This window comes from Pseudomonas sp. MONT-RG-20F-20-E-7-02 (assembly GCF_022662395.1).
Classification (GTDB): Bacteria; Pseudomonadota; Gammaproteobacteria; order Pseudomonadales; family Pseudomonadaceae; genus Aquipseudomonas.
Window position 1 is genome coordinate 396,866 of the sequence record NZ_JAKNQN010000006.1, and the last position, 55,350, is coordinate 452,215.

The window sequence follows — 55,350 nt, forward strand, 5'->3', positions numbered from 1 at the left end:
GGCCGGGCAATGTGCGCGAGCTGGAACATTTGGTCGGACGCAGCGCGCTAAAAGCACTGGGAAACTGTCGCGAACGTCCGAAGATTTTGAGCCTCAGTGCCCAGGACCTCGACTTGCCCGACGTCAGCGCCTCGCCGGTGATCGAAGCACAGGCCGACACCGCCGCCGTCGCCACCGGCGACCTGCGCCAGGCCACCGAACACTATCAACGCCAAATCATCAGCGCCTGCCTGGAGCGCCACCAGCACAACTGGGCCAGCGCCGCCCGCGAACTCGGCCTCGACCGCGCCAACCTGGGCCGAATGGCCAAACGCCTCGGCCTCAAATAACCCAGACAAATGTGGGAGCAACTCAGCCACTGTGGGAGTCAACTCGGTCAAGGTGGGAGCTGGCTTGCCTGCGAAAGCGGTGTACCAGTTAAAATCGAACCAACTGACACACCGCCATCGCAGGCAAGCCAGCTCCCACATTAGATCTGCTTTACCTTAAAAACCGGATTCACAGGCTGGCTCGGCCTAGCCTTCCTAAACACCAACACATTCCCCAACATCACCAACACCAACCCCATCAACGCTGGCGCCGTCCACTGATACCCCTCGGCAAACGCCGACACATTCAGCGCCACCACCGGAAACAGCACCGTGCAATACGCCGCGCGCTCCGGCCCCATACGCCCCACCAGCGTCAGGTACGCGGTAAACCCAATCACCGACCCCGGAATCACCAGGTACCACAGCGCCCCGACATACCGCGCGCTCCAATCCATGTCGAAGGGAATCCCACGCACCGCGCAATAAGTCGCCAGCATCACCGAGCCATATGCCATGCCCCAGGCATTGGTGGTCAAGGGCTTGAGCCCCGCCTTCTGCTGCAAACTGGAGAGCATGTTGCCGGCCGAAAAACACATCGTCCCCAACAGCGCCAAGCCCAGGCCCAGCAAGGTCTGCGGGCTGGCGGTATGCCCGACCAACTCAGGCCAGAACAAAAAGCCCAACCCCAGCAGCCCCAGCGCGCCGCCCATCAACACGTTACGCGCCACCCGCTGGCCAAAAAACACCCGCGCATTCAGGGCATTCCACAGCGTGGCCGTGGAAAACACCACCGCCACCAAACCGCTGGGGATCCACTGGCTGGCCGTCAGAAAGCACATGAAGTTGACGCAGAACAGGCACAAGCCCTGGGCCAGGCAGATCAGGTGCCCGCGCCGGTTCATCACCTGCAACCTGCGGCTGAGCAGCAACAGCGCAAACAGCACCAACGCCGCCAGGCCAAAGCGATAGACGATCGACACAGGAATGGCCACGACGCCCAGCTGCCACTTAAGGGCAATCCAGGTGGTGCCCCAGATGAGCACGGTGAGTAAATACAGGAAAAGGTTCATGGTGGGCTCCGGTGGTTGAGCCACAGTGTCGCCCGCCGCCCCGGGAGCGCTCTTGCATATTCTTGCGCTTTTGTCGGGTGCCGGGATCACAGCAACGGCGACGCGGAGTAGGATGCAAGGCGTCGGAGAGAACAACCATGCCAGAGCTGGAATCGCTGCAAGTCTTTCAAGCCCTTAACCGCTCGCCCAACGCACGCCTTGAAGCCTGCGCCGAGCTGGGTGACGGCTTGTCCGCAGCTTTGTGGAGCAATCATCACGACGCCCAGGATTACCAGGCGCCCACCCACCACACGTTGTCCTGCTACATCGGTGGCGGCACCGGCACGTTTCGCCGCGACCAGCCCGGCACCAAGGGCGGCCCCGATAAACTGTGCATCCTGCCGGCCGAGCACCAGTCGGCGTGGGTGATCAACGGCGAGATTCGCCTGGCCCACGTGTATTTCAGCCCGGAGCAATTCGCCCTCGGCTGCGTCACCTTGCTCGACCGCGAACCGCGCGAACTGCAATTGCGCGAAAGCACCTTTCTTGAAGACGCCAGCCAGGCCCGGCGCTTTCACCAGCTGATCGCCCTCAACTGGCACGAGCCCGCCGAGCGCCTGCTGACCAGCAGCCTGGCGCATGAAATGCTCAGCCACACCTTGCTCAGCCAAGTGGGCGCTCGCGACGGGCTGCGTTTGAAAGGCGGGCTGGCCGCGCATCAGCGACGGCTGTTGGTCGACTACATCGACCACCACCTGGAAGACCCGATCAGCCTGGGGCAACTGGCCGGAATGTGCGCGTTGTCCGAATACCATTTCGCGCGGATGTTCCGCCAAAGCTTCGGCCTGCCGCCCCATCAATACCTGCTGGCACGGCGCCTGGCGCGCGCACAAACCTTGCTGCGCAGCGGCGCCCTGCCCCTGGCTGAAATCGCCTGGCTGTGCGGCTTCTCCAGCGCCAGCCACTTCAGCCAACGCTTCCGCCAAGCCATGGGCGCAACCCCAGGCGAATACCGCCAAGCCTTCTGCACCTAGCGCACAACCTCAAGCCAACAAAGATCAAATGTGGAAGTTCAATGTAGAAGACCAATATGGAAAATCAATGTGGGAGACCAATGTGGGAGACCAATGTGGAAGATCAGTGTGGAAGATCCATGTGGAAGATCCATGTGGGAGCGGGCTTGCCCGCGAAGACGTCAGCCCAGCAAACATTGATATTGACTGACCCACCGCTATCGCGGGCAAGCCCGCTCCCACAGGTTTTGCCCTTAAGCGGGTTTTATGGCTACCCCATCAACCCCAACGTCTTGGCCTTCGCCACCGCCTGCGTGCGCCGCTCCACACCGAGCTTGCTGTGTATACGCCGCGCATGAGTCTTGACCGTGTGCAACGAAATAAACAGCCGATCCGCAATTTCCAGATTGGAGTTACCCAGGGCGATCAACTGCAACACTTCCAACTCACGCTGGCTCAACGGGTTCTCCACCGCCCCGGTGGACGACGTTTGCGCCTCCAGGCCCAACTCACTCAACAACCCCGGCGAGCGCAAACGCAGCTCACGAATCGCCTGCTGCACCTGACAGCGCCCCGCCAGCTCCAAACCCGCTTGCAGCGCGCGACGGGCCAACGCCGGATCCCCCAGTTGCCAGGCGACCTCGCCCAGCACCAACTGCAATTCAGTTTCCAGGCAAAGCATGCCGCGTTGCCGGGTGGTGTCGAGCAAGGCCTTCAGCCGCTCAATAGGCTGCTCGGCACAGCCCAACTTCACCTCGGCCAGCACCAGCAAATACTCCAGGCGCGGGATCAGCTCCAATGTGGCCGGCGGTGCTTGCTTGGCACAAGGCCCGCGAAAGTGACGCAGCACCCGACGTACCGCTTCCAGGGTCAATTCGGCGCGGCCCTGCTGCAACCAGAAGTGCCCACTGACCAACAGCAGCACCGCGCGATACACCGTGTCCGGGACGTGGCGTTGCTGCATCAAGCGCTCGGCCTCGCGCAGTTGAATAAAGGCCTGGGCGTAATCCCCACGGTTTGCCGCCAGCAGCGCCAGGCCGAGAAACCCATACAACACGCGCTTGTCCTGGCTGTGCAGGCACATCGTCAAACCGGCCTCGAAGCATTCGGCGGCCAGGCTGTCCTGCCCCTGGCGCAACGCCAGGTGCCCACGCCGCAACGAGATCCGCCCCGCCAAAGGCCCGGCCTTGAGTCGCTGGCGAACCAGCATCGCCTGCACATTTTCCAGCAGGCTTTGCGCCCGATACGGCGCGCCGCGTTGCTCCAGCAATTGCGCGTGATCCAGCTCCAGCAACGCCTCAAGCACTAACGAGCCATGGGCGCGGGCCAGGCACAGGGCTTCGCGATTCAAGGCTTGGCCCACATCCAGTTCACCGCGCAGCAAGGCTTGCTGAGTCAGGCCCGACAGGCACATCAGGCGCGAGGTCCAGGCGCTGTCGGGCAAGGCTTGCAGCGCCTCCAGGAAATGCTCGCGGGAACGCTCGGCATCGCCGCTCAAATGCAACAGCCAGCCCCATTGCGCCTGCCAGCGCGCCAGCAGATAACGCTGTTGCGCCGCCGTCGGTTGCGGCGCGAACCGGGCCAGTTGGTCGATACACACGCCCGCCTGGTCGAAGCGCCCGGCAAACAGCAATGCCGCCGTGACCAAGCCGACCAGTTGCGCCGAGCCGAGCATCAACTCATCGCCATGCTGCTCATGCAGACGTAACAGCAGCACCGCGTTCTGCTGGCGGAACAGGTCTTCAAAACTGAAGTGTTGCAGCAGGCTCACCGCCACTTCATAGGCTTCGGCCAGCAGCGCCTGTTCGAAGGCGGCCTGCCAGTCCTCTTGTGTGGTGAACCATTGGCAGGCTCGGCGGTGCCAGCCGCGCTTGGCCGGCCAAGGCTCATCGCGGATTAACTGCGCCACGGGCGGGAACACCTGCAGCCAATCGGTGGTGTCTTCCCACGGCTGGATAAACGCACCGAGCGCCTGCAAATCGCGCAGGTACTGATCGCCGTCGCCAGCGCCGAACAGGTGCTCACACAGGCTCGGATTGAACCGCGGCAAATGCGCCAATACGCGCCAGGCCTCGGCCAGTTCGGCGGGCAAGGTGCTGAAGAGTTCGTGTTGAAGGTAGTCGAGCAGGGTCTTGTCCGGGTGACCGTCGCCCAGCAAAGCGATGCGCACGCCCGCGCACCAGCCGCCGCTGAATTGCATCACGCTGTCGACGCTTTGCGCGGGGCCGAGCAACTGCTGGATTTCCGCAGGGCTGAACATCAACTCACTGCACGCCAATAACTCATCGTCGAGCAGCAGGCGCGGCCAGTTGCACAGCGGGCGCCGCCGCGTGCCCAGCCACCAGGTCAGCGTCGGGCTGGCGGCGGTGAGCAAACGGTCGAGCAAGGCGTCCAGTTCGGGGGCGGGCAGGCGACAGAAATCATCAAGGAATATCCACGCCGTGGTTTGCCAGCGGCTGAGGTCGAGCAGCAAGGTGGCTTCGTCGATAAACGCCAGGCCAAGGTTTTGCGCCAGCCGGGCGCAGAATGCATCGGCGCTGAGCACGGCGCCATTGAGCGCCAGCCAATACACTTGGCACTCCACCGGCGCCTGCAACGCACACTCGGCGAGCAACGCGCTCTTGCCGCTGCCGCCCGGCGCGCAGAGCAACTTCACCCTGACCTGCGCCGCGAGCAAAGGCTCGGCCAAGCGCGGGCGTAACAGGTGGTGGGCGGACAGCCGTGGCATGAATCCAGGACGGTCCAGGCAGCGTGTCATGGCGGTCATTGCTGCATCCTGCTTTTTATTGTTATGCAACCTGGCGCCTACCCTAGTCCTGTGGTCGGCGGTTGTTGAAGAAGTATTCAGCGGGGTGATTGGCAGGCATAAAAAAGCCGGGATTCCACTCCACCAAAAAGTGGAACCCGGTCAATGTAGGAGCTGGCTTGCCTGCGATGGCGGTGGGTCAGCCAGCCCACCTGTGGCAGGTGTACCGCCATCGCAGGCAAGCCAGCTCCCACAGGTGATTGCATTTCAATTGAAGATCAGCGCACGCCCTCAGACCTCAACGCCGCCGGGGTGTAGTCCGCCGCCTTGGCCGCAAAGCCGAACACGAAACTGTGTTTTTCCTCGTTCTTCATCCCCAGCGCGATGTAGCGCCCGGCGATGATGTCGTACAGCGTTTCCACGGTGTAGGCCGGCACTTGGTGGTCGTAGTAGAACTGCGCATGGCCTTCGGCGACACGCCACAGTTGGCCACGGCCGTCGTAGTGATCCACCAGCGCGACTTGCCAGCTGTCTTCGTCGATGTACATGTGGCGCTTGGCGTAGATGTGCCGCTCGCTCGGCTTGACGGTGCCGACCACTTCCCACACCCGGTGCAGCTCATAACGGGTCAGGTCCTGATTGATATGCCCGGCCTTGATGATGTCGTCGTACTTGAGGGTCGGCGAATCGAGCTTGTAGCTGTTGTAGGGGATGTACATCTCTTTTTTGCCCACCAGCTTCCAGTCGTAGCGGTCGGGGGCACCGGAGAACATGTCGAAGTTGTCAGTGGTGCGCAGGCCGTCGGAGGCGGTGCCCGGGCCGTCGTAAGACACTTGCGGCGCGCGGCGCACACGGCGCTGACCGGCGTTGTAGATCCAGGCCAGGCGCGGCTCCTTCACCTGGTCGAGGGTTTCATGCACCAGCAGCACGTTGCCCGCCAGGCGTGCCGGGGCAGTCACCGATTGCTTGAAGAAGCTCAGCACGTTGGCCGCCTTGGCCTGGTCGATATCCGGGATGGCTTGAGGCACCGCCACTTCTTCTTCGAAGCGGATCGGCGTGTAGCTGCCATTCGTTTGCGGGGTGGCCTGGGTGATGATGCGCTTGAGGTTGCCGCCGTGGTAACGGGTGATGTGGTTCCACAGCACCTCCACGCCATTCTTCGGAATCGGGAAGGCGTAGTAGCGGTTGCCGGTGAAGTTTTCCAGGCCATTGCCGTCGTTGATCGCGTGCACATTAAGCGCACTGCGCTTGATCGACTCGTAGATGTCCGGCGGCAGGTTAACCGTGCGGTGGGTCGGGTACACCGGGATCTTGTAGGTCTCGGGGTAGCGCTTGAACATCGCCACCTGGCCGTCGGAGAGTTTGTCTTTGTATTTGTCGACCGTGGCGGCGGTGATCACGAACAGCGGTTTTTCGTTGGCAAACGGGTCGGCCAGAAAGCCCTTGCTGTCCACCACGCCAGCGTTTTTGGGGATGCCGCCGGTCCAGGCCGGGATCGAGCCGTCGGCGTTGCCGGCTTTTTCGGCGCCGACCGGCGTGAGGCTGGTACCGAGCTTGGCGGCTTCTTCAGGCGACACCGCCGCCATCACGTGGGCGGCCAGCAGACTCAGGGCCATCACTGCAAATATCTTACGCATAGGTTGTTGTCCTTCCTTAAACCTGATCAGAAGTTCACGCCGAAGCTGAGGGCGATAAAGTCGCGGTCGGTGAGGGTGTTGTAGTCGCCGCCGAAAAAGTCGGTGTAGCTAAGGCTGGCGGTGTAGGTGTTGCGGTAGTCCGCGTCCACGCCGACGCTGATCGCCTTGGCGCCTTCGTTGAAAATCCCGTTGGGTCCGTAACCGCTGACGTCATGGGACCAGGACAGGTTGGGCTTGAGGTTCACCCCGGCAAACACGTTGTTGTAGTCGAGGATGGCGCGGGCGCGATAACCCCAGGAGTTGGCGGTGACAAAGCCATCGGTGTCGCCTTGGAAACCATAGGCGCCGTACACCGAGTCACGGCCGTAGCGCAGTTTGGTTTTGGCCTCCAGCCCGCCGACGTGCACGAACGCCGCCTCGCCCACCAAGGTCAGGCGTTCGGCGCCCAGCACCTGGTCGAAGAACTGGGTCATGGTGCTCTGGATCTGGGTGATTTCCTTGCGGCGATAACCGGCGTTATCCGAGCCGAACGAGCTGCGGATCGGCGAGGCGGTTTGGCCGGCGATCGGGTTGACCAGCGCCAGGGTCAGGTCGGTGGTGTTGAGTTGCACTGGCGCGTTCGGGCGATAGCTGATTTCGCCGGTCCAGGCGGTGCCGGTGGGCAAAGTGGTGGAAAAACTGGCGCCGTAAAGGCGAATGTCTTCCGGGTAATCGAGGTAATACTGGCCACGCCCGAGCATGGTGCTCTGGGCCAGGCCCGAGCCGCTGCCAGGTGCGATGGCATTGGCGGTGGCCGCAATTCGGCCGATGGTCGCCAGGTTGGTGTTGGCGGTCAGCGTGCCCACGGTCGGCGTGCGGCTGTGGTAGTTCATGAAGTACAGGCCGTACTCGGTGTCATCGCCGAGCCAGCGCAAGGCCGCACCGAACTGGCCGCCATCGCGGGCCTCGCGGTCCTTGGCGCGCTGCACCACCACGCCTTCGCGCGTGACTTGAAAGCCCTGGCCGAACGCTGCGGCCACCGGTTGCAACGGCGCAATCGCCGGGCTGCCGACGGTGTAGTTGCTGTTGCAGCCATGGGCGACCACGTCGTTACCAAAGAAGGTGCCGCAGTTATCCACCACGGTGTTTTCCCAGTTCAGTTGGTAGAAACCTTCAACCGAAAGCTGATTGGTGAGGCTCTGGGAGGCAAACAGCATGTTCACCGGAATCAGGCCTTCCTTGATCTCCGCACCTGGACGGCGGAAGGCCGACACGTCGATGGGGTTGATGCTGTTGATCGAGTTGCCGATGAACGTACTCTCGCCCCAACTCACCACTTGCTTGCCGACGCGCACGTTGCCGGGCAGGTCGCCAATCGAATAGTTGTGATAGACGAAGGCGTCGAGCAGCTCATAGCCGGAAGAGCGCGCGCCTTCGTCGCGATGGTGGTTGCTGATCTGTTTGAACTCGCGTTCTTCGTCCTGCAGTTCGAAGTCGTACCAGTATTTGCCGCGCACGAATACGCCGCTGTCGCCGTATTTGAGCTCCAGGTCGTGGATGCCCTTGAAGATCTTGGAGAAGGTCTCGCCCTTCTTGAAATTCAGCCGCCCGTCATCACCGGTAGACGCCTGCCCCGTGCCGCCATTGGGCACGCCCACCAGCTTCTTGTCGGCATCGCGCATGCCCCAACTGGCGCCCACCGACAGCGAGGAATCGAATTGCCCTTCGATCTCGCCAATGTTGAACGAAACAGCCTGTGCCTGGGCGCAGCAGCCCAGAGCAACCGCCGCAGCCAGCGCCTGTGGCGTGAAGATGGCGCGCATTGTTGTTTTTGTCATGCGTCTTCCCCGGTGAGTGACAGAAGGCCCCACCCTACTGCCGCTCGTCAGGAGCGATAAGCGCACCAAAGGGGTATTCGCAGTGTCGCTCGAAAGGATTAACAGGCGCTCTGGCCGGGGTTTGCGCACGGCTATGGATTGGATAGATGACGGGTTATCAAAAAGATAGATAGGGCGATGATCATTCCCACGCTCCGCGTGGGAATGCCTCCAGGGACGCTCCGCGTCCCTCTGAAGCCCGTCACCGTCTGCATTTCCACGCGGAACGCAAGAACGATCGTTACTGATTTGGTAACAGTCCTTGTCCTGAACCGCTATTACTCATTTTGTTACAGACGACTATTCTTAGCGGGCTTTCAGGGCAAACAGCCCGCTTGTGTAAAAGCAGGAAAAGTCTGATTCCAATAGATTGACCCGTTGTATCAATCTATTACCGCTGTTCACTGACGTTGATTTGTCGCTCCTTGATCCAACGTCTTACTTCGGCCGCTGCCTTTGCAGCGGCCTTTTTTATGCCTGCAATAAAACGGGGCGCTATCAGCGCCCCGTCAGATTCAATCATGTTCAAGCAACGATCAGAGGCTGAACTTCTGCAAGTTGGCCATCATCTCCTTCAATGCCTCGATATTGTCCTTGGGATGAGCCGCGCCTTCAAAGTCGCAAATCTGCGCCCAGTGCGCCGCCACATCATCCGGTGAAAACCCGGCTTCGGGGTCAAACCCCACACCCAGGCTGCGCTCCCAACGGGTCTTGCCGATCCAGCCGCCGCCCACTTCAAACAACCCCGCCGTTTCCTGGCACGCTTCGCTGCCCAGGTACACCACCAACGGGCTGACCAGCTCCGGCTTGAGGCGCTCGAACACTTGCGGCGGAATCAGGCCTTCGGTCATACGCGTGCCGCCGGTGGGGGCGATGGCGTTGACCAGGATGTTGTTCTTGCGCCCTTCCAGTGCCAGGGTGCGGGTCAAGCCATACAAACCCAGCTTGGCCATGCCGTAGTTGGATTGGCCGAAGTTGCCGTAGATGCCCGAGGTGGACGCGGTAAAGATCACCCGGCCATAACCCTGCTCGCGCAAATGCGGCCAGGCGGCGCGGGTGACTTTGTAGGCGCCTTCGACATGCACCCGGTAAACCAGGTCCCAGTCGCTGTCGTCCATTTTGTGGAAGGTCTTGTCGCGCAGGATGCCGGCGTTGTTCACCACCACATCGATGCGACCGAACACGTCGAGCGCGTGCTGCACGATTTTGTCACCGTCGGTGACGGAGTCATGGTTGGCTTCGGCAATGCCGCCCGCCTCGCGGATCTCGGCGACCACGCGGTCGGCGGCCGAGGCATTGGCGCCTTCGCCCTGGGTAGAACCGCCGAGGTCATTGACCAGCACTTTGGCACCGTGCCGGGCGAACAGCAGCGCATGCGCCCGGCCCAACCCACCGCCGGCACCGGTGACGATCACGACCTTATCCTGGAACTGCACTGACTCACTCATACCGAACTCCGCTGGCCACAATGGGAATAGCTTGAGTGTCAGGCACACAGCCTCTGGTCACAATAAAGTCGGCCGAGGCTGAATGGTGCGCGATAAGGCAGCGGGATGATCCACCACCTTCTCAGTGGCGAGCGGGCTTGCCCCGCGCTGGGGCGCGAAGCGGCCCTAAAACCTGCCACCGCGATATACCTGACACTTTGCGGTGATTTTGCTGGGGCGGCTTCGCCACCCAACGCGGGGCAAGCCCGCTCGCCACAACAAGCCCGCTTGCCACAACAAACCCGCTCGCCACAGGAAGCCCCATGAGCAGCTCAGGAATAGGCTACGCGCGGCGCCGGCTGGCCCATCTGCTCGCGAAACGCCAGGTAATGCTTGAGCACCAGCACCGGCGCTTCAATCTGCGGGTAATGGCCGATATTGGCCAGCGACACCGTGTCAGCGTGCGGCACCAACTGGTGATAACGCTCCACCATGTGCGCGCCGGAGATCGGGTCGACTTCGCCATCGATCACACGCAAAGGCACTTCGCCACGCTGCATCGCATCCACCCAGCGCTCGCGCAATCGACGGCGCTGGGGAATGTAGGCGATCAGTTTGTGCAGGATGCGCGTACCGTCATTGCAATTGATCAGGCTCCAGAAATCATCCAGCGCGCTTTCACTGGGCCGCGTAGTCGGGCCGAAAATCTGGCTGAAACTGTTCGACAAGGCATTGCGCCCAAACGCGCGGCCGATCATCCAGCCGAGCGGGCTGAGCAGTAGCTTCTGCACAAGCGCCGGGCGATGGGTTTCCGGAAATAGCCCGCCATTGAGGAACACGCAGCTGGCCATCTGAAACCGGCCTTCGTAATGGCGGGCGAGCAGTTCCTGGGCGACGCTGTCGCCGTAGTCGTGGGCCAACACGTGCACCGGCTGCTCCACGCGCAGGTAGTCGAGCAACGCCTGTTGCAGATCGGCTTGTTCCAGCAGGCAATAGTCGTGGTCCAGCGGCTTGGCCGATTCGCCGAACCCCAGCATGTCGCACGCGATCACCAGGTTGCGCTGGGCCAGCGGCTGCCACAGGTAGTGCCAGTCCCAACTGGCGGTGGGGAAACCATGAATCAACAGCAGCGGTTCGCCCTGCCCGGCCACCCAGTAACGGATCTTACGGCCACGGAAGATGAATTCCTGGCTACGTTTGCGCCAGGCTCTGAGCGGGATTTCGGCGAGTGGCATCAGCTTTTATACCCGGGATCTTGCAGGTCCAATTTACGCAGCAGCGCCGGCCAGGCCAGCGCGCCCCCCATACCTTGGGCACTCTTTGTGACAGCCGCCACCATGGCCTTGGCGCCCGCAAGAATCTGCGGCTCGATGCTAATCAATTCGGCCGCGCCATTTTGCGCCAGCACCTGGATATCGCAGGCGCGCTGGAAGGTGAACATCATCAGGAACGTGTCGGCGATGGTGCCGCCGCAGGTCAGCAGGCCATGGTTGTGCAGCATCAGGAAATTGTTTTCGCCCAGGTCTGCCTGCAGGCGCGCCTTTTCTTCAGGGTTCAGCGCCACGCCTTCGTAGGCGTGATAGGCCAGGCTGGCAAGCACGAACAACGATTGCTGGCTGATCGGCAAAACGCCCTGCTTCTGGGTGGAGACGGCCACACCCGACGGTGTGTGGGTGTGTATCACGCACGCCACATCGTGGCGCACTGCATGGATGGCACTGTGAATCGTGTAGCCCGCAGGGTTGATCTCGTAGGGGCTGTCCATCAGCTTGTTGCCGGCCTGATCAACCTTGACCAGGCTTGAGGCGGTGATTTCGTGGAACATCAGCCCGTAGGGGTTGATCAGAAAGTCATCGGTGCCCGGCACCTTGGCGGAAATATGCGTGAAGATCAGGTCATCCCAGCCATGCAATGCCACCAGGCGATAGCAGGCCGCCAGGTCGACACGGGCTTGCCATTCGGCAGCGCTGACCTGGTCTTTGACATTCTGTGGCGATAGAACGGGGGCTAGGCTCACGGTAACGACCTCCTTGGCACATTTTCTTATTATTTTTTGAGTGAGGGGCCAGTCTAGTCAGACGACGTAGCGGAAGGAGTTGCCTTCGCAGCCAGCTTGATGACTGAGCGAGTCACCCAAGAGAATAGTCCATGGGGCGTCAGAGAAGCGCCGCCAATAAAGGCACGGCGAACAGGTTGAGCAAGCCCGTCAGCACCATCACCAGCCCCGCCACCGAGCCTTCTTCGCCGCCCACTTCCCGCGCGCGGCTGACGCCCGCGCCATGGGCGCCCACACCAAACAATGCACCACGCGCCAAGGGCGTACGCAGCGGCAACCATTTAAGCAGCACGCCGCCGAGCATGGCGCCGAACACGCCGGTGAACATCACAAACACGGCGGTGAGTTCCGGTACGCCACCGAGGTCAGAGGACACCGGCATGGCAAACGGTGTGGTGATCGAACGCGGCAACAACGACATCGTCACCGAACTGTTCAACGCCAGCGCCTTGGCCAGCCCGAACGAGGTGCCGATAGAGGCCGCGCTGCCCGCGACCATCCCCAGTAGCAACGCCGACCAATGCCGCGCCAACAGGCGGCGCTGCTGCCAGATCGGCACGGCAAACGCCACGGTCACCGGCCCCAGCACCAGCATCAGCCAATGGGTGTCGGTGGCGTATTCGGCGTAGGCGGTTTTCATCGGCACGGCCACCGCCAGCAACAGCGCGGGCACCAGGATCAACGGCGATAGCAGGTAGCGCCCGGTGCGACGATAGATCCAGCGACTGAAGATGTAGGCGCCCAGGGTCAGGGCGAGCCAGAACACTGGCATCAGTTCAAGCTTCACGGCGCATGCTCCAGCGGCAGACCATCTCGACGGTGAACGCCGTCACCAGCATCACCGACAGCGTGCTGAAGCCGATCACCAGCAGGATGCGCCAGCCGTCATTGCGCACCAGGCCGCCGTAATCGAGCAGGCTCATCAGCGCCGGGATAAAGAACAGCAGCATTTCCGCCATCAATACACCGGCGCCCAATTGCAGGGTCGCCGGCTTGACCAGGCCATTGGCGAAGCTCGCCAGCAACAGGCCCAGGCCGACCACGCCGCCGGGAATCGGCCACCCGAACCACACCGACAGTTGAGTGCCGAGCAGGTAGATAGCCAGCAGTACGACCAACTCCGTCAGCAGACGGCCAAGGTGTTTGAAGGTGAAACGTTTCATGAGCTTTGGGTCCTCGCAGGCGCCCATTTTAAAGAGACCGCCCCTATCCCCACAGCGAATTGTTAGACTGCTGACTATTCCAAACTGGAATCGAAGCGATGGAATTCAAACAGCTGCGCAGTTTTGTCGAAGTGATTCACCGCGGCGGCTTTACCCAGGCCGGTAAAACCTTGCACATCAGCCAATCGGCCGTCAGCAAGCAGGTGGCGCAGCTGGAGCAAAGCCTGGGCACACCGCTGCTGGAACGCACGGGCTCGCACATTCGCCTGACGGCCGCTGGCGAGGTGGTGTTGCAGCGCGCCGAGGCCATGTTGCGCCTGCAAACCGAATTGCTCAGCGAACTGGATGATATGCAGCAACTGGCCCGCGGCGAACTGCGCCTGGGTCTGCCGCTGTTGGCAGGCGATACGTTGTTTGCCGGGCTGTTTGCCGAGTACCGCAAGCGTTATCCCAAGGTCACCATTCAACTGCTCGAAGGCGGCAGCCGTACCATCGAGCAGGCGATTCTCAGTGGGGAGTTGGACGTGGGCGGCACCTTGATGCCCAGTGATCCGGCCTTCGCCTGGCAACCGTTTTGCGATGAGCCACTGGACGCCTTGCTGCCGATGGATCATCCATTGGCCGAAAACGCCCATGTGCGCCTGGAGGAATTGGCGGACACACCGTTCCTGATGTACCAGCGCAGTTTTGTCCTCAACGACCGGTTGATGCAGGCCTGTCAGCAATTGGGCTTTACGCCGAAGGAAATTGGCCGCAGTGGCCAGGCGGATTTTCTGGTCGCACTGGTCGCCGCCGGCCAAGGCGTGGTGCTGTTGCCCAGCGTGGTCGCCCGTGGGCTGGTGCGACCGGGCGTGGTACGCCTCACACTCAAGGCGCCCGACTACCTGCGCTGGGACATTGCCTTTATCTGGCGTGAAGGCGCCTATCTGTCCAAGGCCGCCCAGGCTTGGCTGGCGTTACTGCGTGAGTTTCCGGTCAACCGCGCAGTGCAGTGACCAGCTCGGCCAGCCACGGCTCGGCGTCAGCTTCCGGGGTGACGCTTTCGCTGGCGTCCAGGCGCAGCATCGGCAGCACTTCGTGTACGCCCAATTCGGCGAACAGCTCGCGCATTTGCTCGCCACCGCCACAGAAAGTGTCGCCGTAGCTGGCGTCGCCCAAGCCGATCACGGCACCGGGCAGGCCACGCCAGGCGGCGGGCAATTGGTCGCGGATGCTTGAATACAGCGGTTGCAGGTTGTCGGGCAGTTCGCCCATGCCGGTGGTGGAGGTCACCGCCAGAAAGGCCTCGGGGCCGAAGGCCTGCACGTCGGCCAGGGTCGCGCGAGGGTTGTGCCAGGCTTCAAAACCGGCCGCATTGAGGAGGCCGGCGGCGTGACGGGCAACTTCTTCAGCCGTGCCGTAGACCGAGCCGGAAAGGATGGCGACTTTCATCAATCTGATCCTGTGGTTGAGCGAAAGCGTGGGATATTAGCAGCTGACGCAAATTTTTCAGCGCACGCTGTGCAACATTCAACGCTCGCCCTCACTCCAAATTTCAATACCCGGCCATGGACCGCTCGATAATGATCAACGCCAAGCTGATGCAGATGGTCATCAATGCCTCCAACGACGGCATCGTCGTCGCCGAACGAGAAGGCAAAGACAAACCGCTGATCTACGTCAACCCTGCCTTCGAACGGCAGACTGGCTACACCCTCGACGAAATCCTCTATCAGGACTGCCGCTTCCTGCAGGCAGGCGACCGTGACCAGCCGGCACTGATAGCGATTCGTGAGGCCCTCACCAGTGGCGGTTCGTGCCGGGAAATCCTGCGCAACTATCGCAAGGACGGCACGCCGTTCTGGAACGAACTGTCGCTGTCGGCGGTTTATAACGAGGCCGACAAGCAGACGTATTATGTTGGCGTGCAAAAAGATGTCACCACCCAGGTGAAGGCGCAGCAGCGTGTCACCCAGCTGGAAGCGCAAGTGGCGCAACTTAAAGCGCAATTGGCGGCGCTCAAAACGACGAGCGGAAATAACTAAGTGTAGAAAATGCGGCCTTTAGGGCGATAATGGCTTTTTAATGTCTCATCGTTGAGCTACATCAATGCACCGCGACGCTCTATTGACGCAGGACGAACTGGATTTTATCCAGGACATGCAGCACAACCCGCAGCTCAACCTGCGGGATGCGTGGTCGAGCCTGACCGTCAATGGCGGTGCGCAGATTCGTGATTTGCTCACGCGGCTGGCCGCTCACGACCACGTCACCATCCAGGCGCAGTTCGACAATCAGCAACTCACCTTTCCGCTGCATCTGGTGGAAGACGAGTTTCATGCTGTGCATTTGCGCTTGGGCGTGCCGAGCATTTTTGAAGACGGCCCGATGATTCGGCCCTGGCGGCTGGCGCTTGAAACGCCAGTGGCGCTGGAGAACGTCAGGGGCAACCCGGGCGCTCTTTGGGTGCATGAAGTGTCATTCAAGGGCGTGCTGGTGGAAATTCGTGGCCGGGTCAAACCGCCGAAAACCTTTTCCCTGTGGTTCAGCCCGTCCGGTTACGAGCGCATTGCGCTGCGCGGCTCGCTGGAGCGGGAAACCGCCCGTGGCTTGTTCGCTTACCGCCTGAGCCAGAGTGATGCCGATGAAATCGAGCGCCTGCGCCAGTTCATTCTGCACCAGCACCGTCTGGTTCACCCGCACGTACACGCCTGATTTCAGCTATCCAACTGCCCACTGAGAAACTGCTGCAAACGCTGCTGCATCAGGCGCCCTTCACTGCCCAGGCAACCGATGGAAGACCCCGCAAGTTCATCCTGGGCCATGTCCGACGCGGCACCGGCAAGGAACAGCGGGCAATCCAGGGTCAACGCCAACCGGCTCAGGCGCCCTTGCAGGTCCTGAGTTTGTGAGTGGTTGGAGAACACGATCAGCGCCTGGGGGCGGGTCTTTTCACAGACCAGGGTCAGCTCATCCAACGGCTGGCCCATCTCCAGCACCCTCACGGACAAGTCATCCCGACTGATCAACAGCGCCGCCACCAGCAATTCCAATTGACGGCATTCACCGGGCATTGCAGCCAGCACGACCCGCAGCACCGGTGCGGCGCAGGCGTGCTGCAGACGTTGCGTGGCGTGCCCGCGCAGAAACGCATCGAAGAACAACCACTCGCTGGCCTGGCCGAAACGGCCCTGATGGCGATGCAGCTCATTCCAGAGCGGCATGAGGATATCTTGAAACGCCACACTGAGCGGGTACATCGAAAAAATCTGGCCGTACACATGCTCAAGCGTTCGATCATCGAAAGCGCTGACGGCCAGCTTCAACCGCGCTTGCCATTGCGGCCACTGCGCGTCCTCGCCGGTGTCTCGTTCAGCGCGCACGGCTGCTGCCTGCTGATCGTCACGAGCGAGAATCTTGCCGACCTTGCTGACGGCCACACCCCGTCCGATCCAATCGAGAATACGCTCGATTGTTTCAATATCGGCTTTGGAGTAGAGGCGGTGCCCGCTTTCGGTGCGCGTGGGCTGAATCAGCCCATAACGACGTTCCCAGGCGCGCAAGGTGACCGGGTTGACACCTGTCAATCTCGAGACTTCACGGATCGGCAACAGCTCATCGGAATCAGCGAGGTTGCGGTGGGTGATTTCACGAGTAGGAGCAGTAATCTCAGACATCAGCGGCCGGAAACATCCGTGTGGATTTGGATCCCATTTAACGCTTTTAGACTTGTCCTTTTCAAGGCCTGCTCTGTCAGACCAATGTCACTGGCGTATTTTTACAAAACAGGAATAATCCTTGCCTGTTTTTTCTACGTCGCTGCACCACCCCGCAGCCTCGTTCGTGTGCCACCTACCCGGTTCGGCGCACCCGTACATTTGGAGATACACAATGTCTACCTCTCCCGTCACCCTGATGGTTGCGCGCCGCGTGGCCAAAGGGCGCTATGAAGACCTGATGGCCTGGCTGCGCGAAGGCGAGCGCCTGGCCACTGACTTTCCCGGTTACCTGGGTTCCGGCGTGCTTGCACCGCCACCCAATGACGATGAATTCCAGATCATCTTCCGCTTCGCCGACGAAAAAACCCTGCATGCCTGGGAGTTCTCTGCCTCGCGCAGCGCCTGGCTAAGCCGGGGCAGCGAGCTGTTTGCGGACCCGTCCGAGCATCGCGTGAGCGGTATCGATGGCTGGTTCGGCGCCGTGGGTGCACGGCCGCCGCGCTGGAAACAGGCCGTGGCAATCTGGTTGGCGTTTTTCCCGGTGTCGCTGCTGTTCAACTTCGTCCTTGGGCCGCTGCTCAGCGAGCTGGCCCTGGCCCCGCGCGTGCTGGTCAGCACCATGGCGCTCACGCCGCTGATGGTTTACTGGTTCATCCCGCTGTCGACGCACCTGCTGGCGAGCTGGCTGCACCCCGCCCCGCCACCACGCAAGGTCACCGAAGCCGCCGCTTGAGTACAGGGGCGCCCGGTCGCTGGTATAGTTTCAACCTGCCAGCGACTTGAGCCTCCCATGACTGCAACAGACGCCCCGATCCTGATCACCGGTGCCGGCCAGCGTGTCGGCCTGCACTGCGCCGAACGCCTGTTGGACGAGGGCCATGCGGTGATTTTCAGCTACCGCAGCGAACGCCCGGGCGTTGACAGACTGCGTGAGCGTGGCGCGATCGGCGTGTTTGCCGACTTCTCCAGCGAGGCCGGGATTCTGGCCTTCATCGCCGAGCTGAAAACCCACACCGACAGCCTGCGTGCGATCATCCACAACGCCTCGGCATGGGTCGCAGAAACACCCGGCGACGAAAGCCGCGCGTTTACCGACATGTTCAGCGTGCACATGCTTGCGCCGTACCTGATCAACCTGCATTGTTCACCTTTGCTGCAACGCTCGACACCTGCCGATATCGTGCATATCAGCGACGACGTGGTGCGCAAGGGCAGCCGCCAGCACATTGCCTATTGCGCCACCAAAGCCGGGCTCGACAGCCTTACGCTGTCGTTTGCCGCGCAGTTCGCGCCGCTGATCAAGGTCAACGGTATTGCGCCGGCCATGGTGATGTTCAACGAGGGCGACGACGCGGCTTATCGCGCCAAGGTCCTGGCCAAGTCCGCACTGGGCATCGAGCCCGGGCCCGAGGTGATCTACCAGAGCGTGCGTTACCTGCTGGACAACCCTTATGTCACTGGAACCACCCTGACCGTCAACGGCGGGCGGCATATCAAGTAAGCCGTTTGTGAGGATGTTGTATGACCTTGTCCCTGCCCCAACACTACCGCGAGATCCTCATAGGCCTGGGCGAAGACCCGGAACGCGAAGGCTTGCTCGACACCCCCAAGCGCGCCGCCAAGGCCATGCAGTACCTGTGTCACGGCTACGAGCAGAACCTGAACGAAATCGTCAACGGCGCGCTGTTCGCCTCCGACAACGACGAGATGGTGATCCTCAAGGACATTGAGCTGTATTCGCTGTGCGAGCACCACCTGTTGCCGTTTATCGGCAAGGCCCATGTAGCCTATATTCCGACCGGCAAGGTGCTGGGCCTGTCGAAGCTGGCGCGCATTGTGGACATGTATGCGCGGCGCCTGCAGATTCAGGAAAACCTCACACGGCAAATCGCCGATGCTATCCAGCAAGTCACCCAGGCCGCCGGCGTGGCGGTGGTGATCGAAGCCAAGCACATGTGCATGATGATGCGCGGTGTGGAAAAACAGAATTCAACCATGAACACCTCGGTGATGCTCGGCGCCTTCCGCGAGTCGAACACCACGCGCATGGAGTTCCTGCAACTGATTGGACGGAGCAAGTAGCAATGCCACAACTTCAACCAGGCATGGCGCGCATCCGGGTCAAGGACCTGTGCCTGCGCACCTTTATCGGCATCAACGAGGACGAGATCCTCAACAAGCAGGACGTGCTGATCAACCTGACCATCCTGTATGCCGCTCAGGAAGCGGTGCGCGATAACGACATCGACCACGCGCTGAACTACCGCACCATCACCAAGGCCATCATCGCCCACGTCGAAGGCAACCGCTTCGCCCTGCTGGAGCGCCTGACCCAGGAACTGCTGGACCTGGTGATGAGCAACGAGTCGGTGCTGTACGCCGAAGTCGAAGTGGACAAACCCCATGCGCTGCGCTTTGCCGAGTCGGTTTCCATTACCCTGGCGGCCAGCCGCTAACCCCTGAATCTGCGTGAGCCCTATGAACGATCAACAACGCCTCGAACTTGAAGCCGCCGCCTTCCGCCGGCTGGTGGCCCACCTGGACAGCCGCAAGGATGTGCAGAACATCGACCTGATGAACCTCTCGGGCTTCTGCCGTAACTGCTTGTCGAAGTGGTACAAGGCCGAGGCCGACGAGCGCCACATCGAGCTGAGCCTCGATGACGCCCGTGAAGTGGTGTACGGCATGCCGTACGCCGAGTGGAAAGCCCAATACCAGAAAGAAGCCAGCGCCGACCAACAGGCGGCGTTTGCCAAAGGAAAAACCCATGACTGACCTGAACACCCTGCGCACCAGCCTCAACAGCGGCGAACACGTGTTTGCCGACACCCTGGCTTTTGTCGCTGCCGGTTACGACTACCAGCCGCAAGCCTTTACCAATGGCAGCGTGGAGAACGCCGCCGGGCACAACGAAGGTTCGTGCAAGACCCTGGGCCTCGCGCTGCTGGAAGGTCTGAGCGACCAGGAAGCGCTGCTGGCGTTTGGTGAGCATTATCGTTCGGTGGTGGCAACGCCTGAGGGCAGTGACCATGGCAATATTCGGGCGTTGATCCAACATGGATTGGCCGGTGTGAAATTCACCGCGCAGCCTCTGACCCGCCGCTGATTTAATGTGATAACCCGGTTAATGTGGGAGCCGGGCTTGCCCGCGATGACCGTGGTGACTGACACATCGCTATCGCAGGCAAGCCAGCTCCCACAGTGATTGGGTTAACACATCGCAATTGTGGCGCTGATTAACCCCAGCGCATAAAAAAACCGGCCTCGCAGCCGGTTTTTTCATTTCAACGGGTTTAGAACGAAGCGTCCTTCAAACCGTCGAGGTAACGCTCGGCATCCAGGGCCGCCATGCAACCGGCGCCGGCCGAGGTGATGGCCTGGCGGTAGACGTGGTCTGCGACGTCACCGGCGGCAAAGATGCCTTCGATGTTGGTCGCGGTGGCGTTGCCTTCTCGGCCGCCTTGCACCACCAGGTAGCCGTCTTTGGCTTCCAGCACGCCTTCGAACAACGAGGTGTTCGGGGTGTGGCCGATGGCGATGAACACGCCGTCGACTTTCAGCTCATCGAAGCTGCCGTCGTTGTTTTTCAGGCGAGCACCGGTCACGCCCATGTTGTCGCCCAGGACTTCGTCGAGGGTGGCGTTGAGCTTGAGGATGATCTTGCCTTCAGCAACACGGGCGTGCAGCTTGTCGATCAGGATCTTCTCGGCGCGGAAGGTCTCGCGGCGGTGAACCAGGGTCACGGTGCTGGCGATGTTGGCCAGGTACAGCGCTTCTTCCACGGCAGTGTTGCCGCCACCGACCACGGCGACCGGCTTGTTGCGATAGAAGAAACCGTCGCAGGTCGCGCAGGCGGAAACGCCCTTGCCCATGAACGCGTCTTCCGACGGCAGGCCCAGGTAACGGGCGCTGGCACCGGTGGCGATGATCAGTGCGTCACAGGTGTAGACGCCGCTGTCGCCAGTCAGGCTGTAAGGCTTTTTCGAAAAGTCGACTTTGTTGATGTGGTCAAAGACGATCTCGGTTTCAAAGCGCTCGGCGTGTTCTTTCATACGCTCCATCAGCACCGGGCCGGTCAGGCCGTGGACATCGCCCGGCCAGTTGTCGACTTCAGTGGTGGTGGTCAACTGACCGCCCGCCTGCATGCCGGTGATCAGCAGCGGCTTGAGGTTGGCCCGCGCAGCGTAGACGGCAGCGCTGTAACCGGCAGGGCCGGAACCGAGAATAATCACTCGCGAATGACGGGTATCAGACATGACTCACTCCTATCGACCGCCCGGACAACACAGGACGGCTGGAATAAAAAAGGACCGCGAAGCACTTGGGGAAGTGCTTGAACTCGCAGGCCCTGAAAAATAATGGGTGCAGCTTATCGAGGGGGGCAAGATTAAGGAAATACGGAATAACAATCCAGCTCATAGGTGGTCTCTATGCAGTCCACCGGATTAATCGACGCCATTGTTACCATAGATGTCGCCGCTTCCGCACTGAATGCAAAGTCGGTAAGGTCGGCGCGTTCGCCCTTTTTGCTCGGAGTTCTCCATGCCCGCCCCTGCTCTTTCCGGCCCGCAATACCTGCGTGAAGGCCTCAAGCTGGTGCTCAGCCCAGGCCTGCGCCTGTTTGTGCTGTTGCCACTGGCAATCAACCTGGTGCTGTTCGTCGGTTTGATCTACTTCGCCGGCCATCAGTTCAGCCTGTGGGTCGACACCTTGATGCCAACGCTGCCGGGCTGGCTGAGTTTTCTCAGCTACATCCTGTGGCCACTGTTCGTGGTGCTGGTGGTGCTGATGGTGTTTTTCACCTTCACCATGCTGGCGAATATCATCGCCGCGCCGTTCAACGGCTTTCTCGCGGAAAAAGTCGAAGTGGTGGTGCGTGGCACCGACGACTTCCCGCCGTTCAGTTGGGGTGAATTGGTGGCGATGGTGCCGCGCACACTGGCGCGGGAAATGCGCAAACTGGGCTACTTTCTGCCCCGCGCCATTGGCCTGTTTATCCTGTCGTTCATTCCGGTGGTCAACCTGATCGCCGCGCCGCTATGGCTGCTGTTCGGCGTGTGGATGATGGCGATCCAGTACATCGACTACCCGGCGGACAACCACAAGCTGGGCTGGAACGAAATGCTCGCCTGGCTGCGCCAGAAGCGCTGGCAGAGCATGAGCTTCGGTGGGATTGTTTACCTGGTGTTGCTGGTGCCGGTGGTCAACCTGCTGATGATGCCCGCAGCGGTGGCCGGGGCGACGTTGTTCTGGGTGCGTGAACAAGGCGCCGAGGCAATGGCGACGCAAAAACTGACCAAGTCATAAATCCATCATGCCGATGACACAATGACGACATGGCCCACGGTGACACTGTGGGTCATGACGACAGCCTCGCTTCACATCACTTTGATTACCGAAACCTTCCCGCCAGAGATCAACGGGGTGGCCAATACCCTTGGCCGCCTGTGTGAGGGTTTGCGCGCGCGCGGCCATCAGGTCGAGTTGGTGCGCCCACGCCAGGGCAGCGATCAAAGCCGCCCCAGCGACGACGCCTTATTGCTGTGCCGTGGCTGGCCGCTGCCGGGCTACCCGGGCCTGCAATGGGGCCAGTCGTCGATGCACAAGTTGCTGCGGCGCTGGACTCGCCAGCGCCCCGACGTTCTTTACATCGCCACCGAAGGGCCGCTGGGCCTGTCGGCGTTGCGTGCGGCGCGGCGCCTGGGGATCAGCGTGGTCAGTGGTTTCCACACCAACTTCCAGCAGTACTCGAACCAATACGGTCTGAGCCTGCTCAGCCGCATGGTCACGCACTACCTGCGCTGGTTTCATAACCGCTCGACATTGACGTTGGTCCCCAGCACCAGTCAACGCCTGGAGTTGGAACGTCGGCAATTCGAGCGCTTGGGGATGTTGGCACGTGGGGTCGACAGCCAGTTGTTTCACCCCGCCAAACGCGACAACGCACTGCGTGAAAGCTGGGCGCTGAACAGTGAGCAAATCGCCGTGCTGCATGTCGGCCGACTGGCGCAGGAGAAGAATCTGGGGCTGCTCAAGCGCTGTTTCGAGACCTTGCAAGACACCTATCCACTGCGCCAGATGAAACTGATCATCGTCGGCGACGGCCCACAACGGGCGATGCTGGAAAAGGAACTGCCCGAGGCAATTTTCTGCGGCACCTTGCGCGGCGAAGAACTGGCCCGACATTACGCGTCTGGCGACGTGTTCCTGTTCCCCAGCCTGACCGAGACATTCGGCAATGTGGTGCTGGAAGCCATGGCCTCGGGATTGGGGGTGGTGGCTTACGACCAGGCGGCCGCGACCCAGCACATTCGCCATGGTTACAACGGCGTGCTGGCGATGCCAGGCGATGAAGAGGCGTTTTGCGACGCTGCCAATTGGCTGCTGGAAGATGCAGAAAGTTTGCGCCGTATGCGCCTCAATGCCCGCCAACACGCGAGCCGCCAGGGCTGGCCGGCGATTATCGAGCAGTTTGAACGGCAGTTACGCGGGGTGTGCGGCGAGCAGCCGGTGATTGCCGGAGAGTCGCGCTTGATTTGACGTAATCGCTATCGCGGGCAAGCCCGGCTCCCACATTGGAACGCATTTTCCTGTGGGAGCCGGGCTTGCCCGCGATGGCGTCGGAGCAAACGCCCGTTACACCAGGGTCGTTAACGCCTCACGACTGAACGGCAGGATGTCGCCCTCGCGACCTTCGCGCACCTTCAGCGCCCAATCCGGGTCCACCAGCAGCGCACGGCCTACGGCAACCAGGTCGAACTCGTCGTTGTTCAGGCGCTCCAGCAGTTTTTCCAGGCTGGCTGGTTGTGCAACCTTGTCAGTGTTGACCATAAATTGCAGGAACTCGCCGTCCAGGCCGACGCTGCCCACGGTGATGGTCGGCTTGCCGGTGAGCTGACGGGTCCAGCCGGCCAGGTTGAGGTCGGAGCCTTCGAATTCCGGCTCCCAGAAACGGCGAGTGGAGCAGTGGAAGATATCCACGCCAGCGTCGGACAACGGCTTGAGGAATTCGCCCAAGGCTTCCGGGGTTTGCACCAGGCGTGCGGTGTAGTCCTGCTGCTTCCACTGCGAGAAACGCAGGATGATCGGGAAGTCCGGGCCTACAGCGGCGCGAGTGGCCCGGATCAGCTCGATGGCAAACCGCGAACGGTTGGCCAGGCTGCCACCGTATTCGTCGGTGCGCTGGTTGGTGCCTTCCCAGAAAAACTGGTCGACCAGGTAACCGTGGGCGCCGTGGATTTCCACGCCGTCCATGCCGATGCTCTGGGCATCCTTGGCGGCTTGGGCGAACGCGTTGATCACATCCTTGATGTCTTGGGTGGTCATGCCGTGCACGACCACCTTGCCGTCCTTGAGTTTCTCCATCGGGCCGTAGGCCGGTACGCTGGCGTCGGGCTCAGTGCCGATACGGCGCACGCTGCCCACGTGCCACAGTTGCGGGACGATCTTGCCGCCCTCTGCGTGCACGGCGTCGACCACTTTCTTCCAGCCGGCCAGCGCGGCCTCACCGTAAAAATGCGGGACGTTCGGGTAGCCATTGGAGGCTTGATGGCCAACCACGGTGCCTTCGGTAATGATCAGGCCCACGCCGGCAGCGGCGCGGCGACGGTAGTACTCGATGACTTTGGAATTGGGTACGCCACCCGGCGAGAAGGAACGAGTCATCGGCGCCATGACCACACGGGTCGAAAGCTGCAGTGCACCGAGCTGGAAGGGTTTGAACAAGGCTTGGACAGGCATGGGAGCACTCCACATCAGAGGGATTTATGATGTAGATAATATTGTCGGTGCGAAGTCCTGGGTAGCACTATTGATCTGGGTGATTAAGGGGTAGTAGTCGCGAGGGACTTGGGACTGCTGCGCAGCCCAGCGGGAAAAAGCTCCCTCGCCACAGGGGGCCGATTCAGCTCAGGGCTTTTTCAATGGCCTGGATGATCGTCGGATCATCTGGTGCGGTACGTGGGGAGAATCGCGCCAGCACGCGGCCATCTTTGCCGAGCAGGAATTTCTCGAAATTCCAGGTGATATCCCCCGGAAATTCCGCGCCCTCACCCGCCAGCAAACGATACAACTGATGACGATCGTGGCCGTTAACGTCGAGCTTGCTGCCCAACGGGAACGTCACGCCATAGTTCAGGCTGCAGAATTGCTGGATTTCTTCTTCGGTGCCCGGCTCCTGACCCGCAAACTGGTTGCACGGCAGCCCCAGCACGGTAAAACCCTGGCCCTTGTATTGCTGGTAGAGGTTTTCCAACGCCGCGTATTGCGGGGTCAAGCCACATTTGGAGGCCACGTTGACCACCAGCACCACTTGCCCCTTGAAGGGCGCCAGCGGCAGCTCTTGTCCGTCCAAAGCTTTGAGTTTCAGGTCGTGGAAAGCACTCATGACGAACTCCAGATATCCCATGTTCTTCGCATTGCGACCGTTCGAGATTACAGACCGCAAGCCTGCAATCATAGACGCCGATTACAAAACTCGCCTGCAGACTACTGAGCGGTCGGCCAGGGCAAAATCGGAATCGCGGTAACCGCGTTTTGCGGGCTGCCTTCGATCAAGCGGTCGCTGTAGACCAGGTAAACCAGGGTATTGCGCTTCTTGTCGAGAAAACGCACCACCTGCATGGTCTTGAACACCAGCGAGGTGCGCTCCTTGAACACTTCGTCGCCGTCCTTGAGCTCGCCTTTGAAATGAATCGGGCCGACCTGACGGCAGGCAATCGAGGCCTCGGCGCGATCTTCGGCCAGGCCCAGCCCGCCTTTCACGCCGCCCGTCTTGGCGCGTGACAGGTAGCAGGTCACGCCGTCGACCTTGGGGTCATCAAACGCCTCGACCACGATTCGGTCGTTGGGGCCGACAAATTTGAACACCGTCGACACCTGGCCAATCTCTTCGGCCGAGGCCAGCAGTGGCAGGGCCAGCAACAGGCCGAGTAAACCTTTTATGACGCGCATCGTGTATTCCTTTGTTTAGACCAGGATCAGGTTATCGCGGTGAACCAGTTCCGGTTCAGCCATGTAACCTAATAGTCCGACAATCGCGTCAGACGATTGTCCAATGATTTTCTGTGCTTCAAGCGCGCTGTAGTTGGCCAGGCCACGGGCGATCTCACGACCGTCGGGCGCCACACACACCACCATCTCACCACGGCGGAAGCTGCCCTGCACCAACTTGACGCCGACCGGCAGCAAGCTCTTGTTGCCTTGGGACAACGCCGACACGGCGCCATCGTCCAGCACCAAGGTGCCGCGGGTTTGCAGATGCCCGGCCAGCCACTGCTTGCGCGCCGCGAGCATGCCGCGTTCCGGCGACAGCAGCGTACCGATGCGCTCACCCGCCTTGAGGCGATCCAGCACGCGTTCCAGGCGCCCACCGACGATGATAGTGTGCGCACCGGAACGCGCAGCCAGGCGCGCGGCGCGCAGCTTGGTCTGCATGCCGCCACGCCCCAGGGCGCCGCCAACGCTGCCGGCCACGGCGTCCAGCGCTGGGTCATCGGCGCGCGCCTCATAAATAAGCTGGGCGTCGGGGTTGTTGCGTGGGTCGGCGTCGAACATGCCGTCGCGGTCGGTCAGAATCACCAGCAGGTCGGCTTCGACCAGGTTGGCCACCAGCGCGGCCAGGGTGTCGTTGTCGCCGAAGCGGATTTCGTCGGTGACCACCGTGTCATTCTCGTTGATCACCGGGATAACCTTGAGCTCGACCAACGCACGCAAGGTGCTGCGGGCGTTGAGGTAGCGCTTGCGGTCGGACAGGTCGTCGTGGGTCAGCAGGATCTGCGCCGTATGGCGGCCGTGCTCGGCAAAGCTGGATTCCCAGGCTTGCACCAGGCCCATCTGGCCGATGGCGGCGGCGGCTTGCAGTTCGTGCATCGCGCTGGGTCGCGCGGTCCAGCCGAGGCGGCTCATCCCGGCGGCAACTGCCCCGGACGACACCAGCACCAACTCGACACCGGCCTCATGCAAGGCCACCATCTGCTCGACCCACACGCTCATGGCTGCGCGATCCAGACCTTTGCCATCTGCCGTCAGCAGCGCACTGCCGATCTTCACGACCCAGCGCTGCGCACCTGTCACTTTGCTCCGCATCATCTTCAACCTTAGATTGAGGGCAGCGCGACCCAGCGCCGCCCATAACGTTATTAGTGACTACGTATATCCAGATACCAAAACGCCGCTCCAGAGAGCGGCGTTTAAGTTTATCGCAACCGATCAGTCGCGCACGTAAATGATTTCCGGACCGTCTTCATCATCCACGTCTTCTTCGTCCCAATCATCGTCGCCGATGTCATGGACAGACTTCACGCCGCTGCGACGCAGGGCACGCTGGTCGTCCAGGGCTTGCAGCTGGGCACGGGCTTCGTCTTCGATCTGCTGGTCGAGTTCAGCCAGTTCTGCCTTGTATACCGGGTCAGCCGCAAGGCGGTCGGCGCGGTCTTCGAGGTAGCGCATGATGTCGCGGGTCAGGCGCTCGGTGCCTTCTTTGGCGATGGCCGAGATCACGTAGACCGGACCTTCCCACTCCAGGCGGTCGACGATTTCCTTGACGCGCTCTTCGTGCTCTTCTTCGAGGATCTGGTCGCACTTGTTCAGCACCAACCAGCGATCACGCTCGGCCAGGGCCGGGCTGAACTTGGTCAGCTCGCTGACGATCACTTCGGCGGCGTCCGCTGCACTGGTGTCATCCAGCGGCGCCATGTCGACGAGGTGCAGCAGCAAACGGGTACGCGACAAGTGCTTGAGGAAGCGAATCCCCAGGCCTGCACCGTCGGAAGCACCTTCGATCAGGCCGGGAATGTCGGCGATCACGAAGCTTTTCCAGCGGTCGACGCTGACCACGCCCAGGTTTGGCACCAGGGTGGTGAACGGGTAGTCGGCGACTTTCGGCTTGGCGGCCGAGACCGAACGGATGAAGGTACTTTTGCCGGCGTTCGGCAGGCCCAACAGGCCCACGTCAGCGAGTACTTTCATTTCCAGCTTCAAGTCACGCTGCTCGCCCGGCTTGCCCGGCGTGGTCTGGCGTGGTGCACGGTTGGTACTGGACTTGAATCGGGTGTTACCCAGACCGTGCCAGCCGCCCTGCACAACCATCAGCTTCTGGCCGGCCTTGGTCAGGTCGCCAATCACTTCCTGGGTAGCGGAATCGATGATCGTGGTGCCGACCGGTACGCGCAGTACCAGGTCTTCGCCTTTTTTACCGGTGCAGTCGGTGCTGCCGCCGTTGGAGCCACGCTCGGCATCGAAGTGCCGGGTGTAACGGTAGTCGACCAGGGTGTTGAGGTTTTCGTCGGCCATCATGTAGATGGAGCCGCCGTCACCGCCGTCACCGCCGTTGGGACCACCGTTTTCGATGAATTTTTCGCGACGGAAACTCATGCAACCGTTACCGCCGTCGCCTGCTTTTACTCGGATGGAAACTTCATCAACGAACTTCATAACAAAACGCCTCTCGTCGCATGGACGAGCTTAAGAAACCAAGACATAAGACTCTTGCAAAAATGAGCGCAGCGACCTCAAACAACAACCGCCTATCCAGCGCTTGAGCTCATTACAAACAGCTTTGCAAGAGACTCACTCCACAAACGAAAAAGCCCCGTCGCGAGACAGGGCTTTTCCAGCGATCGCGCAATTAAGCGGCGACAACGCTCACGTAACGGCGGTTGAACGCGCCTTTTACTTCAAACTTGATCACGCCTTCGATTTTAGCGAAGAGGGTGTGATCTTTACCCATGCCAACACCGTAACCGGCGTGGAATTGGGTGCCGCGCTGACGCACGATGATGTTGCCCGGAATGATTTTCTGGCCGCCATACATCTTCACGCCAAGGCGTTTGGCTTCTGAGTCGCGACCGTTACGTGTACTACCACCAGCTTTTTTGTGTGCCATGAGTCAATTCTCCTAGTGAGGAATTAGGCTGAAATTAAGCCTGAATACCGGTGATTTTGATCTCGGTGTACCACTGGCGGTGGCCCATACGCTTCATGTGGTGCTTACGACGACGGAACTTGATGATGCGGACTTTATCGTGACGACCTTGGGAGATCACTTCAGCCACAACGGTAGCGCCAGCAACAACTGGAGCGCCGATGTTCACGTCATCGCCATTGGCGACCAACAGAACGCGATCAAAGGTAACGGATTCGCCAGTAGCGACTTCCAGTTTTTCGATCTTCAGGTATTCACCTGGGGCGACCTTGTATTGCTTGCCACCAGTAACAATTACTGCGTACGACATGGTATTTCTCCGATAATCCTGCTCACCCAGCGCTTTATAAGAAGAGGTATTGGCTGGCATGGCTGCATGGGATGGACGTCCCGAATGCAATTGCGTAAGGCAGGTGCTGCCCAGGAAGTTCAGGGTGCGCGATTGTACGCAAGGTAAATGGGTGATGCAAGTGGCCGTCTATCGCGCCTTGACAGTGCCGGGCCTGGGTCCTAGCATGCCGCGCAACCCTTCTGGAGCGACTGTCGCTGATGCAACCCCAAGCTTTCTACCGCGCGGTCGCGGACGATTTTAGCGCCGTCGACGGCATCATCAAGCAGCAGCTGACGTCTAAAGTGCCGCTGGTCTCCAAAATTGGCGACTATATTACGTCGGCGGGCGGCAAACGCCTGCGTCCTTTATTAGTGTTGCTGTGCGGCAAAGCCCTGGGCCGCGAAGGCGACGACCTGCGCCTGCTGGCCGCCACTATCGAATTTTTGCACACCGCCACCTTGCTGCATGACGACGTGGTCGACATGTCCGGCATGCGCCGTGGTCGCGAGACGGCCAATGCGATGTGGGGCAATGCCCCCAGCGTACTGGTGGGCGACTTCCTGTACTCGCGCTCGTTCGAAATGATGGTCGAGCTGGGCTCGATGCCGGTGATGAAGATTCTTTCACAAGCCACGCGCATCATCGCCGAGGGCGAAGTGTTGCAGCTGTCGAAGGTCCGCGACGCCAGCACCACCGAAGAAACCTATATGGAAGTGATTCGCGGCAAAACCGCAATGCTCTTCGAGGCCTCGACCCACAGTGCCGCTGCCCTGTGTGGCGCGACTGTCGAACAGTCCGAAGCCCTGCGCACCTTTGGCGATCACTTGGGTGTGGCGTTCCAACTGGTCGACGACCTGCTCGATTATAAGGGCGACGCCGAGACACTGGGCAAGAACGTCGGTGACGACCTGGCCGAAGGCAAGCCAACGCTGCCGCTGATCTACACCATGCGCGAAGGCACGCCGGAACAGGCTGCCCTGGTGCGCAAGGCGATCCAGAAAGGCGGGATCGAAGACCTGGAAGCCATCCGTGCAGCCGTGGAAGCCTCCGGCTCCCTGGAATACACCGCGCAACTGGCGCGTGACTATGTGGCCCGTGCCATCAAGTGCCTGGACGCCCTGCCTGCCAGCGAATACCGCGACGCGCTGGTTGAGTTGAGTGAGTTTGCGGTCGCGCGTACTCACTGATTCCTAGCTGAATAATGTGGGAGCTGGCTTGCCTGCGATGACTGTAGTGAACTCACTACCGCTATCGCAGGCAAGCCAGCTCCCACATTGCACCGAGTCCCCGCCCCTCTCTTGCAATAAACCTTATATAATGTGCGACTTTTAGCCATCCTGACTTTCAAGGAGCTTTAGTGAGCACGTTGCCACCCTGCCCGAAATGCAATTCCGAATACACCTACGAAGACGGCGCCCAGCTGATCTGCCCGGAATGCGCCCATGAGTGGTCCGCCAATGGCGAGGCCGAAGCAGCCGGCGATGAAACCGTGAAGAAAGACTCTGTAGGCAACGTCCTGCAAGACGGCGACACCATCACTGTCATCAAAGACCTCAAGGTCAAAGGCACGTCCCTGGTGGTCAAGGTCGGCACCAAGGTCAAGAACATCCGCCTGTGCGACGGCGACCACGATATCGATTGCAAGATCGACGGTATCGGCCCGATGAAACTCAAGTCCGAGTTCGTCCGTAAAGTCTGATTCTGCTGCATCCATCCCGCGCCCGCCGCGGGATGGCGTTCCGCCCTCCCCGTTGATCGAACGCAATATCCACACAGAAAAACCTGGAAACCGCCAATAGGCACTTGCTATTCTACGAATAAGAATTATTCTCATTGAAACTTATCAAGGAGAACGACCATGACTTATTTGATAGATGCCTGGCTGGACCGGCCACACCCTTACCTGCGAATCCTGCATCGGGAAACCGGGGAAGTCTGTGCGGTGCTGGAGGAAGAAGCGTTGAATGAACTGCAGGACCAGGGCGACCTGGACGTCAACGGCCTGAGTTCCAGTGAGCCTGGGGTGCTGAAGGAAGTAGTGCGCAACCTGTTTCTGTTCTGCTATGCCCGAGCGTTGCGCCCGGCCACGGAGTTGAATGGCAAGTTCCATCCATGATTGACCACCCGAAGCCTGAATGCACCCGCTCTATGTGGGAGCTGGCTTGCCTGCGATAGCATCAACTCGGTAAGACTTTAGACCGAGTCGTCTGCATCGCGAGCAAGCCCGGCTCCCACACAAGGCCAGGTGCAACCATCAGCAGGTCTTACAGAACGTCAAGCAGCTCGACGTCGAACACCAGAACGCTGTGCGGCGGAATGCTGCCAACGCCTTGAGCGCCGTAAGCCAGTTCGCTCGGCACGTACAGACGCCATTTGCTGCCGGCATTCATCAGTTGCAGGGCTTCGGTCCAGCCGGCGATCACGCCGCCAACCGGGAATTCTGCAGGCTGGCCGCGCTCGTAGGAGCTGTCGAACACAGTGCCGTCGATCAGGGTGCCGTGGTAGTGGGTACGCACTTGGTCTTCACGGGTCGGCTTGGCGCCGCTACCCGCGGTCAGCACTTCAAATTGCAGGCCGGAAGCCAGGGTGGTGATGCCGTCACGCTTGGCGTTTTCAGCCAGGAACGCCAAACCAGCGCCAGCAGCCGCTTCAGCCTTGGCAGCCGCTTCGGCTTGCATGATTTCGCGGATAACTTTGAAGCTGGCCGCCATTTGCTCTTGGTCAACGCGGCTTGGTTTGCCTGCGAACGCGTCGGTCAGGCCGGCCAGGATCGCATCAATGCTCACGCCCGGTGGCGGGTTGTCGCGCAGTTGGTCGCCCAACTGACGGCCGATACCGTAGCTGACGCGGGTTTCGTCGGTGGACAGATTAACTTCGGACATGAAGAGGCTCCGCTGTAGGACAACACGATTTCCCGTGCCATCCAAAACTAAAAGGGCCAGCAGACTAGCACACAAGGCCTGCCCGTGATGAGCCCCTGCCCTACGCCATAAGCCACACGGCGATCGCAACCCTTCGTCGCACCCGGATTAAAAATATTTCAGAATCACCTGACGCCGCCGATACAGCCCTACACACTTTGGCTGGCTCAAACAAAAAAACACCGTCCAGCAGACACACATCATTCTTGCGGAGCATTCGATGAATAGCTGGTTCGGCAACATCAGCGTCAACCTTAAACTCGGCCTGGGCTTCGGCCTGGTGCTGGTCCTCACCTCGATCCTGGCACTGACCGGCTGGACCAGCCTGGGCGGCTTGATCGACCGCAGCAACTGGATGAGCGACATCACCCAGCTCAACGCCTCGCTGACCAAGCTGCGCATCGTGCGCCTGCAATACATGCTGGCTAACGGCGATGAAGCGGTGGCACAGAACGTCCAGACTAATCTCGACGCCTTCGCCGCCCAGCAACAGAAGCTGCTGGACAGCTTCAAGAGCCCGGAAAACCTCAAGCTGCTCAACGAGCAGAAAGCCGTCATCACCGCGTATCAGCAGTCCTTGAACAAAATGCGTGAGGCCTACCGCAACGGTAACGCCGCGCGCCAGGTCATGGGCGACAAGGCCGACATCGCCAACGCCCAGATCGACGCGCTGGAAACCACTGTGCAGCAGATGCCTGACAGTCCGGAGCGCTTCACCCAGTACCAGGCCGTCACTCACGCCAAGGAAGACTTCCAGTTGAGCCGCTACGAAGTGCGCGGCTATACCAACAGTCCCAGCGCAGAGACCGAAGCCCGCGCCGCCGCACAGATTGAAAAAGCCATCAGCGGTTTGAAAAATCTCAGCGCCGCATTCGGCGCCAGCCAACAAAGCGCATTGACCTCGCTGGAAACCGCGCTGGGTGCCTATCGCAGCGCCGTGCAAAGCTACAAGGCCGCCAACGCCAACATCGTCAGCGCCCGTGCGGAAATGACCACCCAAGGCGCCGATATCGTCACCATCAGCGACAAGCTATACGACATCCAACTGGATCGCCGTGACGCCGAAAGCGCCCAGGCCCGCAGCCTGCAACTGATCAGCACCTTGCTGGCCCTGCTGGTCGGCGTCATCGCGGCACTGGTCATTACCCGCCAGATCACTCGCCCGATCCAGGAAACCCTGGCCGTGGTGGAGCGCATCGCTTCCGGCGACCTGAGCCACAACATCCAGGTCACCCGTCGTGATGAATTGGGCGTGTTGCAACAAGGCATCCAGCGCATGGGCACCACCCTGCGTGAATTGATCAGCGGTATCCGCGATGGCGTAACCCAAATCGCCAGCGCCGCCGAAGAGCTGTCGGCGGTTACCGAACAGACCAGCGCCGGCGTGAACAGCCAGAAGATCGAGACCGATCAAGTCGCCACGGCGATGCACGAAATGACTGCCACTGTGCAGGAAGTCGCACGCAACGCCGAGCAGGCCTCGCTGGCCGCTGCCGATGCCGATGGCCAAGCCCGCGCGGGCGACAAAGTAGTGGCCGAGGCCATCGCCCAGATCGAACGCCTGGCGGCTGAAGTGGCACGTTCCACCGACGCCATGACGCACCTGCAACAAGAGAGCAACAAGATCGGCAGCGTGATGGATGTGATCAAGGCGGTGGCCGAACAAACCAACCTGCTGGCACTCAACGCCGCGATTGAAGCCGCGCGCGCCGGTGAAGCCGGTCGTGGCTTTGCCGTGGTCGCCGACGAAGTCCGTGGCCTGGCCCAACGCACCCAGAAATCCACCGAAGAAATCGAAGGCCTGGTGGCCGGTCTGCAGAACGGCACCCAGCAAGTCGCCACCGTGATGAACAACAGCCGCAGCCTCACCGACAGCAGCGTCGAGCTGACGCGCAAGGCCGGTGTGTCGCTGGAAAATATCACCCGTACGGTGTCGAACATCCAGTCGATGAACCAGCAGATTGCAGCCGCGGCCGAACAGCAGAGTGCCGTGGCTGAAGAGATCAGCCGCAGCATTGTGAACGTGCGTGATGTGTCCGAGCAGACCGCCACGGCGAGTGACGAGACAGCCAAGTCGAGCGTGGAACTGGCGCGTTTGGGCAGCCAGTTGCAGCAGATGGTCAGCCATTTCCGGGTTTAAAAAACCAAAAAGCCGCCTCGGCGTAAACCGAGGCGGCTCCACTTCTCAGACCTTACAGGTCATCGAAGCTGTCCCGCAGGAATGTCCACACGTGATAAACACGCACGGCATTCACTACGAGGTTCCACGTACGTCGTGAAAACTTAGACATACTCGGCCCTCCCTGAGTTGGGCCTTACCTCCAGCACACTTACCGGAACACGTGGGCCTTTGGACGCGGGTCGATGCGCCCTTTGAGGTGGCCGGGCTAGTGGTCCTTCCGCATCAATCCGGCACGGATTACTAGCCCGTGGCGGTCGGTCCAGAATTCGCGCGCATACCTGGCTCACCTAAAAAGCGACAAACGTAGAACGGGGAAGATGCTAACCAACATTCCCGTCTGAGGTGTGTCAAACAGTGGTCAAATATCCAGCATCTATCGGTAGATTCATTACAAGTTTTTGCAGTCAAATCCGCGTATGGATAAAGACCGAAAAGCACTCCCTGCCAACCATACTTTCCGGCTTGCGTGACGACGTGACTGGCAGGTAGTATCCAACTGCGGGTCGATGCATCCTTTGAGATAGCAACCCCAGCCACTCACTGGGTTTGCAATAAAAAACCGCCCTACTAAGGCGGTTTTTTATTGCCTGCGATTTACCCATCACCCCTCGCCTTCCTCGACAAACACCAGCCGATTCCCAAACGGATCGCCGATGCTCATCTCCCGCGAGCCCCACGGCGTTTCCTCAACCCCAGGCTTGGCATACCGATAATCCTTGGCCAGCAACTGCTGCTGATACGCGTCCACGCCCTGCGCCTGAATACGCACCGCCGACCCGGGCGAAGCATCGCCGTGATGCTCGGACAAATGCAGCACGCACTCGCCCAGCGACACCTGCAAATACAATGGAAAATTCGCCTCGAAGCGATGCTGCCAGTCGACCTTGAACCCGAGGAAGTCGACGTAAAATTCCAACGCCTTGGCTTCGTCGAAGATGCGTAAAATCGGGGTGACTTTTCCTAAGTGCATGACCACAGCTCCGTGTATGAAAGCACCCACTATAGAGACGAAAACCCACCACGCAAATCTCCATTGCGTGCCAGGAACCGGCCCGGCCGCTGACCATTGGCCTGCCCGTCGCTGTAACTCAACACCCCGTTGACCCACACCCCATCAATGCCTTCGGCCGCGCGTTGTGGCTCTTTGAAGTCCGCCACATCGCGCACGCGCAACGGGTCGAACAACACCAGGTCAGCCCAGTGCCCTTCACGGATTTCACCACGCTCAGCCAGGCCGAAGCGCGCTGCCGACAGCCCTGTCATCTTGTGCACCGCCGTGTGCAGCGGGAACAACCCCACATCCCGGCTGAAATGCCCCAGCACGCGCGGAAACGCACCCCACAAACGCGGGTGTGGAAAAGGGTCTTCAGGCAAGCCATCCGACCCGACCATCGACAGCGGGTGCGCGAGGATGCGTCGTACATCCGCCTCGTCCATCCCGTAGTACACCGCCCCGGCCGGTTGCAGGCGGCGCGCTGCGTCCAGCAGCGAAACGTCCCACTCGGCGGCGATGTCCTGCAAGTCGCGCCCACCGACGTCCGGGTGTGGCGTCGACCAGGTGATGGTGATGCGAAACGCGTCGGTGACTTGCTTGAGGTCCAGCGTCGAAGAGCTGGCGGCGTAGGGGTAACAATCACAGCCCACAGGATGGGTTTTCGCCGCCCGTTCCAGCGATGCCAACAGCTGTGGACTGCGCCCCCAATTACCCGCGCCGGCGCATTTGAGGTGGGAAATAATCACCGGTGCCTTGGCATGGCGGCCAATCAGAAAGGCCTCGTCCATCGCCTCCAGCACCGGCTCGAATTCGCTGCGCAAATGCGTGGTGTACACCGCACCGAAGGCCGTCAGTTCTTCACTGAGTTGCAGCACTTCATCGGTCTCGGCATTAAACGCGCTGGCATAGGCCAGGCCTGTGGACAACCCAAGGGCGCCGGCTTCCAGGCTCTCTTGCAACTGCACACGCATGGCGGCGATTTCAGCTGGCGTGGCCGTGCGGTGCAGGTCGTCCATATGGTTGCTGCGCAGCGCCGTATGGCCAATCAATGCCGCAACGTTGACGGCCGGATGGGCGCTTTCCACCGCCGCACGGTAATCGGCAAAGCGTGGATAAGCGAACGCCTCACGCGAACCGAGCAAGTTCATCGGGTCTGGCGGATCACTGCGCAGACTCACCGGCGAGGCGCTGATGCCACAGTTGCCGACAATCACCGTGGTCACGCCCTGGCTGAGCTTGGGCAGCATTTGCGGATGGCGGATCACCACGGTGTCATCGTGGGTGTGCACGTCGATAAAGCCTGGCGACAACACGCGGCCACTGGCGTCGATCTCGTGTTCGGCGGTTGCGCTCGCAAGGTCGCCGATCGTCTCGATACGCCCGCCGCGCAGCCCTACATCGGCGACATAGCCTGGCGTATTGCTGCCATCAATGATCAGCGCTTGGCGAATCAGCGTGTCGTACTTCATTTCAATCTCCAAGCGGCAGGCTGTCAGGGCCGCCGCGATAATCGTCCAGGGCCAGCTTGATCCGGCGCAGGCGCTCCTGGTTGTCGTCCGGCATGGCCAGCGCCAGCTCGGTGGCGAGCAGGTCGATGGCCAACAGCATTCCGTAGCGCGCCGCGGTGGGCTTGTAGATAAAACTGGTTTCGGCCGGTTGCAGCGGCAGCAGCACGTCCGCCAACTCGGCCAGCGGTGAGCCGGCCAGGGTGATGGCGACGATGGGCGCATCGTAGTTGCGCGCCAGCGTCACCACGTCCAGCAACTCGGGCGTGAGGCCGGAGAGCGAGCACACGATCAGCGCATGTTCCGGCCCCAAGGTCGCCGCCGTGACACGCATCATCACCGGGTCGCGGCAAGCGGCAATCGGGTAACCCAGACGTACCAGGCGTACTTGCAACTCTTCACTGCACAGGCTCGACGGGCCGCCCATGCCGAATGCATGGATCATCCGCGCCCTGCCCAACAGGCTGACGGCGTCGACAAAACTCGCCTGATTAAAACCTGACAGATGCTGACGCAGCGTCGCTTCGATATCGCCGAGAATCTGCCGATGAAACGCCGACTGTTCCGGCAACCCCGCCGGGTCGAGGAAACGGCTGCCAACCCCGCTGGCCTGGGCCAATTGCAGGCGCAAATCACGCAAGTCACGGCACCCCACACTGCGGGCAAAACGCGACAAGGTCGCCGTGCTCACCTCGGCACGTTGTGACAACTCTTCCAGGCTGGCCGATGCGGCAAAGCCCACGTCATCAAGCATCAGCTTGGCGATACGGCCCTCGCCGGCACTGAAGGAATCCTGGCGGGCGCGGATCTGGTAGAGGATGTCCATCGGGGCTCCGGGTTACGAAAGAAGGCTCATAGAACCAGAGACAGGCCGTAAGTCAGGCCGAATGCGACGACCGAAATCAACGTCTCCAGCACGGTCCAGGTCTTGAAAGTCTGGATCACCGTCATATTGAAGTATTCCTTGATCAGCCAGAAGCCGCCGTCGTTGACGTGGGAAAAAATCACCGAACCCGCGCCGGTGGCCAATACCAATAATTCAGGGTGTGGATAACCCAGGCCCATGGCCACGGGCGCAACCACACCGGAAGCCGTGGTCATGGCCACGGTGGCCGAACCGGTGGCGATGCGCATCAGCGCGGCAAACAACCAGCCCATCACCAGCGGCGACAAATGGAAGGCATGCGCCAGGCCGAGAATTTCATTGGTCACGCCCGCGTCCACCAGGATGCGGTTCAAACCGCCGCCCGCGCCCACCAGCAAGGTGATACTCGCGGTCGGTGCCAGGCATTCATTGGTGAACTTGAGGATCGCTTCGCGGTTGAAACCCTGGGCCAGGCCCAGCGTCCAGAAGCTCACCAAGGTGGCCACCAACAGCGCGATCACCGAGTTGCCGATAAACAGCAGGAACTGGTTAAAGCCGGTGCCGGGTGTGGAAATCACATTGGCCCAGCCGCCGATCATCATCAACACCACCGGCAACAGGATCGTGCCCATGGTCAGGGTAAAGCTCGGCAAACGGGTGCGCGGTTCGCGCTCAATAAACTGGCGTTCCAGCGGGTTCTCCGCCGGCAGGTGAATACGCGGCACGATGAACTTGGCGTACAACGGGCCAGCAATGATTGCCGTGGGAATACCGATCAGAATCGCATACAGCACGGTCTGCCCAACCGACGCGTTGTACGCCAGCACCGCCATCATTGCCGCAGGGTGCGGCGGCACCAGCGCATGCACCACCGACAAGCCGGCGACCATTGGCAAGCCGACCATCAGGATCGACACCCCAACGCGCCGCGCCACGGTAAAGGCGATCGGCACCAGCAGCACAAAACCGACCTCGAAAAACAGCGGCAGCCCCACCAGGAACGCGATGCACACCATTGCCCAATGCGCATTGCGTTCGCCGAAGCGGTTGATCAGCGTACGCGCCACCTGCTCGGCGCCGCCGGACTCGGCCATCATCTTGCCGAGCATGGTGCCCAGCGCCACCACCAGAGCAATGTGCCCCAGGGTTTTACCGACGCCCGCCTCGTACGAGCCCATGATCGTGTCTGCCGGCATGCCGGCCATCAGCGCCAGGCCGATGGACACCAAGGTGATGACAATAAACGGGTTGAGTCGGTAACGTGCAATCAGCACGATCAATGCAATGATGGCGATGGCAGCGTATGCCAGCAGCCCCAAGCCCAGTGGTGCGGCCATGCGGTACTCCTTGGAAAGGGTCACGTCGAATTGGTTGTGAAACTCATAAATCATTACCCGGTGTAATTTTCAATTTTTATGAAAGTAATTTTCACCCACGGATAAGCGCTGTCGCTTGGGGATATGCCCAGCGCCAGCGCATGAAAATCCGGGGCGTGTTCTTACATGAAGTTTTTGCCGCGCAGAAACTCAGCCGCCAAGGCCGAGTCTCAGATGGCGGCCTCCACTACGATCAGGAATTCCCACCATGAATCGCAAGACCCTGCTTGTTCCTTTCGCCGCCGGCGCCATGCTGTTGGCCCTGTGCGGCAGCGCCTCGGCCGCCGAGAACGCCGCACTGAAAAAATGCATGGACAGCGCCAACACGACCGTCGACATGGTCAATTGCAACGCCAAGGAAGCCAAGGTTCAGGACGAGCGCGTGAACAAAGCCTACAAAACCGCCCTGGCCGCCCAGGAAGGCGACCGCAAGGAGAAACTGCAGGACGTGCAGCGCCTGTGGATTAAATACCGCGACGCCAATTGCGGCTTCGCCGGCTCCGCCACCGGCGGCACCATCGACCAGGTCAACGGCTCCGGCTGCCTGCTGGACATGACCCAGACCCGCGCCCAGGAACTTGAAGACCTGGTCGGGCCGTAATCAGTTACTCCTGATGCACGCGGGCGCGCTTGAGCAGCTTCTTGCAGCGCTCCGACAAATGCAGCACCCGCAAGTGCTTGCCGGCTTTGCTATAGCGCTCGCGCAAGGTCATCAACGCAGCAATCGCTGAATAGTCGACGAAGCTCAGGTGACGGCAATCGAGCGTCACCTGGGCCGGGTCGTTGGCCGGGTCGAACTGGTTCAGGAAGGGCGTCGTCGAGGCAAAAAACAAGGTGCCGTGCAAGCGATAGAGCTTACTGCCGTCGGCTTCCAGATGCTCATCGGCATACAACTCACGCGCCTGTTGCCAGGCGAAGTTCAGCGCCGCAATCACGATGCCGCAGAGCACGGCGGTGGCCAGGTCGGTGAAGACGGTGATTACCGTCACCGCCAGGATCACCAACACATCGTTGAACGGCACCTTGTTGATCACCCGCAGCGACGCCCAGGCGAAGGTTTGCTGGGACACCACGAACATCACGCCCACCAGCGCCGCCAGCGGAATACGCTCGATCAGCGGCGACAGAAACAGAATGAACAACAGGATCATCACCCCGGCAAACACCCCGGAGAAACGCCCGCGCCCGCCGGAACTGAGGTTGATCACGGTTTGCCCGATCATCGCGCAACCGCCCATGCCGCCGAACAGGCCGCTGACCATATTCGCCGCGCCCAGGGCCACGCTTTCGCGGTCGGGGTAGCCACGGGTTTCGGTGATTTCGTCGGTGAGGTTCAGGGTCAGCAGGGTTTCCAGCAGGCCGACCATCGCCATCAGGAACGCGTAGGGCGCGATGATGCCGAGGGTTTCCAGGGTCCAGGGGATTTGCGGCAAGGCAAAGGTCGGCAAGCCACCGGCGATGTGCGCCATGTCGCCGAGCGTGCGGGTCGGCAGGCCAAGCAGGTACACCGCCAGGCCGACGCCGAGGATCGCGACCAAGGCAGGCGGCACGGCGCGGGTCAGGCGCGGCAGCAGGTAGACAATCGCCATGGTCACCGCCACCAGGCCGGTCATCACATAGAGCGGCGTGCCGCTGAGCCAGTGCTCACCGCTTTTGAAATGCTCCAGTTGCGCCAGCGCGATAATAATCGCCAGGCCGTTGACGAAGCCGAGCATCACCGAATGCGGCACCATGCGCACCAACTTGCCCAGGCGCAGCAGGCCGAACGCGACCATGATCAGCCCGCCCAATAGCACCGTCGCCAGCAAGTACTCCACGCCGTGCTGCACCACCAGCGCGACGATCACCACCGCCATCGAACCGGCCGCCCCCGAGACCATACCGGGTCGGCCGCCGAACAGCGCTGTGAGGGTGCAAATGATAAAGGCGCCGTAGAGCCCCATCAGCGGGTTGAGGTGGGCGACCAGGGCAAAGGCGATGCATTCGGGCAGCAGCGCAAAAGACGTGGTGAGGCCGGCCAGGGCATCGGCGCGTAGACGGGTGAGATTCATGAAATACCAGGGTAATGCGGGGGATAAGGCGGGGAATGGTACGGAATTGCAGGGAGTGGGGCCAGTAAAGCGTAACAACAAATGACCGAGGCGCCTTCATCGCAGGCAAGCCAGCGATGGCAACATCTCGGTATCAAGCGAACATCACACCATTTCGTTGCGAATCCACTCAACCACAGAAGTACGCTTCGGCGCCCAGCCCAGCAACTCACGCGCATGCTTGCCACGCACCCGGCTGTTGGAGCCCAAACCATAGTTGGCCATTTCATAGCCCCACTCGGCTTCAGCATCCGCCAACGGCCAATCCTGTGGCTTGCCCAGCTTCAACGCGTCGGCAATCGCCGTGGTCATGTCGACAAACGCCGCTTCGCCGCTTTCCACAAAGTAGAAGGTGCCTGGCACATTCTTCTCAAGCGCCAGCAGGTACAGCGCCACCACGTCTTCAATATGCACGTTGGACCAGATGTTCTGCCCGGTGCCCACATGGCGCACCACACCACTTTTGCGCGCCTGCTTGAGCAAGCGCGGCAATTGCACGCTGTCACGCTTCACGCCGAGGCTGTGGCCGTAAATCAGCGTGTTGCAGATCACCGCCGAGTTCACGCCGTCGTTCGCCGCCGCCAGGATCAGGTTGTCGATGGCCACGCGGGCGGCCTTGTCGACGGTTGGCTGCGGCAGGTTGTCTTCAAAGTAGACGACATCGCTGGACTTACCGCCCGACGCATCACCGACGATGCTCGAACCGCTGGTGTGCAGGAACGGTTTATTGGAGCCTTTCAAAGCAGCCAGCAAGGTCTCAACCGCAGCACGATGATCGCTGCTGGCGGCGTTGATCACCGCATCAGCCTTTTGCGCCTGCTCGGTCAGCACAGCCGCATCGTCCAGCGTGCCCATCACCGGGGTGATACCGAGGGCGGTCATCTCAGCGGCTTGTTCGGCGCTGCGCACCAGGCCGGTAACGCGGTGGCCAGCCTTGACCAGGCCGGTGGCGATGGAACCGCCGATAAACCCGGATGCGCCGGTTACGAATACGTTCATGGAGTGTGCTCCTGACTGGGTAAGTGATGGGTCCATTGTTACGGACCCGCCCCGGTCGAATAAGACCCGATTGCCCAATTCAATCTTGCGCGCACGTCACGAATCAGCAGGCATACCGCGCCAGCTTGGTCTGAATGAAGTCCAGGAAGCACTGGATGCGCAATGCCAACTGCGAGTTGCGGTAGAACACCGCGTGGATCGGCTGGCGATAGCCACTGTTGAACGCCTCCAGCACCGGCACCAGGCGCCCGGCGTTGATGTCCTCGACCGTCATGAAGTTCGACAGGCAGCAAATGCCCTGCCCTTCCAGCGCCAACTGGCGCAGAGTCTCGCCACTGGAAGCGGCGACACTCGGCTGGATCAGCCAGCGGTCGCCCTCCACATGGCGTAGCGGCCAGTGGTTGAGGGTTTCGGTCTGGGTAAAGCCCAGCAAGGTATGGTCCGCCAACTCGGCCACCGTGGTCGGCGTGCCGAACTGCTTGAGGTAGTCGGGGCTGGCAAGGATATGCAGCGGCGTACAACCCAGGGAACGCGCGTGCAGCGTGGAGTCGGCCAGGGCACCGATGCGGATGGCAATGTCGGTGCTCTGTTCCAGCAGGTCGATGATCAAGTCATCGCTGTTCAGCTCCAGCTGGATGTCCGGGTAGAGGCTGCGAAACTCGGCGATGTACGGCACGATCCCGTGCAGCATGAAGGGCACTGCGGCGTTGATACGCAGGCGCCCGGCCGGGTTTTTCTGGCGCGACGACAGACGCTCTTCCAGCTCATCCATCTGCGCCAGGATCACCTTGGCCTGCTCGAAGAAGTACTTGCCCTCTTCGGTCAGGTCCATGCGCCGGGTGGTGCGGTTGATCAGCGTGGTGTCGAGCTTGGCTTCCAGGCGCGACAAGGTGCGGCTGACCGCCGACGGCGTCTGCCCGACCTGCTCCGCTGCGGCGGAAATTGAGCCGCACTCAATCACGCTGACGAAGATCTGTAACTCATCGGATCGGGCTTTCACAGGCTGTCCTTCTTGATCGGTGAGTAGCAGCTTACACCGTGAAGTTAAACACCTGCGCCAGATGCTGCTCGTAGCGCGCCACGTCCGCCTCGATGGCCGGGCGTTTCATCACGTCCACGCACAGGAAGGTCGGCAGGCCGGTCATGCCAAGGAACTCGTTGGCCTTATGGAACGGGAAGTACACCGCATCGACGCCCTTGGCTTCAAAGAAATCCGTCGGGTCGTCGAAGGCTTGCTGCGGCGCGTTCCAGGTCAGCGACAGCATGTACTGCTTGCCCTGGATCAGGCCGCCGCTGCCATATTTCTGCGACGCGTCGGAACGGGTGCGGCCATCGCTGGCATACAGGCTGCCGTGGCCTTCGGTGAAGACTTCGTCGATGTACTTCTTGACGATCCACGGCGCGCCCATCCACCAGCCGGGCATCTGATAGATGATCACATCGGCCCAGAGGAATTTGGCCACTTCTTCGGCCACGTCGTAGCCCGCGTCGATGTGGGTGACTTTGACGTCGATACCGCCACGGTCCAGCACGGCCACGGCGGCGTCATGCAGGGTGGTGTTGTAGCGGCCGTCGGAATGGGCGAATTGTTTGCCGCCGTTAAGCAGAAGTACTTTTTTCATGGGAGGGAATCCAGAGGGTTAGCAATGTCTGCCGGCAGGCTATCGACATTGCGCCCTTGGAATAAGCAGCGGTGCGGCAAAATACATTTGATCAAAACGCACGAATAACGCCGTACTCTTGATTTACCCGCTGATCAAAAGGTGGCCGCCCAGCAGCGCCATGCCGATAAAAAACACCCGTTTGAACAGCACCGCGCTGATGCGCTGACGCAGTGCCTGGCCCAGCCACATGCCCAACAGCGCAGGCACCAACGCCAACAAAGAGGCATTGATTTCGCCGCCGCCGAGGGTGCCGCGCCACGCCAGACCGGCCGCCAGCGCCAAGGTCGAAACGCTGAACGACAGCCCCAACGCCTGCACCAACTGATCCCGGTTCAAGCCCAAGGCTTGCAGATACGGCACGGCGGGAATCACGAACACACCGGTGGCCGAGGTGATAATGCCGGTGATCAGCCCACACAGCGGCCCCAGCCAGCGCTCGGTATGAGGCTGCACCTTGAACGTGGGCAGGAACAACCCGCTCAACGCATACACCAGCAACGCGCCACCCAGCGCGCGTACCACCCAATGGCCGCCGTCCATGCCCAGCCACAACGTGCCGAGCCCGGTGCCGAGGAAAATCAGTAACAGCATTGGCCACAGGCGCTTGAGCAGCGCGCTCAACTGGCCGCCAAATGCCAGTTGCCAGAGGTTGGTCACCGTTGAGGGAATGATGAGTAATGCCGCAGCCTGCGCCGGGAGCATAGCCAGGCCGAGCATGCCCATGGCCACGGTGGGCAGGCCCAGGCCGATCACGCCCTTGACGGTGCCGGCCAGCAGGAAAGTGCCGATGACCAATAGGGTCAAGGCTGGGCCGAGGTTTTGGTAGAACGCCAGGAAGGTAGTCATGGGGGGATTGTGCGGTGTTAAGGCGGTTATGAAAATTCACCATATACTGAGGCAGCCTCTTGTTTTGTGTGAGGCTGCGATCGCTATCGCAGGCAAGCCAGCTCCCACAGTTGGATGTGTGAACACAGTTCAAAGGTGGGAGCTGGCTTGCCTGCGATGAGGCCAGTCCAATCACCGGGAATTTTCAGCCATGCACTTTGACCTGATCGACCTGCGCCTGTACCTGCACATCCTCGACACCGGCAACATCACCGCCGGCGCAGCCCGCAGCCATTTGTCCCTCGCAGCTGCCAGCGCGCGCATCCGCGCCATGGAGGCTTCATTGGGTATCGAGTTCCTGGCGCGTGGCCGCCGTGGCGTCACACCCACACCAGCGGGAAAGGCCCTGGCCCGCCACGCGCGCCTGCTGCTGCAACAGGCCGAGCACCTGCAACAAGACCTGGCCGAGTACGCCAATGGCGTCAAAGGCCAGGTGCGCCTGCTGTGCAACACCACCGCCCTGAGCGAATACTTGCCGGAACTGCTCGCGGATTTTTTGCGCGAACACCCCAACCTTGATATCGACCTGCAGGAACTGCCCAGCCTGCGCATCACTCAAGCCTTGCGCCAGGGCACGGCAGACCTGGGGATTATTTCCGACGCAGTCGACACCCATGGCCTGCAAACCCTGGCGTTTCGCGACGACCCGCTGGTGCTGATCATGCCCCTCGACCACCCGCTGACGAGCGCAAGTTTCATCGACAGCCTGCAATACGATTTCGTCGGTTTGGCCGCCAACAGCGCACTCGCGGTGTACCTGGAAGAACAGGCGCTGCACGCGGGCTTTCGCCTGCAAACACGCATCCGCGCGGACGGTTTTGACGGGCTGATTCGTATGGTCGCCGGCGGCGCCGGCCTGGGCATCGTGCCCCAGGCGGCATTGGAACGCTGGCCGCTGGAACGCCGCGTCAAAGCCCAGCCCCTGCAAGAAGACTGGGCCTGCCGCAAACTGCTGCTGTGCTCGCGTTCCTTCGAGCAATTGCCCGGTTACGCTAGGGCCTTGTTCGACGCCTTGGCCCTGCCCTTGCGGAAAAACCCGTAATACACCGCCGACAGAATCAGCAGGAACGGCACGCCGAACACCAGCGTCATCTTGAACGCTTCGGTGAAGTACGTGGTGATCATCACCGCGCCCATCAGCACCAGGCCCAACAGCGTGCTGTAGGGAAACAGACGCAGCTGGAACGACAGCTTCGCGCCGCCATGGCGCTTGCGGTAGCGGCGGAAAAACAGGTGCGTGAGGAAGATCATGAACCAGGTGAAGATCGCGCCGAACATCGAAATCGCCATCATCAAGGTGAACGAGCTTTCCGGGTACACCACATTCAGCAAGGTCGCCAAGGCAATGCCCGAACTGGACAACAGCAACGCATTCAGCGGAATGCCGTTCTTGCTCAAGGCGCCCATGGACTTGGGCGCAAAGCCTGCGCGCGAGAGGCTGAACATCATGCGTGTGGTGATATACAGCTGGCTGTTCATCGCCGACAGCGCGGCGATCAGAATCACGAAGTTCATCACCCCAGTGGCCCCGGGAATGCCGATGGTCTGCATCACCGTCACGAACGGGCTCTGGGTCTGGCCGGCCTGGTTCCACGGCACGATGGCCAGCATCAGCGCCAGGGTCAGCAGGTAGAACACCACCAGCCGCACGATGGTCGCGCGAAAGGCCTTCTTCACCGCCTGCTCCGGGTCGGCGGCTTCACCGGCCGCTACCGCGATCATCTCCACGCTCAAGTAGCTGAAGATCGACACAATCACGGCGATCCACATGCCGCTCAAGCCATGGGGGAAAAAGCCGCCGTGGGCGGTGTAATTCTGCACGCCGTATTCCGGCTTGCCAGAGCCGAACACCACATACACGGCGAGGATAATAAAGCCGACGATGGCGCTGATCTTGATGGTCGAGAACCAGTATTCGAAGTTGCCGAAGGTCTTCACGCTGATTGCATTGAGCAGGATCAGCACACTGGAAAACGACACGATCCACACCCATTCCGGCACGTTGGCAAACCAGTACTTCATATACATCGCCACCGCCGTGACCTCGGCGCCCACCGCCAGCACAATCGCTGCCCAGTAGGCGTAACGCACCAGGAACCCGGCCAGCGGGCTGATGTAGAACTCGGCGTAGGCGCCAAAAGAGCCCGAAGTGGAATGCGCCACCGTCATCTCCGCCAGGCAACCCATCAACAGCAAGGTGATCAGCGCGCCGATGGCGTAGCTCACCAATACACTTGGCCCGGCATAACCGATGGCATAGGCGCTGCCCATGAACAGCCCGGTGCCGATGGCGCCACCGATGGCGATCATGCTCATCTGGCCGGAAGTCAGCTGGCGCCTCAGGCCCAGTTCGCGGTGGGTGATCTCTGCAAAGCCGTTGTCGGGTGTGGTCACGTGGTGTGCCCCTTTATTATTGTGATTGTTACTGCCGGTGCCGAACCCTGTGGGAGCTGGCTTGCCTGCGATGACTTTAGTGAATTCACCACCGCTATCGCAGGCAAGCCAGCTCCCACATTAGTGTGGTGGTGCTCTTAAGTGACGCTGTTACGCACCTTGAATTGCGGCTGGTCCCAGGTTTTTTGGTCGAGGATTTCACCGAGGATTTCCACGGCGTCAAACACCTCGACAAAGCTCGTATACAACGGCGTAAAACCAAACCGCATAATGCGCGGCTCGCGGTAATCACCGATCACGCCACGGGCGATCAACGCCTGGATTACCGCGTAGCCTTCAGGGTGTTCGAAGCTCACATGGCTGCCGCGTTTTGCGTGCTCACGCGGGGTGATCAGTGTCAGGCCGTGGGCGGCGCAGCGAGCTTCGACCAAGGCGATAAACAAATCAGTCAACGCCAGGGATTTAGCGCGCAGGCTGGCCATGTCGGTCTGGGCAAAGATCTCCAGGCCGCATTCGACCATGGCCAACGAAGTGATCGGCTGAGTCCCGCACAAGTAGCGCGCAATGCCGGCGCTTGGCGCGTATTGAGCTTCCATGGCGAACTGCCGGGTATGCCCGAACCAGCCCGACAGCGGCTGGCGCACCACGTCCACCAACGCCGGGTTCACCCACACAAACGCCTGGGAGCCTGGCCCGCCATTGAGGTATTTGTAGGTGCAGCCGATCGCGTAATCAGCCCCGGCCTTGTGCAGGTCGACAGGCACCGAGCCCGCCGAATGCGCCAGGTCCCAGATGCTCAAGGCGCCGCATTCGTGGCTCAACGCGGTAAGCGCCTGCATGTCGTACATGTAGCCGGTCTTGTAGTTGACGTGGGTGAGCATCACCACCGCCACGTCCTCGCCGACAGCCTGCGGCAGCTCGTCGGGGCTGTTGACCAGTCGCAACGAATAACCTTGTTGCAGCAATTCGGCCAGGCCTTCGGCGATGTACAGGTCGGTGGGGAAGTTGCTCGCCTCGCTGACGATCACCTTGCGATTCGGCTGGCGTTGGCGCTGCACACTCAGCGCGGCGCTGAGCACCTTGAACAGATTGATCGAGGTGGTATCAGTGATCGCCACTTCACCGTCGCGCGCACCGATCAGCGGTGCCAGGCGGTTGCCCAGGCGTAGAGACAAATCGGCCCAACCGGCGCTGTTCCAGCTGCGAATCAAGCCATCGCCCCACTCTTCGGCGATCACCTGTTGCGCTCGCGCCAACGCTGCGAGCGGGCGCGCGCCGAGGGAGTTGCCGTCGAGGTAGATCACGCCCTCGGGCAAGGCGAACTGGTGACGCAGTGGCGCCAGCGGGTCCTGGGCGTCGAGGGCTTGGCAGTGGCTTCGAGTGGTCATGAACTGTCCTGGTTTTTATAAGTGAAGATGGACCAAATAATGAGCGAAGATTTACAGAATTTTCGTGCAAAGTTGTGGGCAACAAGCTAATTAAGCTGTAGGAAATTCGAATTTAACCCCAAAACACGCGGATTTATTCTAACCATGATTCTCGACGCCACCGACCTGCGCCTCCTGCATTTTTTGCAACAGGATGGCCGTATCAGCAACCAGGAACTGGCGGAAAAAGTCGCCCTGTCGCCTTCCGCCTGCCTGCGCCGTTTACGCCTGCTGGAGAGCGAGGGAATCATCAGCGGCTACCGCGCCGTGTTGAATGCCGAGCAGTTGGGGATCGAGCTGGAAGCCATCGTGCACCTGTCCTTGCGCCAGGATGTGGAGGATTGGCACGAGACGTTTATCAAGAAGGTGCAAGGGTGGCCGGAGGTAGCCAGTGCGTATGTGATTACCGGCGCCAGCAATTATGTGCTGCGGGTGCAGGCGCGGAATTTGAAACACTTTTCCGACTTTATCGTGAACCACCTGAACCGCACGGCAGGGGTGATGGATATTCGCTCGGAGATTGTGTTGCAGAAGATCAAGGATCGGGATGAGGTGCTGGACCTCGTGGTGCGCAAATAACCCGACGATCGTTCCCACGCTGATCGTTCCCACGCTCCGCGTGGGAATGCATGCTGTGACGCTCCGCGTCACGCCTTTAAGAGCGGACGCGGAGCGTCCAGGGCGGCGTTCCCACGCAGAGCGTGGGAACGATCAACCGTGTAGTTTAGTCTTCGAGGGCGCGCACGCGTTGCATGCGTTTTTGCTCTACCGGCGCGTCAGCCAGCTGCAACTCAAAGTCAAAATCAATCTGCGCAAACCGCCCTTCAACACCAAACTCCCGCGCCAGCTGCTGATCGTCACTGAACCGAATCTCGGCAATCAACTCATCCCGCGTCGCATAAGCAAAATCATCGTGCAGGTACGGGTCATCCGACAGGTTGATCTGCGTGGTCAGGTGCCGATGCCCAGGCGCCGAGATGAAGAAGTGAATATGCGCCGGCCGCTGCCCGTGGCGCCCCAGTTGGTCGAGCAGCTGTTGCGTCGGCCCGCTCGGCGGGCAGCCGTAGCCGGACGGCACGATGCTGCGAAAACGGTAGTTGCCCTGGGCATCGGTCTCGATGCGTCGACGCAAGTTAAATTCCGATTGCGCCGGGTCAAACCACGAATAGGTGCCAGCGGTATTGGCCTGCCACACATCAACAATCGCGCCCGCCAACGGCTTGCCATCGGTGTCGCGCACTTGCCCGCGCATAAACAGCGGCACCGCGTCGTCCTTGCCATCGTCCAACCGTGCTTCGTACTTGCTCAGCGGCGCGCCGGCCACGTACAGCGGGCCTTCGATGGTGCGCGGCGTGCCGCCGGATTTGCCGGCCTCCTCGTCCGCAGCGTCCATCAGCAAATCGAGGTAATGCTCCAGGCCCAAACCGGCAGCGAGCAGCCCCGCTTCCTGATTTTTACCCAGCTCGTTGAGGTAATTGACCGCCTTCCAGAACTCTTCCGGGGTCACTTCCAGGTCTTCGATGATGTTTACCGTATCGCGCAAAATTCGGTAGATCAGCGCCTTGGCGCGCGGGTTGCCGCCGTCGTTGTGGTGGCCGCTGGCTTCTTCGAGAAACGCTTGGGCATGGGCAGTCTGGGACAGTCGGATGGACATGGTGCAATCCTCATCTTGTAATTATCGGGGGCAAAACAGGCTCAGCGGTCGTCTTCATGGATCGACGAAGGGTGCCGGCACAGCGCATTCACTTCGATGGCCATATAAGGGAAAAGCGGCAGCTGCATCAGCAGGTCGTGAAGGTCTTGCACGCTGTCGACGTCGAACACGCTGTAGTTGGCGTAGTGCCCGGCGATACGCCACAGGTGGCGCCATTTGCCCTCTTGTTGCAGGCGCTGGGCCAGGGCTTTTTCTTCAGCCTTGAGGCCGGCCGCGCGCTCGGGGTTCATGTCCAGGGGCAGGTTCACGGTCATTTTTACGTGGAACAACATGGCAGGCGCCTCTTAGTGTTTGTCACGACGGAAGAACGCCAAACGCTCTTCATCAATGCTCAGGCCCAGGCCTGGCGCAGTGGAGACATGCAGCTGGAAATCGCGGTACACCGGCGGCTCGGTGAGGATGTCTTCGGTGAGCAGCAGCGGGCCGAACAGTTCGGTGTCCCAGGCCAGCTTGTTCAAGGTCAGGAAGGCATGCGCCGAAGCCAGGGTGCCGATGCCGCCTTCGAGCATGGTGCCGCCGTACAGGCCGATACCGGCCGCTTCGGCAATCGCAGCCGTACGCAGCACCGCACGCGGGCCGCCGTTCTTGGCGATCTTGAGGGCAAACACCGAGGCCGCGCCTTCGCGGGCCAGGTTGAAGGCGTCTTCCACGCATTCGATGGACTCATCGGCCATGATCGGCGCCGGGCTCGACAGGTTCAGCCGCGCCATGCCGCTGCGGTTGTTGCGCGAGATGGGTTGTTCGATCAAGTCGATGCCGTTATCGCCGAGCACCTTGCACGCGCGCAGGGCCACCGCTTCGTCCCAGGCCTGATTGACGTCGACTCGCACACTGGCGCGCTCGCCCACCGCCTGTTTGATCGCGATCACGTGGGCCAGGTCGCGGCTGACCTCACCGGCGCCGATCTTCAATTTGAAGATACGGTGGCGGCGCAGGTCGAGCATCTTCTCGGCCTCGGCGATGTCCTGTTCGGTGTTGCCGCTGGCCAATGTCCAAGCCACCGGCAAGGCATCGCGCACGCGCCCGCCAAGCAATTCACTGACCGGCAGGTTGAGGCGTTTACCCAATGCATCGAGCAAGGCGCTTTCGATGCCGGACTTGGCAAAGGTGTTGCCACGAATGCTGCGCTCCAGGCGCAACATGGCCGCGTTGATATTGCTCGCGTCCTGGCCAATCAACAGGGGCGCGAAGTGCCGGTCGATGTTGACCTTGATGCTGTCGGGGCTTTCATTGCCGTAGCTCAGGCCGCCAATGGTGGTGGCTTCGCCAATGCCTTCGATGCCGTCGGCACAACGCAGACGGATGATCACCAGCGTCTGGTTTTGCATCGTGTGCATCGCCAGTTTGTGCGGGCGGATGGTGGGAAGGTCGACGATGATCGTTTCGATCGACTCGATGGCGCAAATCGGCATGGCTATACCCGTTGGGTTCTTTATAGATTTGCGCCGATTCTGTGCCGTATTTTTCCTGGCTTCCAATATAGAATGGGTCTCGCACAATACCTTCAAGGTATGAAAGGAGCCGACATGGAACTGCGTCATCTGCGCTATTTCCAGGTGCTGGGTGAAACGCTGAACTTCACCCGCGCCGCCGAACGCCTGCACATCGCCCAGCCGCCGTTGAGCCGGCAGATTCAGCAATTGGAAGATGAATTGGGCGTGATTCTGCTGGAGCGCGGCCGACCGCTGCGGCTGACCGAGGCCGGCCGGTTTTTCTATGAGCACGCCAATGTGCTGCTCGAGCAACTGGGCAAGGTCTGCGACAACACGCGGCGCATCGGCCAGGGCGAAAAGACCTGGCTGGGCATCGGTTTTGCGCCGTCGACTTTGTACGGCGTGTTGCCGGAACTGATTCGGCGGCTGCGCAACCATGAGGCGCTGGAGCTGGAGTTGGGCTTGTCGGAGATGACTACCTTGCAGCAGGTCGAAGCGCTCAAGGCCGGGCGGATTGACGTGGGTTTCGGGCGGATTCGCATCGACGACCCGGCCATCGTCCAGCGCGTGCTGGTGGAGGACCGGCTGGTGGCCGTGCTGCCCGCCGGGCACCCGCTGCTGGAAGCGCCCGCCACCCTCGCCCAGCTGGCCGCCGAGCCGTTTGTGTTGTACCCCGGCAACCCGCGTCCCAGTTATGCCGACCATGTGATCGCGCTGTTCGACGCCCACGGCTTGAGCCTCAAGGTGGCGCAGTGGACCAACGAATTGCAGACCGCCATCGGCCTGGTCGGCGCGGGTATGGGCGTGACGCTGGTGCCGGCCTCGGTGCAGGTGCTGCACAGGGCGGATATTGGTTACACGCCGATTGTGGAAACCACCGCGACCTCGCCGATTATTCTGAGCCGGCGGGTGAATGATCAGTCGCCGGGGCTGAGTCATTGTTTGCAGTTGGTAGAAGAGCTGATCTGAAACCTCAAAGCCACCCTCTATCCAATGTGGGAGCTGGCTTGCCTGCGATGGCGGTGGAACATTCACTACCGCTATCGCAGGCAAGCCAGCTCCCACCGTTTGATCTTCATTGTTTTCAAAGACTGCGCAAACGCTTGCGCTGCAGGGTTTGGCTGGGGGATTCATCAAACAGCTTGCGGTACTCCGCCGAGAACCGCCCCAAATGGGTAAAGCCCCAACCCAGGGCAATCTCGGAAATGGTCCGAGTAGAACCCTGCTCCAGAATTTCCTGGCGCACCGCCCCCAACCGGTACTTCTTCAAATACGCCATGGGCGACAGCGCAAAGTACTTGCGAAACGCATCAAACAGCTTGAACCGCGACACGCCCGCAGCCGTCTCCAGGTCCTCCAAATGCACCGCTTCACGGGCGTTGTCGTGGATGTACTGCCGCGCACGAATCAAATAATGCGGCAGCTTAACGCCCAGCACGTCGCGCAATTCTTCTGAATAGTTATTCGGCTGGGCGAGGATCAACCCTTTGATCAGCGAGCTTTCCAGGTCACGGGTAAACGCTGCCTGCTCATACAGCTCGCTGCTGCGCTCAAGCTCGGCGATAAAGTAGCGCGCCATGCGCCACCAGGACGCCGACGCGCCGTCCACCGCGTCCATCACCGATTCAAAACGCAACGGCGCCTCAATCGGCCGTTGCAGCAACGCCTCCAGCGATTCACTCATCGCCGCGCGCGTGATCACCACCTGCAACTTGCGGCAGTCACCGGAGATCGCCAGCACTTGGTGCTCGTTGGGCGACAGGATCACGCCCTGGTCGCGGTTGGAACTCAGCCGCTCGCCGTTCTTGCTCAACTCCTGTTCGCCCACCAACGGCAGGCTCAGGCTGTAGCTGCTGAAGTGCTCGGCGTCTTCGATGCCGATGGTCACGTCGGTGCCGTATTCGATCACGCCCAGGGTGGTGGCGCGGGACTTGAACACGTTGGCACTGTGGTGAAAGCGCAGGCGCTCGGGTGTCGACGTCGCCAGGCGGTGCGGCCCACAAATGCCGGACATCCAGCTGCAGGCGCCTTCGAGGTCGAAGCGTTGAATATGGATTTCGCGTGTATGGCTACTCATCAGGGTGCACCCACGGCGGTTAGGCGGTTGCGCGCTCTGGCGGCGCGTCGTTAACAATCGACAGCAAGTTCTACGCCACGCCCGCGTGAATGCAACGGGGTGGATAGCAACGGTCGACTATGTGGATAAGCCACAGGTTTTTGCGGCTTTGCCTTGGTATGACAGTAGCGCATCGCGTCACCTGGCTGCACCGAACTGGGTATTTGCTGCCCAACTATGCGGCCCATCTCTGCCCATTAAGCGGATAGCCCGCGCCCTGCCCCGCTGCCTCTAATGGACCACCGATTAGCCCCTATCAAAAAGGTGCCTCCCATGAGTGGTGCAAAAAGCGTCGAGCAGTGGAAAACATTCATCGAAAGCTGCCTGGACTTCCGCCCGGCCGATGAAGTGTTCCGCATCGCCCGCGACATGTTCACCGAGCCGGAACTGTTCGACCTGGAGATGGAACTGATCTTCGAAAAGAACTGGATCTACGCCTGCCACGAAAGCGAGCTGGCCCATAACCACGACTTCGTGACCCTGCGCGCCGGGCGCCAGCCGATGATCATCACCCGCGATGGCGAGGGCCAGCTGAATGCGCTGATCAACGCCTGCCAGCATCGCGGCACCACGCTGACGCGCGTCGGCAAGGGCAACCAATCCACCTTCACCTGCCCGTTTCATGCCTGGTGCTACAAGAGCGATGGCCGGCTGGTGAAGGTCAAGGCGCCGGGCGAGTACCCGGAAGGCTTCGACAAAGCCACACGCGGCCTGAAAAAGGCGCGCATCGAAAGCTACAAGGGTTTTGTATTTATCAGCCTGGACGTGAACGGCACCGACAGCCTGGAAGACTTCCTCGGCGACGCCAAAGTGTTCTTCGACATGATGGTCGCGCAGTCCGCCACGGGTGAGCTGGAAGTGCTGCCGGGTAAATCGGCCTACACCTACGACGGCAACTGGAAGCTGCAAAACGAGAACGGCCTGGACGGTTATCACGTCAGCACCGTGCACTACAACTACGTGGCCACGGTGCAGCATCGCCAGCAGGTGAACACCGAAAACGGCAGCGGCGCAGGCACCACGCTGGACTACAGCAAGCTCGGCGCGGGCGACGCGAACACCGACGACGGCTGGTTCGCCTTCAACAATGGCCACAGCGTGTTGTTCAGCGACATGCCCAACCCGACGGTGCGCTCGGGCTACGCCACCATCATGCCGCGCCTGGTGGAAGAACATGGCCAGCAAAAGGCCGAGTGGATGATGCACCGCCTGCGCAACCTGAACATTTACCCAAGCCTGTTCTTCCTCGACCAGATCAGCTCGCAGCTGCGGATTATTCGCCCGCTGGCGTGGAACAAGACCGAGATCATCAGCCAGTGCCTGGGCGTAAAGAACGAGTCGGATGCCGACCGCGAAAACCGCATCCGCCAGTTTGAGGACTTCTTCAATGTGTCCGGCATGGGCACGCCGGATGACCTAGTGGAGTTTCGCGAAGCCCAGCGCGGTTTCCAGGGCAGGCTGGAACGCTGGAGCGATATCTCGCGCGGCAGCCACCGCTGGGAAACCGGGCCCACGCCGAACAGCGAAGCCATCGGCATCCAACCGGCGATGACCGGCACCGAATTCACCCACGAA

General features: G+C 60.9%; 57 protein-coding genes (2 of these 57 only partly in view). 22 read left to right on the forward strand and 35 right to left on the reverse strand.

Going from position 1 to position 55,350, the window contains the following annotated elements:
* Positions 1–329 carry the final stretch of a nitric oxide reductase transcriptional regulator NorR gene (norR, locus tag L8I05_RS19685; RefSeq protein ID WP_242171093.1) on the forward strand. Its footprint begins 1,219 nt before the window's first position, so the window shows 329 of its 1,548 coding nt (coding positions 1,220–1,548); its start codon lies off the left edge, out of view; the stop codon is at positions 327–329.
* 140 nt (positions 330–469) lie between these two features.
* On the opposite strand, the gene L8I05_RS19690 is transcribed toward norR, so the two are convergent.
* The gene (locus L8I05_RS19690; RefSeq protein WP_242171096.1) at positions 470–1,381 is read right to left on the reverse strand and encodes a DMT family transporter; all 912 of its coding nucleotides are present in this window, start codon (positions 1,379–1,381) and stop codon (positions 470–472) included.
* 137 nt (positions 1,382–1,518) lie between these two features.
* On the opposite strand from L8I05_RS19690, the gene L8I05_RS19695 reads away from it, so the two are divergent.
* Entirely contained in the window at positions 1,519–2,394 is an 876-nt protein-coding gene (locus L8I05_RS19695) for an AraC family transcriptional regulator (protein ID WP_242171098.1), read from the forward strand.
* 250 nt (positions 2,395–2,644) lie between these two features.
* On the opposite strand, the gene L8I05_RS19700 is transcribed toward L8I05_RS19695, so the two are convergent.
* The 8 genes from L8I05_RS19700 to L8I05_RS19735 form a co-directional block, all read right to left on the reverse strand.
* Positions 2,645–5,140 carry a LuxR C-terminal-related transcriptional regulator gene (locus L8I05_RS19700; protein ID WP_242171099.1) on the reverse strand — a complete coding sequence of 832 codons (2,496 nt, stop codon included), beginning with the start codon at positions 5,138–5,140 and terminating at the stop codon, positions 2,645–2,647.
* A 257-nt stretch (positions 5,141–5,397) separates the two neighbouring features.
* Complete coding sequence (locus L8I05_RS19705; RefSeq protein ID WP_242171100.1) at positions 5,398–6,756, reverse strand: DUF1329 domain-containing protein; 1,359 nt, start codon at positions 6,754–6,756, stop codon at positions 5,398–5,400.
* A gap of 26 nt (positions 6,757–6,782) precedes the next feature.
* Entirely contained in the window at positions 6,783–8,573 is a 1,791-nt protein-coding gene (locus L8I05_RS19710; RefSeq protein ID WP_242171101.1) for a DUF1302 domain-containing protein, read from the reverse strand.
* 575 nt (positions 8,574–9,148) lie between these two features.
* A complete protein-coding gene (locus L8I05_RS19715) occupies positions 9,149–10,060 on the reverse strand; it encodes an SDR family oxidoreductase (RefSeq protein ID WP_159959775.1) in 912 nt (303 codons plus the stop codon).
* 311 nt (positions 10,061–10,371) lie between these two features.
* On the reverse strand, positions 10,372–11,274 hold the full coding sequence (locus L8I05_RS19720; RefSeq protein ID WP_242171102.1) for an alpha/beta hydrolase: 903 nt from the start codon (positions 11,272–11,274) through the stop codon (positions 10,372–10,374).
* Complete coding sequence (locus L8I05_RS19725; RefSeq protein WP_242171103.1) at positions 11,274–12,056, reverse strand: class II aldolase/adducin family protein; 783 nt, start codon at positions 12,054–12,056, stop codon at positions 11,274–11,276. Before L8I05_RS19725 ends, L8I05_RS19720 begins: the two co-directional genes overlap by 1 nt.
* A 139-nt stretch (positions 12,057–12,195) precedes the next feature.
* On the reverse strand, positions 12,196–12,882 hold the full coding sequence (locus tag L8I05_RS19730) for an LrgB family protein (RefSeq protein ID WP_159959781.1): 687 nt from the start codon (positions 12,880–12,882) through the stop codon (positions 12,196–12,198).
* Positions 12,872–13,258, reverse strand: a complete 387-nt coding sequence (locus L8I05_RS19735) for a CidA/LrgA family protein (protein WP_242171105.1) — start codon at positions 13,256–13,258, stop codon at positions 12,872–12,874. The genes L8I05_RS19730 and L8I05_RS19735 overlap by 11 nt, the downstream gene beginning before the upstream one ends.
* A 98-nt stretch (positions 13,259–13,356) precedes the next feature.
* Here L8I05_RS19735 and L8I05_RS19740 point away from each other — a divergent pair, with 98 nt between their 5' ends.
* Positions 13,357–14,253, forward strand: a complete 897-nt coding sequence (locus tag L8I05_RS19740; protein ID WP_159959785.1) for a LysR family transcriptional regulator — start codon at positions 13,357–13,359, stop codon at positions 14,251–14,253.
* Here L8I05_RS19740 and L8I05_RS19745 read toward each other — a convergent pair.
* Entirely contained in the window at positions 14,234–14,689 is a 456-nt protein-coding gene (locus L8I05_RS19745) for a flavodoxin (protein WP_242171106.1), read from the reverse strand. The genes L8I05_RS19740 and L8I05_RS19745 overlap by 20 nt on opposite strands.
* A 131-nt stretch (positions 14,690–14,820) precedes the next feature.
* Between L8I05_RS19745 and L8I05_RS19750 the strand changes: the two genes are divergently transcribed.
* Together L8I05_RS19750 and L8I05_RS19755 are read left to right on the forward strand one after the other, a co-directional pair.
* On the forward strand, positions 14,821–15,282 hold the full coding sequence (locus L8I05_RS19750) for a PAS domain-containing protein (RefSeq protein WP_242171107.1): 462 nt from the start codon (positions 14,821–14,823) through the stop codon (positions 15,280–15,282).
* Between the two features lie 64 nt (positions 15,283–15,346).
* On the forward strand, positions 15,347–15,952 hold the full coding sequence (locus L8I05_RS19755) for a hypothetical protein (RefSeq protein ID WP_159959791.1): 606 nt from the start codon (positions 15,347–15,349) through the stop codon (positions 15,950–15,952).
* A 2-nt stretch (positions 15,953–15,954) separates the two neighbouring features.
* On the opposite strand, the gene L8I05_RS19760 is transcribed toward L8I05_RS19755, so the two are convergent.
* On the reverse strand, positions 15,955–16,914 hold the full coding sequence (locus tag L8I05_RS19760) for a MerR family transcriptional regulator (protein WP_242171108.1): 960 nt from the start codon (positions 16,912–16,914) through the stop codon (positions 15,955–15,957).
* A gap of 214 nt (positions 16,915–17,128) precedes the next feature.
* On the opposite strand from L8I05_RS19760, the gene L8I05_RS19765 reads away from it, so the two are divergent.
* From L8I05_RS19765 to L8I05_RS19790, 6 genes are read left to right on the forward strand one after another with little or no spacing between them, the layout of a single operon-like run.
* Entirely contained in the window at positions 17,129–17,689 is a 561-nt protein-coding gene (locus L8I05_RS19765) for an antibiotic biosynthesis monooxygenase (RefSeq protein WP_242171109.1), read from the forward strand.
* A gap of 57 nt (positions 17,690–17,746) precedes the next feature.
* A complete protein-coding gene (gene folM / locus L8I05_RS19770; protein WP_242171110.1) occupies positions 17,747–18,457 on the forward strand; it encodes a dihydromonapterin reductase in 711 nt (236 codons plus the stop codon).
* A gap of 20 nt (positions 18,458–18,477) precedes the next feature.
* A complete protein-coding gene (folE, locus tag L8I05_RS19775; protein ID WP_242171111.1) occupies positions 18,478–19,038 on the forward strand; it encodes a GTP cyclohydrolase I FolE in 561 nt (186 codons plus the stop codon).
* Between the two features lie 2 nt (positions 19,039–19,040).
* The gene (folX, locus tag L8I05_RS19780; RefSeq protein ID WP_003194073.1) at positions 19,041–19,412 is read left to right on the forward strand and encodes a dihydroneopterin triphosphate 2'-epimerase; all 372 of its coding nucleotides are present in this window, start codon (positions 19,041–19,043) and stop codon (positions 19,410–19,412) included.
* Between the two features lie 22 nt (positions 19,413–19,434).
* Positions 19,435–19,731 carry a DUF1244 domain-containing protein gene (locus tag L8I05_RS19785; RefSeq protein ID WP_065908484.1) on the forward strand — a complete coding sequence of 99 codons (297 nt, stop codon included), beginning with the start codon at positions 19,435–19,437 and terminating at the stop codon, positions 19,729–19,731.
* Complete coding sequence (locus tag L8I05_RS19790) at positions 19,724–20,062, forward strand: HopJ type III effector protein (RefSeq protein WP_242171113.1); 339 nt, start codon at positions 19,724–19,726, stop codon at positions 20,060–20,062. Before L8I05_RS19785 ends, L8I05_RS19790 begins: the two co-directional genes overlap by 8 nt.
* A gap of 187 nt (positions 20,063–20,249) precedes the next feature.
* Here the strand turns inward: L8I05_RS19790 and trxB are convergent, their stop codons facing one another.
* Entirely contained in the window at positions 20,250–21,212 is a 963-nt protein-coding gene (trxB, locus tag L8I05_RS19795) for a thioredoxin-disulfide reductase (RefSeq protein WP_242171115.1), read from the reverse strand.
* Between the two features lie 286 nt (positions 21,213–21,498).
* On the opposite strand from trxB, the gene cysZ reads away from it, so the two are divergent.
* Together cysZ and L8I05_RS19805 are read left to right on the forward strand one after the other, a co-directional pair.
* Positions 21,499–22,263 carry a sulfate transporter CysZ gene (gene cysZ, locus L8I05_RS19800; protein ID WP_177019145.1) on the forward strand — a complete coding sequence of 255 codons (765 nt, stop codon included), beginning with the start codon at positions 21,499–21,501 and terminating at the stop codon, positions 22,261–22,263.
* Positions 22,264–22,317: 54 nt separating this feature from the next.
* Positions 22,318–23,496, forward strand: coding sequence for a glycosyltransferase family 1 protein (locus L8I05_RS19805; RefSeq protein WP_242171118.1), 1,179 nt, complete (start codon positions 22,318–22,320; stop codon positions 23,494–23,496).
* A gap of 96 nt (positions 23,497–23,592) precedes the next feature.
* On the opposite strand, the gene L8I05_RS19810 is transcribed toward L8I05_RS19805, so the two are convergent.
* The 7 genes from L8I05_RS19810 to rplU all read right to left on the reverse strand — a co-directional run bounded on the left by L8I05_RS19810 (position 23,593) and on the right by rplU (position 29,189).
* Positions 23,593–24,696 carry an NADH:flavin oxidoreductase gene (locus tag L8I05_RS19810; RefSeq protein WP_242171121.1) on the reverse strand — a complete coding sequence of 368 codons (1,104 nt, stop codon included), beginning with the start codon at positions 24,694–24,696 and terminating at the stop codon, positions 23,593–23,595.
* 163 nt (positions 24,697–24,859) lie between these two features.
* On the reverse strand, positions 24,860–25,342 hold the full coding sequence (locus tag L8I05_RS19815; RefSeq protein ID WP_177019142.1) for a glutathione peroxidase: 483 nt from the start codon (positions 25,340–25,342) through the stop codon (positions 24,860–24,862).
* A 101-nt stretch (positions 25,343–25,443) separates the two neighbouring features.
* Positions 25,444–25,908 (reverse strand): CreA family protein, encoded by a 465-nt coding sequence (locus L8I05_RS19820; protein ID WP_159959813.1) that lies wholly within the window; start codon positions 25,906–25,908, stop codon positions 25,444–25,446.
* A 15-nt stretch (positions 25,909–25,923) separates the two neighbouring features.
* Complete coding sequence (gene proB / locus L8I05_RS19825) at positions 25,924–27,042, reverse strand: glutamate 5-kinase (RefSeq protein WP_026013771.1); 1,119 nt, start codon at positions 27,040–27,042, stop codon at positions 25,924–25,926.
* Positions 27,043–27,165: 123 nt separating this feature from the next.
* Positions 27,166–28,389 carry an Obg family GTPase CgtA gene (gene cgtA, locus L8I05_RS19830; protein WP_242171123.1) on the reverse strand — a complete coding sequence of 408 codons (1,224 nt, stop codon included), beginning with the start codon at positions 28,387–28,389 and terminating at the stop codon, positions 27,166–27,168.
* 193 nt (positions 28,390–28,582) lie between these two features.
* Entirely contained in the window at positions 28,583–28,840 is a 258-nt protein-coding gene (rpmA, locus tag L8I05_RS19835; RefSeq protein ID WP_003176049.1) for a 50S ribosomal protein L27, read from the reverse strand.
* 34 nt (positions 28,841–28,874) lie between these two features.
* Positions 28,875–29,189 (reverse strand): 50S ribosomal protein L21, encoded by a 315-nt coding sequence (rplU, locus tag L8I05_RS19840; RefSeq protein ID WP_007950961.1) that lies wholly within the window; start codon positions 29,187–29,189, stop codon positions 28,875–28,877.
* 239 nt (positions 29,190–29,428) lie between these two features.
* Between rplU and L8I05_RS19845 the strand changes: the two genes are divergently transcribed.
* From L8I05_RS19845 to L8I05_RS19855, 3 genes are all read left to right on the forward strand, one after another.
* Positions 29,429–30,397 carry a polyprenyl synthetase family protein gene (locus L8I05_RS19845; RefSeq protein ID WP_159959816.1) on the forward strand — a complete coding sequence of 323 codons (969 nt, stop codon included), beginning with the start codon at positions 29,429–29,431 and terminating at the stop codon, positions 30,395–30,397.
* A gap of 170 nt (positions 30,398–30,567) precedes the next feature.
* Entirely contained in the window at positions 30,568–30,909 is a 342-nt protein-coding gene (locus L8I05_RS19850) for a zinc ribbon domain-containing protein YjdM (RefSeq protein ID WP_017254008.1), read from the forward strand.
* A gap of 159 nt (positions 30,910–31,068) precedes the next feature.
* On the forward strand, positions 31,069–31,326 hold the full coding sequence (locus tag L8I05_RS19855; RefSeq protein ID WP_003194088.1) for a hypothetical protein: 258 nt from the start codon (positions 31,069–31,071) through the stop codon (positions 31,324–31,326).
* A gap of 148 nt (positions 31,327–31,474) precedes the next feature.
* Here the strand turns inward: L8I05_RS19855 and L8I05_RS19860 are convergent, their stop codons facing one another.
* On the reverse strand, positions 31,475–32,092 hold the full coding sequence (locus L8I05_RS19860; protein WP_159959818.1) for an FKBP-type peptidyl-prolyl cis-trans isomerase: 618 nt from the start codon (positions 32,090–32,092) through the stop codon (positions 31,475–31,477).
* 259 nt (positions 32,093–32,351) lie between these two features.
* Here L8I05_RS19860 and L8I05_RS19865 point away from each other — a divergent pair, with 259 nt between their 5' ends.
* On the forward strand, positions 32,352–34,271 hold the full coding sequence (locus tag L8I05_RS19865; protein ID WP_242171125.1) for a methyl-accepting chemotaxis protein: 1,920 nt from the start codon (positions 32,352–32,354) through the stop codon (positions 34,269–34,271).
* A gap of 643 nt (positions 34,272–34,914) precedes the next feature.
* Here the strand turns inward: L8I05_RS19865 and L8I05_RS19870 are convergent.
* From L8I05_RS19870 to L8I05_RS19885, 4 genes are read right to left on the reverse strand one after another with little or no spacing between them, the layout of a single operon-like run.
* Positions 34,915–35,283 carry a glyoxalase superfamily protein gene (locus L8I05_RS19870; protein WP_106578200.1) on the reverse strand — a complete coding sequence of 123 codons (369 nt, stop codon included), beginning with the start codon at positions 35,281–35,283 and terminating at the stop codon, positions 34,915–34,917.
* Positions 35,284–35,312: 29 nt separating this feature from the next.
* Complete coding sequence (locus tag L8I05_RS19875) at positions 35,313–36,776, reverse strand: D-aminoacylase (protein ID WP_242171128.1); 1,464 nt, start codon at positions 36,774–36,776, stop codon at positions 35,313–35,315.
* A gap of 1 nt (position 36,777) precedes the next feature.
* On the reverse strand, positions 36,778–37,638 hold the full coding sequence (locus L8I05_RS19880; RefSeq protein WP_242171131.1) for a MurR/RpiR family transcriptional regulator: 861 nt from the start codon (positions 37,636–37,638) through the stop codon (positions 36,778–36,780).
* A 26-nt stretch (positions 37,639–37,664) separates the two neighbouring features.
* On the reverse strand, positions 37,665–39,014 hold the full coding sequence (locus L8I05_RS19885) for a gluconate:H+ symporter (protein ID WP_232109189.1): 1,350 nt from the start codon (positions 39,012–39,014) through the stop codon (positions 37,665–37,667).
* Between the two features lie 247 nt (positions 39,015–39,261).
* Between L8I05_RS19885 and L8I05_RS19890 the strand changes: the two genes are divergently transcribed.
* Positions 39,262–39,654: a lysozyme inhibitor LprI family protein gene (locus L8I05_RS19890; protein ID WP_242171132.1), complete on the forward strand. Its 393-nt coding sequence runs from the start codon at positions 39,262–39,264 to the stop codon at positions 39,652–39,654.
* Between the two features lie 4 nt (positions 39,655–39,658).
* On the opposite strand, the gene L8I05_RS19895 is transcribed toward L8I05_RS19890, so the two are convergent.
* The 5 genes from L8I05_RS19895 to L8I05_RS19915 all read right to left on the reverse strand — a co-directional run bounded on the left by L8I05_RS19895 (position 39,659) and on the right by L8I05_RS19915 (position 44,652).
* On the reverse strand, positions 39,659–41,104 hold the full coding sequence (locus tag L8I05_RS19895; RefSeq protein ID WP_242171133.1) for a SulP family inorganic anion transporter: 1,446 nt from the start codon (positions 41,102–41,104) through the stop codon (positions 39,659–39,661).
* Positions 41,105–41,248: 144 nt separating this feature from the next.
* On the reverse strand, positions 41,249–42,142 hold the full coding sequence (locus L8I05_RS19900) for an NAD-dependent epimerase/dehydratase family protein (RefSeq protein WP_242171134.1): 894 nt from the start codon (positions 42,140–42,142) through the stop codon (positions 41,249–41,251).
* Between the two features lie 103 nt (positions 42,143–42,245).
* Complete coding sequence (locus L8I05_RS19905) at positions 42,246–43,142, reverse strand: LysR family transcriptional regulator (RefSeq protein ID WP_242171135.1); 897 nt, start codon at positions 43,140–43,142, stop codon at positions 42,246–42,248.
* A 31-nt stretch (positions 43,143–43,173) separates the two neighbouring features.
* Positions 43,174–43,764 (reverse strand): NAD(P)H-dependent oxidoreductase, encoded by a 591-nt coding sequence (locus L8I05_RS19910; protein WP_177019133.1) that lies wholly within the window; start codon positions 43,762–43,764, stop codon positions 43,174–43,176.
* 123 nt (positions 43,765–43,887) lie between these two features.
* Positions 43,888–44,652, reverse strand: a complete 765-nt coding sequence (locus L8I05_RS19915) for a sulfite exporter TauE/SafE family protein (protein WP_177019132.1) — start codon at positions 44,650–44,652, stop codon at positions 43,888–43,890.
* A gap of 190 nt (positions 44,653–44,842) precedes the next feature.
* Here L8I05_RS19915 and L8I05_RS19920 point away from each other — a divergent pair, with 190 nt between their 5' ends.
* Positions 44,843–45,733: a LysR substrate-binding domain-containing protein gene (locus L8I05_RS19920; RefSeq protein ID WP_242171136.1), complete on the forward strand. Its 891-nt coding sequence runs from the start codon at positions 44,843–44,845 to the stop codon at positions 45,731–45,733.
* Here L8I05_RS19920 and L8I05_RS19925 read toward each other — a convergent pair.
* Both L8I05_RS19925 and kynU read right to left on the reverse strand, forming a co-directional pair.
* A complete protein-coding gene (locus tag L8I05_RS19925) occupies positions 45,679–47,085 on the reverse strand; it encodes an amino acid permease (protein ID WP_242171137.1) in 1,407 nt (468 codons plus the stop codon). The genes L8I05_RS19920 and L8I05_RS19925 overlap by 55 nt on opposite strands.
* A gap of 137 nt (positions 47,086–47,222) precedes the next feature.
* Complete coding sequence (gene kynU, locus L8I05_RS19930; protein WP_242171138.1) at positions 47,223–48,473, reverse strand: kynureninase; 1,251 nt, start codon at positions 48,471–48,473, stop codon at positions 47,223–47,225.
* Between the two features lie 144 nt (positions 48,474–48,617).
* Here kynU and L8I05_RS19935 point away from each other — a divergent pair, with 144 nt between their 5' ends.
* Complete coding sequence (locus L8I05_RS19935; protein WP_003176072.1) at positions 48,618–49,091, forward strand: Lrp/AsnC family transcriptional regulator; 474 nt, start codon at positions 48,618–48,620, stop codon at positions 49,089–49,091.
* 145 nt (positions 49,092–49,236) lie between these two features.
* Here L8I05_RS19935 and catA read toward each other — a convergent pair whose 3' ends face one another.
* From catA to L8I05_RS19950, 3 genes are read right to left on the reverse strand one after another with little or no spacing between them, the layout of a single operon-like run.
* The gene (gene catA, locus L8I05_RS19940) at positions 49,237–50,166 is read right to left on the reverse strand and encodes a catechol 1,2-dioxygenase (protein ID WP_159959846.1); all 930 of its coding nucleotides are present in this window, start codon (positions 50,164–50,166) and stop codon (positions 49,237–49,239) included.
* 41 nt (positions 50,167–50,207) lie between these two features.
* Positions 50,208–50,498, reverse strand: a complete 291-nt coding sequence (gene catC / locus L8I05_RS19945) for a muconolactone Delta-isomerase (RefSeq protein WP_016974901.1) — start codon at positions 50,496–50,498, stop codon at positions 50,208–50,210.
* Positions 50,499–50,510: 12 nt separating this feature from the next.
* Entirely contained in the window at positions 50,511–51,638 is a 1,128-nt protein-coding gene (locus L8I05_RS19950) for a muconate cycloisomerase family protein (RefSeq protein ID WP_242171139.1), read from the reverse strand.
* A 114-nt stretch (positions 51,639–51,752) separates the two neighbouring features.
* Here L8I05_RS19950 and L8I05_RS19955 point away from each other — a divergent pair, with 114 nt between their 5' ends.
* Positions 51,753–52,628 carry a LysR family transcriptional regulator gene (locus L8I05_RS19955; protein WP_242171140.1) on the forward strand — a complete coding sequence of 292 codons (876 nt, stop codon included), beginning with the start codon at positions 51,753–51,755 and terminating at the stop codon, positions 52,626–52,628.
* Between the two features lie 115 nt (positions 52,629–52,743).
* Here the strand turns inward: L8I05_RS19955 and L8I05_RS19960 are convergent, their stop codons facing one another.
* Positions 52,744–53,736: a helix-turn-helix domain-containing protein gene (locus tag L8I05_RS19960; protein ID WP_242171142.1), complete on the reverse strand. Its 993-nt coding sequence runs from the start codon at positions 53,734–53,736 to the stop codon at positions 52,744–52,746.
* A gap of 312 nt (positions 53,737–54,048) precedes the next feature.
* Here L8I05_RS19960 and antA point away from each other — a divergent pair, with 312 nt between their 5' ends.
* On the forward strand, positions 54,049–55,350 hold the 5' portion of the coding sequence (gene antA / locus L8I05_RS19965; protein WP_242171144.1) for an anthranilate 1,2-dioxygenase large subunit. It continues 90 nt past the right edge of the window; only the first 1,302 of its 1,392 coding nucleotides appear in the window; its start codon is at positions 54,049–54,051; the stop codon falls past the right edge of the window.

Excerpts from the sequence above, each read along its gene's own strand:
- L8I05_RS19690 (WP_242171096.1), bottom strand. The coding sequence starts at position 1,381 with ATGAACCTTTTCCTGTATTTACTCACCGTGCTCATCTGGGGCACCACC.
- L8I05_RS19695 (WP_242171098.1), top strand. The coding sequence starts at position 1,519 with ATGCCAGAGCTGGAATCGCTGCAAGTCTTTCAAGCCCTTAACCGCTCG.
- L8I05_RS19700 (WP_242171099.1), bottom strand. The coding sequence starts at position 5,140 with ATGACCGCCATGACACGCTGCCTGGACCGTCCTGGATTCATGCCACGG.
- L8I05_RS19705 (WP_242171100.1), bottom strand. The coding sequence starts at position 6,756 with ATGCGTAAGATATTTGCAGTGATGGCCCTGAGTCTGCTGGCCGCCCAC.
- L8I05_RS19710 (WP_242171101.1), bottom strand. The coding sequence starts at position 8,573 with ATGACAAAAACAACAATGCGCGCCATCTTCACGCCACAGGCGCTGGCT.
- L8I05_RS19715 (WP_159959775.1), bottom strand. The coding sequence starts at position 10,060 with ATGAGTGAGTCAGTGCAGTTCCAGGATAAGGTCGTGATCGTCACCGGT.
- L8I05_RS19720 (WP_242171102.1), bottom strand. The coding sequence starts at position 11,274 with ATGCCACTCGCCGAAATCCCGCTCAGAGCCTGGCGCAAACGTAGCCAG.
- L8I05_RS19735 (WP_242171105.1), bottom strand. The coding sequence starts at position 13,258 with ATGAAACGTTTCACCTTCAAACACCTTGGCCGTCTGCTGACGGAGTTG.
- L8I05_RS19740 (WP_159959785.1), top strand. The coding sequence starts at position 13,357 with ATGGAATTCAAACAGCTGCGCAGTTTTGTCGAAGTGATTCACCGCGGC.
- L8I05_RS19745 (WP_242171106.1), bottom strand. The coding sequence starts at position 14,689 with ATGAAAGTCGCCATCCTTTCCGGCTCGGTCTACGGCACGGCTGAAGAA.
- L8I05_RS19750 (WP_242171107.1), top strand. The coding sequence starts at position 14,821 with ATGATCAACGCCAAGCTGATGCAGATGGTCATCAATGCCTCCAACGAC.
- L8I05_RS19755 (WP_159959791.1), top strand. The coding sequence starts at position 15,347 with ATGCACCGCGACGCTCTATTGACGCAGGACGAACTGGATTTTATCCAG.
- L8I05_RS19760 (WP_242171108.1), bottom strand. The coding sequence starts at position 16,914 with ATGTCTGAGATTACTGCTCCTACTCGTGAAATCACCCACCGCAACCTC.
- L8I05_RS19765 (WP_242171109.1), top strand. The coding sequence starts at position 17,129 with ATGTCTACCTCTCCCGTCACCCTGATGGTTGCGCGCCGCGTGGCCAAA.
- folM (WP_242171110.1), top strand. The coding sequence starts at position 17,747 with ATGACTGCAACAGACGCCCCGATCCTGATCACCGGTGCCGGCCAGCGT.
- folE (WP_242171111.1), top strand. The coding sequence starts at position 18,478 with ATGACCTTGTCCCTGCCCCAACACTACCGCGAGATCCTCATAGGCCTG.
- folX (WP_003194073.1), top strand. The coding sequence starts at position 19,041 with ATGCCACAACTTCAACCAGGCATGGCGCGCATCCGGGTCAAGGACCTG.
- L8I05_RS19785 (WP_065908484.1), top strand. The coding sequence starts at position 19,435 with ATGAACGATCAACAACGCCTCGAACTTGAAGCCGCCGCCTTCCGCCGG.
- L8I05_RS19790 (WP_242171113.1), top strand. The coding sequence starts at position 19,724 with ATGACTGACCTGAACACCCTGCGCACCAGCCTCAACAGCGGCGAACAC.
- trxB (WP_242171115.1), bottom strand. The coding sequence starts at position 21,212 with ATGTCTGATACCCGTCATTCGCGAGTGATTATTCTCGGTTCCGGCCCT.
- cysZ (WP_177019145.1), top strand. The coding sequence starts at position 21,499 with ATGCCCGCCCCTGCTCTTTCCGGCCCGCAATACCTGCGTGAAGGCCTC.
- L8I05_RS19805 (WP_242171118.1), top strand. The coding sequence starts at position 22,318 with ATGACGACAGCCTCGCTTCACATCACTTTGATTACCGAAACCTTCCCG.
- L8I05_RS19810 (WP_242171121.1), bottom strand. The coding sequence starts at position 24,696 with ATGCCTGTCCAAGCCTTGTTCAAACCCTTCCAGCTCGGTGCACTGCAG.
- L8I05_RS19815 (WP_177019142.1), bottom strand. The coding sequence starts at position 25,342 with ATGAGTGCTTTCCACGACCTGAAACTCAAAGCTTTGGACGGACAAGAG.
- L8I05_RS19820 (WP_159959813.1), bottom strand. The coding sequence starts at position 25,908 with ATGCGCGTCATAAAAGGTTTACTCGGCCTGTTGCTGGCCCTGCCACTG.
- proB (WP_026013771.1), bottom strand. The coding sequence starts at position 27,042 with ATGCGGAGCAAAGTGACAGGTGCGCAGCGCTGGGTCGTGAAGATCGGC.
- cgtA (WP_242171123.1), bottom strand. The coding sequence starts at position 28,389 with ATGAAGTTCGTTGATGAAGTTTCCATCCGAGTAAAAGCAGGCGACGGC.
- rpmA (WP_003176049.1), bottom strand. The coding sequence starts at position 28,840 with ATGGCACACAAAAAAGCTGGTGGTAGTACACGTAACGGTCGCGACTCA.
- rplU (WP_007950961.1), bottom strand. The coding sequence starts at position 29,189 with ATGTCGTACGCAGTAATTGTTACTGGTGGCAAGCAATACAAGGTCGCC.
- L8I05_RS19845 (WP_159959816.1), top strand. The coding sequence starts at position 29,429 with ATGCAACCCCAAGCTTTCTACCGCGCGGTCGCGGACGATTTTAGCGCC.
- L8I05_RS19855 (WP_003194088.1), top strand. The coding sequence starts at position 31,069 with ATGACTTATTTGATAGATGCCTGGCTGGACCGGCCACACCCTTACCTG.
- L8I05_RS19860 (WP_159959818.1), bottom strand. The coding sequence starts at position 32,092 with ATGTCCGAAGTTAATCTGTCCACCGACGAAACCCGCGTCAGCTACGGT.
- L8I05_RS19865 (WP_242171125.1), top strand. The coding sequence starts at position 32,352 with ATGAATAGCTGGTTCGGCAACATCAGCGTCAACCTTAAACTCGGCCTG.
- L8I05_RS19870 (WP_106578200.1), bottom strand. The coding sequence starts at position 35,283 with ATGCACTTAGGAAAAGTCACCCCGATTTTACGCATCTTCGACGAAGCC.
- L8I05_RS19875 (WP_242171128.1), bottom strand. The coding sequence starts at position 36,776 with ATGAAGTACGACACGCTGATTCGCCAAGCGCTGATCATTGATGGCAGC.
- L8I05_RS19880 (WP_242171131.1), bottom strand. The coding sequence starts at position 37,638 with ATGGACATCCTCTACCAGATCCGCGCCCGCCAGGATTCCTTCAGTGCC.
- L8I05_RS19885 (WP_232109189.1), bottom strand. The coding sequence starts at position 39,014 with ATGGCCGCACCACTGGGCTTGGGGCTGCTGGCATACGCTGCCATCGCC.
- L8I05_RS19890 (WP_242171132.1), top strand. The coding sequence starts at position 39,262 with ATGAATCGCAAGACCCTGCTTGTTCCTTTCGCCGCCGGCGCCATGCTG.
- L8I05_RS19895 (WP_242171133.1), bottom strand. The coding sequence starts at position 41,104 with ATGAATCTCACCCGTCTACGCGCCGATGCCCTGGCCGGCCTCACCACG.
- L8I05_RS19900 (WP_242171134.1), bottom strand. The coding sequence starts at position 42,142 with ATGAACGTATTCGTAACCGGCGCATCCGGGTTTATCGGCGGTTCCATC.
- L8I05_RS19910 (WP_177019133.1), bottom strand. The coding sequence starts at position 43,764 with ATGAAAAAAGTACTTCTGCTTAACGGCGGCAAACAATTCGCCCATTCC.
- L8I05_RS19915 (WP_177019132.1), bottom strand. The coding sequence starts at position 44,652 with ATGACTACCTTCCTGGCGTTCTACCAAAACCTCGGCCCAGCCTTGACC.
- L8I05_RS19920 (WP_242171136.1), top strand. The coding sequence starts at position 44,843 with ATGCACTTTGACCTGATCGACCTGCGCCTGTACCTGCACATCCTCGAC.
- kynU (WP_242171138.1), bottom strand. The coding sequence starts at position 48,473 with ATGACCACTCGAAGCCACTGCCAAGCCCTCGACGCCCAGGACCCGCTG.
- L8I05_RS19935 (WP_003176072.1), top strand. The coding sequence starts at position 48,618 with ATGATTCTCGACGCCACCGACCTGCGCCTCCTGCATTTTTTGCAACAG.
- catA (WP_159959846.1), bottom strand. The coding sequence starts at position 50,166 with ATGTCCATCCGACTGTCCCAGACTGCCCATGCCCAAGCGTTTCTCGAA.
- catC (WP_016974901.1), bottom strand. The coding sequence starts at position 50,498 with ATGTTGTTCCACGTAAAAATGACCGTGAACCTGCCCCTGGACATGAAC.
- L8I05_RS19950 (WP_242171139.1), bottom strand. The coding sequence starts at position 51,638 with ATGCCGATTTGCGCCATCGAGTCGATCGAAACGATCATCGTCGACCTT.
- L8I05_RS19955 (WP_242171140.1), top strand. The coding sequence starts at position 51,753 with ATGGAACTGCGTCATCTGCGCTATTTCCAGGTGCTGGGTGAAACGCTG.
- L8I05_RS19960 (WP_242171142.1), bottom strand. The coding sequence starts at position 53,736 with ATGAGTAGCCATACACGCGAAATCCATATTCAACGCTTCGACCTCGAA.